Here is a 55,214-nt window from a genome sequence, read left to right as displayed (position 1 = left end):
CCGGTGACCCTCCTGGTCGCGGCCAGGCCGTCGAGCGCCGGCATGCGGATGTCCATCAGGACGACGTCGGGCCGCAGTTCGCGGATCCGCCGCACGGCCTCCTCGCCGTCGGCGGCCTCCGCGGCCACCTCGATGTCCGGCTGCGCGTCGAGCAGCGCCCTGAACCCTGCCCGGACCAGTGACTGGTCATCGGCGAGCAGTACGCGAATCACCGGTCCTCCTTGCGTCGTCCTGCGGTCCGCTTGCGGCTCATGTGCCGGCGGACGCCGTCAGCGGCAGTACGGCGAGCACCCGGAAACCGCCGTCCGGGCGGGGCCCCGCCTCGATGGTGCCACCCAGGGCGGCGGCCCGCTCCCGCATACCGACCAGCCCGTTGCCGCTGCCGCCCGCGTCGGCGGCGGTGGCGGGCCCGTCGTCGTCGACCCGCAGCCGCAGCGCGTCCGCGTCCTGCGCGAGGTGCACGCGCGCGTGCCGCGAACCCGAGTGCCGTACGACGTTGGTCAGGGCCTCCTGGACGATCCGGAAGGCGGCGAGGTCCGTGCCGGGCGGGAGGCGCGGCGGCTCGCCTTCCACCTCGACCGTGAGACCCGCGCTCGCCGCCTGCTCCACCAGCTCGGGCAGCCGGTCGAGCCCGGGCGCCGGAGCGCGGGGCGCGGCACCGGGAGCGCGCAGGGTGTCGAGCACCTGGCGTACCTCGCCGAGTGCCTCCTTGCTCTGGTCCTTGATCGTGGTGAGCGCCGTACGGGCCTGCTCGGGGTCGGTGTCGAGGAGCGCGAGGCCGACCCCCGCCTGCACATTGATCACGGAGATGCTGTGCGCGAGGACGTCGTGCAGCTCCTGCGCGATCCGCAGCCGCTCCTCGTCGGCCCGCCGCCGCGCGGCCTCGGCACGTTCGGCACGCTCCCGGGCCCACTGCTCGCGGCGGACCCGGAACAGCTCCGACACCGCCGCGATCGCCACCACCCAGGTGGCGACGACGATCTCCTCGCCCCAGGAGACGGCGGAGTCCCCCGACGGCGGCAGCCACTGATAGAGCCAGTGCGCCACCAGGACGTGCCCGGCCCAGAGCGTTCCCATCGCGGCCCATGCCGCCCAGCGGTGCCCGGCGACGATCGCACTGAAGCACGCCAGAGCGACGGTGAAGAGCACCGGCCCGTACGGATAGCCGGCCCCGAGGTAGAGCATGACGGCGCCCGCCGTGCCGAAGACCACGGCCATCGGATACCGCTTCCGCCACAGCAGCAGCCCCCCGGCCGCCAGCAGCAGCACTCGTGCGAAGAGGTCCAGGTCCGCCCGCTCGCCCTCCTGACCGTGGGCGGCGAAGTTCGAGCCGACCAGCACGAAGACCGTGACGGCGACGGTGGACCGCCAAGGCCACCGGGGCGCACGCTCCCCCTCCCCCCACCGGTCCCACCACGGAGGCCCGTGGCGCCACCACTGCGGCGGGCCACCCCGCGCGCGCTGCTCGTCCATACCGGCCACGCTAGACGCCGCCTGCCCGCAGCGGCGTCACCCAGGCGTGGTGATCACGCGTACTCCCCGGGAAGTACGTCCGCATGGGCGGCCTCGCCAGCCGAGACGTTGCATGACTTTGTGTGCTCGGCTGGTCACGAGACTACTGCCGAAGCGACAATGGCGGCACGGCATGTACCGGGGGGAGAGCAGTGTGGGGCAGCCACGTGACGACGGGGTCAGCGCGCCCCTCGCGGCGTTCATTTCTGCAGTGGTATCGATTGTGCTCACCATCGCGGGAACGCTGGTGAGTCTGAGGTCCAGCGCCTCGCAAACCGCGCTCTTCCTCGTACTCACGTGGTTACTGATCACCGCCTCCATCGCAACCGGCCTGGTCGCCGTATGGCTGCTGGCCGACCGCATCCGCAAAGGAGTGCGCGACCTGGCACATCTGCGAGACCTGGAAGCGTACGTGCCCCAGCTCATCCGGTTCCGCCATCGACACGACACCTTCGTCATCTCGGGCGACGGAAATGCGACGTTGAGAATTTCGTGCGATGTCGAATCGCCGAACGCCGCGGTGGTGCCATGGATTTCCTTCCCGATGATCGCGGAGGTACCTCCGGAGAATCCGGCATGGACGAGCGTTTCGGTGCTTCGCGTCAGTGTGGACGGTGTGGAGTCCGATCCGACCATCGCCTTCATACGAAGGGAGCGCAAGATACCGGCCGACCCGACGGCACTTGACGGACGGCTGGTCGAGTCCGGCGCCGTTCGCGTACCTGTTTCCCTGGATCCGGGCCGCACTCGTTGCTCCTTCACGGTCGAGCTGGAACTCTGCGGTGCTTTCGGTTTTGTCGAGCGCGAGGAGAAGTGCTATACCGACGTCTCATACGTCACCGAGAGCCTCGAAGTCACGATCACCGGCCGCGACGGCCTCACCATTTCCTCTTCGCCCTATGCGCAGAACCGTGTGGAAGCGCAGCAGTTGGGCATGGAAATGCCCGACGCCCCCGAGTCCCAGTTGCAGTCCCGGTACTGCCGGACCGCTGACGGCGTGCGGTGGAAGACGGCGCAGGCCAAACTCGGATACCGCTACGCCATTCCCGTACGCGGACGCTCATAGTTGTCGGCGCCTGTGGCGAGACGGTCTGCGAGCCAGGTGGCGAGCGTGTCTGGTTGCGGCGCTTCCGTCCTAGCCCTCAGCAGCCGGTGGACCGCTCGTACGAGTTGGGGTCGTTGCAGCAACAGCGTGGGTCCGGGCCCGGACGCGAGGCAGGACCAGGCCAACGCGAAGCCGATCCAGGACGGGGGGTGGTCCGGGTCATCTGCGATCTCCGCGCGGTAGCCGTCCAGGGCGTCGGCGTAACGGCCGTCGGCGAGCGCGAGGTCGGCGACTGTCGCTCCGGTCGACTCAGCCAGAGCCGGGTTCACGGAGGACGAGCCCTCCCGGACCACACACCGCAGGAGATCGACGCGAGCGAGGGACCACGGGCCGTCGGGCTGCGATACAAGTGATTCTGTGCATCGGCCTGGTGCGCCATCCTCATCCGGCTCCTGCCATGCGCGGGCCAGACCGGCCACGACACCAGGATCGGGTCGCAGATGGCGCAGGCGCCATCCGGCCCGGTGATCGGCGGTCACGACCTCCGCCACACGATGCTGCGGAGAGACGTCTGCCCAGGTGACGAGCTGTTCCGCGATCCCCTCGAGAAAGCGACGACCGGCTTTGGTCACAGTCCGGTCGGCCAGCAGGGCACGAGCGGCCTCCAGCGTCGGCTCCAGCCATCGCGCGCAGGTGAACGCGGCGAAGTCGGCGATCGCGTCGTCTCCGGATCTGGCCGCGGCCCGCCAGAACTGCGTCACTCCGAAAAAGGCGTAGACGCCCTGCAGCAACCCTGCGGCAGGGCGCGGGTCGTCACGCCAAGGGGCGTAGAGAAGTCGCTCCTCGTCTTGTCGCGTCAAGGGGACCAAGTGGAGGAGGCCACCCAGCAAGACGTGCTGATACTCGTGAACGAGGATTTCCGCGAGATCCTCAGCCGCGTGGGGCCGGGCGACGTTGATACCGGCGAAGGCCTCGCCGCTGGAGGCGGAGATGAGCGGAAAGCGGCTGGTGGAAGGACGTGGGGCCACGACGTCCAGACCGGCGCTCATCGCCTGCGCCTTGTCGGGAATGTGACGGCACACGAGGTGCCAGGCCCCGTCGAGCATGCCCTGCCACCTGGTGACCTCGGCATCGTCGAGGCGATGTGGATCGAGCGTCTCGTAGAGTCCGCGGTACGGATCCAGGTCGTCCAGCCGCAAGGACAGAACGTGTGAGCCCTCCCGGCACGTGATGCGCCGCAGTGCCCACCACCCGGTGGCGTCCTGCGAGAGGTCAGGCGGCAGTCGTACCGTGTTGTCGCCGATGTCGATACGGCGATCCCGATCGCAGGACCGGATTCGGGCCACGGACCACTGATCGACGCGGCCGGCCGGCGAAAAGGCCGCGCCCAGGGTGGGCAGCGAGACAGTCCCGCTCCGGGCCGGGACTCGTACGTCCACATCGATCCCCGCGTGAAGGGCGGCCGCAGCGGCGATGCTGTGCAGTTGACCGAGGTGGACCCACGCCGGGGTGGGATCCGTCGGGTGCCCGCGGCGCAGATGGCGCAACGTGAAGCCGGCCCACCCGGCGACATACGGGTACGACAGCACGGTCTCCAGCGCCGCTGGTGCGCTCTGCTGGACGCGATCCAGCACCTGCCAGGCCGACTCGGTCGGCGGGAGAGGACCTTGGGTCTGCGAAGACGAGGCGGCTTCGTCCCGAATGGCACGTAACAACAGCAGCGTACGGCTGCGCTCGGCCTTCCTGATCTCGTGGACGACATCGGGGCCCGCGGCTCCGCGGGCGATGGCGTCGAGGGTGCTCAGGGGGACGCGATGACTGGAAATCCCTGTGCCCGTCAACCGATACGCTCCGCGCCACCGCCTTGTCCGCCCCCCTCGCCGGACGCGGCGATCGCCGGCACCCCCTCAACCTGCATACCGACCCACTCAGCCCCGCGACGCACAGCGGTGTCGTCAGTGCCGAGGACGTCGCGAAGTCGAACAGCCGTGAGATCCGGCATCTGCGATTCGATCACGTCAGCTCCCCTACCAGGAATGCGGTGAGGCGGTCATGGACAGTCAGCCGATGCGCTCAGCGCCGCCACCGCCCGTGTCGTCGTTGGACACGGCGATCGCCGGCACCTTGTCCACCTGCATACCGACCCACACAAGCCCACGACGCACAGCGATATCGTCAAGGCCGAGGACATCTCGAAGTCGAACAACGGTGAGATCCGGCATCTGCGATTCGATCACGACAGCTCCCCTACCCGTAATGCGGTGAGGCGGTGAGACGGTGATGGACGGTCAGCCGATACGCTCTGCTCCCCCGCCCGGTTCACCGCCACCGGCACAAACGGACGGCGTACGATCGCACTGCCCGATCACCCAGTTGAGGGCGGCCATCGTTTGTTCATCGCTCGCATGAGCAAGATCTGTCATCATCACACCGCTCAGGTCGGGCAGTTGAGTTTCCAAGGGATTCTCCGTCCTTCACTGGGCGAGCAGTCCGAGGTCGCTCATCATCCGAGTATGACTCCACCCAGGAAAGCCCGGAAGCCCTGTCGTCGGCCACACATCGGAGCCGCACTGCCATGAGCGAGACTCTGTACGAGGCACTGGAACAAGTTCTTCGCGGTTGGCACCGATACGAGACCGAACGGGGAAACTCGCCGGTCATCGACTTCGACTGCGCGCCCGCGCCGGCCCCGGCGGCGCTGGGCAGGCTCGAAGCATTGCGGCGTCTGCGTTGGCTCCTCGACCGCGCCCGGAAGGTGGCCGACGGCCGTCTTGTGCGGGAGATCCAGGCTCAGCTCGCCTACCTCTCCACACTGCTCGGCGAGCACCTTGCCTTTGACACCTACGTGCGCCGGACCCAGGGCTGCGGCACACGAGGCTGGCCGGCCGACTACGTCAGGGAGCGCGGTGATGAGGCTCGCCGCCTTCTGGCCGACGCCGGGATCGCCTGGGGGCCGAATACCGCCCACGACCTGAATCGCGCCGAGGGCGTCATCACCCCTGAAGCGGCGGCCGAAGCGGTCAGCCGTGAGGCGGCCTCGTTCGAGCAGCGCGTACGTACTGCGGTTGGTGCGACGGCGCCGTATGACTTGACCATCGAAGCGGTTCGGGTCGATGCCTACTGGTCATACTGGCTGGATGGAGCCGGGCGGACCGTGCGACTGCGCATCAATCTCGAACGGGCGGCCCTCACCGTCGTTCAGGCCAGGCTGTTCGCGCTCCATGAGGTTCTCGGCCACGGGTTGCAGAGCGCGGGGTTCCACGCGGCCTACGCGAGGGGCGAGCAGGAGTGGCTGCCGCTGCTCACGGTGCACTCGCCCTGTCAGGTGGTTCTCGAAGGGCTGGCACAGTCGCTGCCTCTGTTCGTCGCCGCCGACGACCACCAGCTGATGACACGCGTGCGCCTGGAGCACTATCTGCAACTGGTGTGCGCAGAGTTGCACGTGGCCATCAATTCCGGCGTGAGTGCCGATGCCTGCGCGGCCCACGCTGTGTCACGAGTGCCCTTCTGGAACGACACCCAGATCGCGGACATGCTCGCTGACCGGGGCGCGGATCCGCTGCTGCGGACGTACCTGTGGGCATATCCGGCCGGCTTCGACTGGTTCATGGCCCTGGCCGAGGCTCCTCCCGCGACGGCTGCCAACGTTCTGCGAGCGGCTTACCACCGGCCCCTCCATCCGGCCGACCTCGCTGATCTGTGGCCCGACGGCCCGCTGATCGGAGGTCCCGGCCCCCACGGATGGTGGACCCCTGAGACCCGCCAGCCTTCCGGCAGTCCCTAGTGCTGCAGTGCTGCCCGCGGCAAGGAGGTGCGTGGCCGCCGCCGGCTCAGTCGTTGTGAGGCCCTGGGCTCTTCGCGGCAGGCTCCCGCTGCGGATACACCAGCCCCACCCCGTGGGCCAGTTGCCCCGCCGCGTGCCGGAAGAACGTCTCCCGGTCCTCCACCACCCGGTGGAACTGGCCGAACAGCTCGAAGCCGACCAGTCCGAACAACTGGGCCCAGGCGGCGACAAGAGCCGTCACCGTCTCCGGTGGGAGGTCCGGCGCCAGGTCGGCGGCCATCCGCTCGGCCTCCGGGCGCAGGTCGGCCGGCAGCGACGGCTTGGCGAGACCCGGGCCGCGGTAGGCGTCGCGCGCGATGCCGAAGAACAGCAGTCCGACGCGGGAGGCGGCCGGGACGGTGGTCTCGGGGGCGGTGTAGCCGGGGACGGGTGATCCGTAGATGAGCGCGTACTCGTGCGGACGGTCCAGGGCCCAGCCCCGCACCGCCTCGCACACGGCGATCCAGCGCTGCCGCGGCCCGGAGCCGGCGACCGTGTCGTGGGCCGCCTCGGCGGACTCGCCGAGGGAGTCGTACGCGTCGATGATGAGTGCGGTCAGCAGGTCGTCACGGCTGGGGAAGTACCGGTACAGCGCGGAGGAGACCATGCCGAGCTCCCGGGCCACGGCGCGTAGGGAGAGCCTGGCGGCGCCCTCGGCCGCGAGCTGTCTGCGGGCCTCGTCCTTGATGGCCGCGGTGACTTCGATCCTGGCCCGGGCCCGGGCGCCGTGTGCGGTGGTCATGCGAGGAAGTGTGCCATGAAAGGAGAGCAGCGCACACAAACGAGAGCAGCGCTCTTGCTTTGGAGCACGGGCCTCAGGCAGACTGAACCCAGCGAGAGAGAGCAGTGCTCACAAAAGAGAGCACCGCTTCCCCGTCGACAACAACGAGAGCACCGCTCCACCAAACAGAGACCAGGGGACCTCATGTCCACACACGTCCAGAAGCCCGGCTGGCTCACCGTCAACGTCCTCAACCGCTTCGTGGCCTGGATGACCCGCCGCGGCATCAGCGTCTGGGGCTCCCGTGTCCTCGCCGTCCGCGGCCGCAAGAGCGGCCAGTGGCGCACCACCCCGGTCAACCTGATGACCCTGGACGGCCGGCAGTACCTGGTCGCGCCCCGCGGCCACGTCCAGTGGACGCACAACATGCGCGCCTCGGGTGGTGGCGAGCTGCACCTCGGCAAGCACGTGGACACGTTCACCGCGACCGAGGTCGCCGACGACGACAAGACGCCGATCCTGCGCGCCTACCTCAAGCGCTGGAAGGCGGAGGTCGGGGTCTTCTTCAACGGGGTGGGCCCGGACTCCCCGGACGACGAGCTGCGCCGGATCGCCCCGGACCACCCGGTCTTCGAGATCACGGTGACGAACTGACCTCGCCGCCCGTCGCGGGACGGCGGTCCATCGCGGTCAGGGCCCGCTGGGCCATCGGATGGGTGCGGACGATCTCGCCCAGCGACGTCGCACCCCGCGTGATGTCCTTGAATCCCTTCCAGGCGGGGCGGAAACCCGTCACCGCCGCGTGGAACAGACCGGGGCGGCGCTCGAACACCGTCAGCAGCCGCTTGCCGACGCTCATCTCCACGCCGAGCCCGGCCTTGACCGCGAACGCGTAGTTGAGGGCCTGCCGGCGTGTGTCCACGGCGTCATGCGCCTCGGCGATCCGCACCGCCCACTCCCCCGCGAGCCGGCCGGACCGCAGCGCGAAGGAGATGCCCTCGCGGGTCCACGGCTCCAGCAGCCCGGCGGCGTCGCCACAGACCAGCACCCGGCCGCGCGACAGCGGCGAGTCGTCGGCCCGGCAGCGGGTCAAGTGCCCGGAGGAGATGCTCGGTTCGAAGCCGGCGAGGCCCAGCCGCCCGATGAAGTCCTCCAAGTACCGCTTCGTCGCGGCGCCCTCACCCCGCGCCGAGATCACCCCGACCGTCAGTGTGTCGCCCTTGGGGAACACCCAGCCGTAGCTGCCGGGCATGGGGCCCCAGTCGATGAGCACCCGCCCCTTCCAGTCCTCGGCGACGGTGTCCGGCACCGGGATCTCCGCCTCCAGGCCGAGATCCACCTGGTCGACCTTGACACCGACATGCGCCCCTATACGGCTGGCGCTGCCGTCCGCCCCGACGACCGACCGCGCGAGCAGGACCTCGCCACCTTGCAGGACGACGGCGACCGTGCGCCGGTCCGGCACCGCCGAGCCGTGCTGCTCGACCCGCTGGACGGTGACGCCCGTACGCAGTTCGGCGCCCGCCTTCTGCGCGTGCTCGACGAGCTGCTGGTCGAACTCGGGCCGGTTGATCAGCCCGAACAGCATCTGCTTGGACCGGCGGGTCCGCGTGAAACGGCCGTTGTGCGAGAACGTCACCGCGTGCACCCGGTCCTTGAGCGGCAGCTCGAAGCCGGGCGGGAGGGCGTCGCGCGAGGGGCCGATGATGCCGCCGCCGCACGTCTTGTAGCGCGGCAGCTCCGCCTTCTCCAGCAACAGCACGCGTCTCCCGGCGACCGCCGCCGCGTACGCGGCCGAAGCTCCCGCGGGTCCCGCGCCCACCACGACGACGTCCCACACCTGCCGCACGTCGTCCGCCGAAGAGTTCTCGCTGCTCACGATGGTCTACTGCTCCCGATCAAGCCGCCTGCCCTGCTGTCTCCCGCATCCTACGGCGGACCTGGTCACAGCCCGCTGTGGGAGGATCTACAGCACCCAGCTCTTCAACGTCGCACCCACAAGGAGCGTGCCCATGTCGCCGAATCCGGTCGCCGAGACCGTCGCCTCGCTGATGCCGGCGGCGATGGCGGAGCTCACCGAACTGGTGGCCTTCCGGTCGGTGGCGGACTTCGACCAGTTCCCGAGGAGCGAGAGCGAGGGAGCCGCCCGCTGGATCGCGGACGCGCTCGGCGCCGAGGGCTTCCAGGACGTGGCCCTGCTCGACACCCCCGACGGGACGCAGTCGGTCTACGGGTACCTCCCCGGCCCGGCGGGTGCGAAGACCGTCCTGCTCTACGCCCACTACGACGTGCAGCCGCCGCTGGACGAGGCCGGCTGGACCACTCCGCCGTTCGAGCTGACCGAGCGGGACGGACGCTGGTACGGGCGCGGCTCCGCCGACTGCAAGGGCGGTGTGATCATGCACCTGCTGGCGCTGCGGGCGCTGAAGGCGAACGGCGGCGTGCCCGTCCACGTCAAGGTGATCGTCGAGGGCTCGGAGGAGCAGGGCACGGGCGGTCTCGAGCGGTACGCCGAGGAGCACCCGGACCTGCTGGAGGCCGACACGATCGTCATCGGCGACGCGGGCAACTTCCGCGTCGGCCTGCCGACGGTGACCACCACGCTGCGCGGTATGACCCTCGTCCGCGTCACCGTCGACACGCTCGCGGGCAATCTGCACTCGGGCCAGTTCGGCGGTGCCGCGCCCGACGCGCTCGCCGCCCTGATCCGCGTCCTGGACTCGCTGCGCGCCGAGGACGGTTCGACGACCGTCGAGGGGCTCGCCTCGGACACGGCCTGGGAGGGGTTGCAGTACGACGAGGAGCAGTTCCGGCAGGACGCCAAGGTGCTGGACGGCGTCGAGCTGATCGGGTCCGGCACGGTCGCCGACCGTATCTGGTCGCGCCCCGCCGTCACGGTCATCGGCATCGACTGCCCGCCCGTCGTCGGCGCGACCCCGTCCGTGCAGTCGAGTGCCCGTGCGCTGATCAGCCTGCGGGTGCCGCCGGGCGTGGACGCGGGCGCGGCGACCAAGCTGCTCCAGGCGCACCTGGAGGCGCACACGCCGTGGGGCGCGCGGGTGAGCACCGAGCAGATCGGCGAGGGCCAGCCCTTCCGCGCCGACACCACCAGCCCGGCCTACCAGGCCATGGCCGCCGCGATGGCGGTGGCGTACCCGGGCCAGGAGATGCAGTACGCGGGCCAGGGCGGCTCCATCCCGCTGTGCAACACCCTCGCCTCCCTCTACCCGCGTGCGGAGATCCTGCTCATCGGGCTGAGCGAGCCGGAGGCCCAGATCCACGCGGTGAACGAGAGCGTGTCGCCGGAGGAACTGGAGCGGCTGTCGGTGGCGGAGGCGCTGTTCCTGCGCACCTACGCGGCGAGCTGACCGCTCTGCCCTCAGCAGAGACCCTCGTCCGCGGACGGGGGTCTTTCATACGGTCGTCCCATGGACGTCATCGAGCTCCTCCCCCGTCTCCACCTCCTGCGTTTCCCTGTGGGCCAGGCCTACCTCTGGCGCGACGGCGACGAGCTGACGCTGGTCGACGCCGGTCCGGCGGGCTCCGCCGCCCTGATCGCGGAGGCGGTGTCCGCGCTCGGCCGGGATCCCCGGGACGTACGGCGGATCGTGCTCACCCACTTCCACGAGGACCACGTGGGCGGGGCGGGCGAGCTCGCCGTGCTCAGCGGTGCCGAGGTGCTGGTCCACCGGCTCGACGCGCCCGTCGTGCGGGGTGACGTCCCGGGCCCGGACCCGGAGTTCGAGGACTGGGAGCGGCCGCTGCACGAGCGGGCGGCGAAGCTGCTGCCGACGGGCGGTTTCGTCCGGCCGCCGGTGGTCACCGAGTTGTCGGGCGGCGAGGTCCTGGACATGGGCGGCGGGGCGCACGTCGTGCACGTCCCGGGGCACACGCACGGCAGCATCGCGCTCCATCTCCCGGAGCACGGGGTGCTGTTCACGGGCGACACGGTCGCGGCGTCGCCCGTGGACGGGGCTGTGATGCCCGGCGTGTTCAACCTCGATCGCGCCCAGGTCCTCGCGGCCTGCCGGCGACTGGCCGAGCTGGACGCGGACGTGGCCTGCTTTGGTCACGGGGATCCGGTGCGGGGGCAGGCGGCTCGGGCCCTGCGGAGCACGGTGGATGACCCCGCCTAGTCCAGCGCCGGGTCCAGGACGAGGTCCTCCTCACGCGCGGTGAGGGAGGGCTCCTCCGGGAAGTGGCAGGCCGTCAGATGGCCGGAGGGACTGCCCTCGACCCGCACGAGTGGCGGTTCCTCGGTGGCGCACCTGTCCTGGGCCTTCCAGCAGCGGGTGCGGAAGCGGCAGCCGGAGGGCGGGTCGATCGGGGAGGGCACGTCCCCGGCCAGCCGGATGCGTTCGCGCCGCTGAGTGGCGTCCGGGTCGGCCTCCGGTACGGCGGACAGCAGCGCGTGGGTGTAGGGGTGCCGGGGCCGGGTGTAGAGCGACTCGCGGTCGGCGACCTCGACGATCTTGCCGAGGTACATCACGGCGACCCGCTCGGAGAAGTGCCGTACGACGGCGAGGTCGTGGGCGATGAAGACGAAGGCGATGCCGAACTCCCGCTGGAGGTCCTGGAGCAGGTTGACGACCTGCGCCTGGATGGAGACGTCCAGCGCGGAGACGGGTTCGTCGGCGACGATCAGCTTCGGCCGCAGGGCGAGCGCACGGGCGATGCCGATGCGCTGGCGCTGGCCTCCGGAGAACTCGTTGGGGTAGCGGTTGTAGTGCTCGGGGTTGAGGCCCACGGTCTCCAGGAGTTCCTGGACGCGTCGTTTGTGGCCCTGGGGCGGATTGATGCCGTTGAGCCGCATGGGCGTCTCGACGATGGTGCCGACGGTGTGCCGGGGGTTCAGCGACGAGTACGGGTCCTGGAAGATCATCTGGAGGTTGCGGCGGGCTTCCCGCATCCGTGCGGCGGGCCGGTGGGTGATGTCCTCGCCGTCGAACAGGACGGAGCCGCCGGTGGGTTCGAGCAGCCGCGTGATCAGGCGGCCCGTGGTCGACTTGCCGCAGCCGGACTCGCCGACCAGTCCCAGCGACTCGCCGGGCCCGACCGCGAAGTCGATGCCGTCGACGGCTCGTACGGCCCCGATCTGCCGCTGGAAGACGATGCCCTGCCGGAGGGGGAAGTGCTTCTGCAGACCCCGCACTTCGAGGAGGTGCTCGCCGGTGGGGCGGTCGATGGTCTGGCCCGTGAGGGGCTCGGTGGTGCTCACGGCTTGCTCCCTTTCGTCCGCCGCCGTCACTGCGCGTCCCGTACGGCTGCGGCGCCACGTTCGTCGGGTCCGGCTCCGCCACGGTCGTCCGGGCCGGCTCCGCCGCGGATCTCCTGCTTGGCCTCGTCGGTGAGATGGCACGCGGCGAGGTGCCCCGCGGTGCCGGAGACGAGGCGCAGTTCGGGCCGATCCACGGTGCACCGCCCCTCCGGCACCCAGCCCTTGTAGGCGCAGCGGGGGTTGAAGGAGCAGCCGTCCGGCAGGTTGATCAGGCTCGGCGGTGTGCCGGGGATCGGGTTCAGCCGCTCGCCGACGTCGCCGGTGAGGTGCGGCATCGACTGCAACAGGCCCCAGGTGTAGGGGTGCTGAGGCTGCTTGAGCACTTCGCGGGTGGTGCCGTACTCGATGCGGCGGCCGCCGTACATCACCAGGATGTCGTCGGCGACGTCGGAGACCACACCGAGGTCGTGCGTGATGATGACGACGGCGGAGCCGAACTCCTCCTGCAGATCGCGGATCAGGTCGAGGATCTGCGCCTGGACGGTGACGTCAAGGGCGGTGGTGGGTTCGTCGGCGATGAGCAGGGCGGGGTCGCAGACCAGGGACATGGCGATCATGGCGCGCTGCCGCATGCCGCCGGAGAACTGGTGCGGATAGTCCCTGACGCGACGCTCGGGCTGCGGGATGCCGACCCGCTTGAGCATCTCCACGGCCCGCTCCCTGGCCTCCTTCTTGGAGACCTTGTGGTGCACGCGGTAGGCCTCGGCGATCTGGGCGCCGACGGTGAAGAAGGGGTGCAGCGCGGAGAGCGGGTCCTGGAAGATCATGGAGACCGTACGGCCGCGCAGTTCGCGCATCTCGGCCTCGGGCAGGGCGACGAGCTCTCTGCCCTCCAGCCGGATCTCGCCGGAGACCCGGGCGCGGGTGCCCTTGTGCAGTCCGAGCAGGGCCAGCGAGGTCACCGACTTGCCGGAGCCTGACTCGCCGACGATGCCGAGGGTCTGGCCCTTCTCCAGGGTGAAGGAGACGCCGTCGACGGATTTGACGAGGCCGTCCTCGGTCGGGAAGTGCACCCTCAGGTCGGTCACGTCGAGGAAGGGTGCGGGCGCGGGCATGACGTCCGCGGGCTGCGGTGAGGTCTGAACGGACACGGGTGTTCCTAAGGACGAAAGAAGGGCTCAGGCGAGGCGTACGCGCGGGTCGACGAGGCCGTACACCAGGTCGACGACGACGTTGGCGAGGACGACGAACGTCGCGGCGAAGAGGGTGGTGCCGAGGATGACCGGCAGATCGGAGTTCTGGACGGAGTCGACGGCGAGCTTGCCGATGCCGTTGATGCCGAAGACCGACTCGGTGATGACCGCGGAGCCGCCGATCAGGGAGCCGACGTCCATGCCGAAGATGGTGATGATGGGGGTGATGGCGGCCCGCAGCCCGTGCTTGAGGACGACGGTGGCGGCCGGCAGGCCTTTGGCACGGGCGGTGCGCATGTAGTCCTCGGCGAAGACCTCCAGCATGGAGGAGCGGGTGAGCCGGGTGTACATCGCGAGGTAGACGATGACCAGGGTGGTCCACGGCAGGATCAGCCCCTGGAACCAGCCGGCCGGATCCTCCGTGATCGGGGTGTAGCCGGAGGTCGGCAGGATCTGGAACTTGTCGACGAAGAGGTACAGCAGGAGCAGGCCGATGAAGTAGATCTGCACCGACACGCCGAACAGGGCCAGTCCGACCGCTGCCTTGTCGGCCGCTCTGCCCCGGCGGACGGCGGCGACGGTGCCGAGGCCGACCCCCAGGAGCAGGAACGCCACCGCGGCGCCGAGACCGAGGGAGAGGTCCGCCGGGAAGTCCTGGAGCAGTGTCGTCAGCACGGGGGTGTCGGTCTGGAAGGAGACGCCGAGGCAGGGCGCGCCGCAGTGGATGCGGACGCTCTGGTCGCCGTAGTCACGCCCGGCGATCAGGCCCTTGAGGAACTCCCAGTACTGCGTCAGATAGCTCTGGTCCAGGCCCAGCGAGTGCTTGATCTCCGCGAGGCGGGAGGGGGAGCAGGTCTTTCCGCAGGCCAGGAGTGCGGGGTCGGACGGCAGCGCGAAGAAGATGAAGAAGGTGATCGTGGTGATCACCAGCATGATCACGGCCGCTGCCAGCAGGCGTCTGATGAGGTAACGAAACATGGGGTGCCGGGACCTGACGTGAGTGGGATGCCCGCCGGCGGCCGGAACCGCCGGCGGGGTTCAAAGGAGAGGCGTCAGTGCTTGACGTAGACGTGGACCAGGCTCGGCTCGGCCACGATCGAGTCGGGGATGACACCGCCGACCTTGGAGCCGGACATCTCGGTGAAGTTCATGTACATCAGCGGGACCACGGCGGCGTCCTTGAGGATCTGCCGGTCCATCTGCCCGTAGGCCGCGTTGCGCTGACCGAGGTCGGTCATCCTGGCGGCCTTGTCGATCAGCGTGTTGACCTTGGGGTCGTTCAGGTACGACAGGTCCTGGTTGGCCTGGGGGTTCTTCTTGATCAGGCGGCCGTCGAAGAGGGTCGGCAGCACCGTGGAGGCGTTCGGCCAGTCGGCGATCCAGTCGCCCCAGGTCAGGTCGTACTGGTTCTTCGTGTTGTCGATGGTGCTGAAGTAGTTCGACGCGTCGATCGGGGAGATGTTGACGTGGATGCCGATGCGCCCCAGCGCGGTCTTCACCGCGTCGGCGAAGTGCTCCTGGGTGGGGGTGTTCTCCACCGCGATGGACATGGCGGGCTTCGGGTTGCCCGCCTGCTTCATCAGGGCCTTTGCCTTGGCCAGGTTGCCCGCCGGGTTGGCGCTGTAGTCGTTGAACTTCTGGTAGCCGCCGATGCCGGGGCTCAGCATCGTGGTGGCGTAGTCGCCGTACGCGGAGCCGCCGAAGGCGCCGCGGACCGTGGTCTTGTCGATGGCGTATTCGATCGCCTGGCGGACCCGGAGGTCCTTGACGCGGGTGGTGTTGATGGCCAGGTAGTTGATGCCGGGCGCGGGGATCTTGTAGTAACGGCTCTTGAGGGAGGGGTCGTTGGCCATCTGAGCCAGGTCCGAGCCCGCGATCGGCCACTGCTGGATCGACGTCTGGGCGGCGCCGGCGTCGGCCTTGAGCTGCTGGTCGATGGCCGACTCGTCCTGGCCGAACTTGACGTCCATCCCGTCGACGTTCTGCTGCCGGATCGGGTCGGTCGACTGCGACCAGTTCTTGTTGCGGGTGAGGACGAGTTCCTTGTTCTTGGTGTACGACTTGATCATGTACGGGCCGTCGGACCAGACCTTGGTGTCGTAGGTCGAGCCGGTGTCGTGGGCCTTGGGCACTGCGGACCAGCCGGTCATGGTGGTGGTCTCGTTGAAGTCGGCCACCGGCTGGTTCAGATGGAAGACGACGGTGTACTTGTCCGGCGTCTGGATGGAGTCGAGCTGCTTGCCCTGGTAGGGCCCCTTGTAGTCGGAGCCGCCGACGAGCCACTGGGAGGCGTAGGGCGGGCCGCCGTTGATGTCGGAGGAGAAGAAGCGCTCGACGCCGTACTTGACGTCCGGCGCGGTGACCTCGGTGCCGTCCTGGTACTTGACGCCGTGCCGCAGGTGGAAGGTCCAGACCGTGGCGCCCTTGCTCGGCGTTCCGGTGTCGGTGGCCAGGTCGCCGACCAGCTTCGGCTTGGGGCCCGTCTCGTCCCAGCCGGTGAGGGTCCGGACGATCTCCTGGTCCATGCTCTGACCCTCGGTCGTGTAGACGCGCTGGGGGTCGAGGTGGTCGTAGTCCGCCTTGTTCAGGATGGTCAGGGTGCCGCCCTTGCCAGGGGCGCCGCTGCCACTGTCGCCGGAGGACCCTCCGCATGCGGTGGCCCCCAGGGCGATCATCACGGCGGAGGCCGTGAGAGCGACCGTGCGCGATCTGCGCGTGCTGCGCGTCATTGAGGAAACTCCTTCTTGCTACGGGCGCGGCGGCCGTTCGTGGGACCGCCGGGCCGAAAACTCGGGGGGTGGCTTTGTCAGCCGCGCCGGGCGCGGGGATCCAGGGCGTCCCGGACGCCGTCCCCGAGGAGGTTGAGCGCCAGGACCAGGAGGAAGAGCAGGACACCGGGCACGAAGAGGTACATCGGGTCCTGGAGGAAGAACTGGGATGCGTCCGAGAGCAGCGCTCCCCAGTCGGGGTTGGGCGGGATGACGCCGACGCCCAGGTACGACAGGGCCGCCTCGGTGGTGATGTTCTGCGGGACGGCGAGCGCGAAGGAGATCAGGATCGGCGCCCACAGGTTGGGCAGCAGCTGCCGGAAGAGGATGTGCCGCCGGCCGGCGCTCATCAGCCGTGCGGCGTCGACGAACTCCCGCTCGCGCAGGGACAGTACCTGCCCGCGCACCAGACGGGCGGTGTACGCCCAGGCGAAGACGGCGATGTTGAGGACCAGGACGAGGAGGCGGAGGTTCTCGTCGGTGCCGCCGTGGGTGTTGGTCTGCAGCGCGTTCTGGATCACCGGGGTGAGCGCGATGATGAACAGCAGCTGCGGGAACGCCAGCATCACGTCCATGATCCGGGACAGCAGGGAGTCGACCCAGCCGCCGAAGTAGCCGGCCGCGAGCCCCGCGACGACACCGACCACGGTGGACAGCACGGCCGAGGCGAAGCCCACGTACAGGGAGGTGCGCAGGCCGTAGACGATGCGGGCGAACAGGTCGTAGCCCGTGCCCGGTTCGACGCCGAGCAGATGGTGGGCGCTGATGCCGCCCAGCGATCCGTAGGGAAAGTTGCCCGTGTCCGGGTCGATCGCCCTGTTGTCGGGGGTGATCGGTCCCCAGCTGGTCAGCGCGGTGAGGACCGGTGCGAGCAGGGCGATCACGATGAACAGGACGGTGGCCGCCAGGGCGGCCGTGGTGACCTTGTCCCGCCTGATCCGTCGCCAGGCCATCCGGGCCGGTGAGCGGCCGGCGACGAGCGGGCCGCCGGGTCTGCTGTCCTGCGTCGACGGCTCGGTCAGCAGCGCGGTGCCGCCGCCGGTGTCGACCGGCTGGTGTTGCGTGGTCATCGTTCGGACATCCCGGATCTGCCCCTGAGGCAAGGAAATTGAGTGGCGGTCGTGAGCGCCGCCGTGAGACATTGCGGACTTTCGCAATGCCGTGCGAGGCCGGTCAAGCCGAGCAGGGGCCAGAAAAGGGATTGTTTGCGGTCATGGCGAAGTGTTGACGAGAGCGGGGAATGTGATTACCCGCCGCGTGAGGGAATGAGGGCGATTCCTTGGGCGGTGATTGGCATTGCTTCCGGGCGCGTTTCCTCTCGCTTTTCCCTCGGAATCCCCCGCGCCGGGTAAAGGGCACGCGCGCGGACCCCGGTTCAGCCGACGGGCACCCCGGCTTCCAGGTAGAACGCCGCTCCGCGTTCACGCGCCCTCAGGGCCCAGCGCAGCCGCTCGTAGCGCACCGGTGGCAGCAGGTCGGCGGCCTCCTCCTCGGTGACGAACCGCCAGTCGCGCAGCTCCGGCCCGGGCAGCAGCAGCCGGCTCGCATCCGCGGAGTCGAGGAGACCGCCGTCGAAGAGGAGCCGCAGGCCGCCGAAGCCAGGGGGCGCGGGGCGCTCCCAGTCGACGACGAGCAGGCTCGGCACCTCGTCGAGGTGGATGCCGGTCTCCTCGGCGACCTCCCGTACACCGGCCCTGGCGGGCGCCTCACCGGGTTCGACGACTCCGCCGGGGAACTCCCAGCCGGCCTTGTAGGTGGGGTCGACGAGCAGCACCCGGTCTCGTTCGTCGAAGAGGAGCACACCGGCGGCGAGCGTCTCGGCGGTGGGCTCGGGCGTCTGCACGATGTCGCAGACGGGCACGGAGCCGCCCTGCACGGCCTCGGCGATGCGGGCGGCGGTCTCGTACGGGGTGAGGTCGCTGGTGTCGACCAGGTGCGCGTCCGCGGTGAGCCAGGAGGCGAGCGCGGCCCGGTACGGCTCGATGTGGTCGAAGGACCACTGGCGTATTCGTGTCTCGCCCTCGGGGAGGTCCCGCGGAACCTCGCGGCCCGCTATGCGCTCCCGCAGTATCGTTTCGGCCGGAGCGAGCAGGATGTGGCTGACCGGAATCCTGCGCGCGGCCAGGCCGCCGAAGATCTCGTCGCGGTACTCCTGACGCAGCAGCGTCATCGGGACCACCAGGGTTCCGCCGAGCTCGGCGAGCATCGCGGCCGCCGTGTCGATCACGAGCCGTCGCCAGATCGGCAGGTCCTGGAAGTCGCCGACCTCGGCGAGGCGCTTGGGCGGCAGCAGATACCGGAGCGCTCCGCCGATCACCTCGGGGTCGAAGAGCGTGCTGTTCGGGATCAGTTCGATCAGTTCCTGTGCGGTGGTGGTCTTCCCCGCACCGAACGCGCCGTTGATCCAGACGACGGTCACAGGTCCCCCTCTTCTGTTGGCCCCCTGAGGCTTGCCCGCTCCACCCTGCCACGGAAACCAGCCCCAGTTGAGGGCGCATGACGACGGCGCCGGCGCCCCCCTCACGCGGGGAGCGCCGGCGCCGTGAGCCGAGGCCGGAGCGGCTCGTCAGCCCTTCTTCTTCTGGACGCCCTTCTTCTGGGCACCCTTCTTCTTCTGGACGCCGTCCTTCCCTGCCACGGACAGGCCGTCCTTGCCGACGGCCTGGTTGAGCGTGTTGAGAGTCTCGTCCACGTTGATCCCGGGGAGCTTCTCTCCGACAGCGTGCGACGGGGTGACCGCCGCGACGACGAAGCCGGTGGCCAGGGAGGCGATGGCGAGCATGCTGCGCTTCTTCATGACCGACTCAACTGCCGGACCCGCTCCGGGGTCACGCCACTGGGCCGTTCGGGCGACGCGACGGCCTCACTCGGGACCGGTGTCCCAGGTCCCGGGCCCGCCGCCGCGCCATTCGATCAGCCCCGACGTCGCCGCATACGCCTCGTCCGCGTCCTCGATCCCCGCCCGCCGCAGGAACTCGGCGACGTCCAGCAGCCCGTAAGCGATCCCGAGGAACTGGTCGTCCACACGGACCCGCCGGCCACCGTCCGCGGCGGGCGGGTAGACCACGACGGGTTTCACGGACGCCATGGCACCAGGGTGCGCGGGTACGGCGCCGGGCGCCCGCCGGGGTGGGCCGTTCAGCCGACCCGCTGTGCCTGTTCCGAGGCGCCCACGTAGTCCGCGAGATGCTCCCCGGTCAGGGTGGAGCGGGCCTCGACGAGTTCGGCCGGGGTGCCTTCGAAGACGATCCGGCCGCCGTCGTGTCCGGCGCCCGGGCCGAGGTCGATGATCCAGTCGGCGTGCGCCATGACGGCCTGGTGGTGCTCGATGACGATGACCGACTTCCCCGCGTCGACGAGCCGGTCGAGCAGCCCGAGCAGCTGCTCCACGTCGGCGAGGTGGAGGCCGGTGGTCGGCTCGTCGAGTACGTAGACACCACCCTTGTCACCCATGTGCGTGGCCAGCTTGAGCCGCTGCCGCTCGCCCCCGGAGAGCGTGGTCAGCGGCTGGCCGAGGGTGAGGTAGCCGAGCCCGACGTCCGCCATCCGCTCGATGATCCGGTGGGCCGCGGGGGTGCGCGCCTCACCGGCGCCGAAGAACTTCTCCGCCTCGCTCACGGACATCGCCAGCACCTCGCTGATGTCGCGGCCGCCGAAGCGGTACTCCAGCACCGACGCCTCGAACCGCTTGCCCTCGCACACCTCACAGGGGGTGGCGACGCTCTGCATGATCGCCAGGTCGGTGTAGATGACGCCGGCGCCGTTGCAGGTGGGGCAGGCGCCCTCGGAGTTGGCGCTGAAGAGCGCCGGCTTCACCCCGTTGGCCTTGGCGAAGGCCTTGCGGATCGGGTCGGCCAGCCCGGTGTACGTCGCCGGGTTGCTGCGCCGGGAACCGCGGATCGCGGTCTGGTCGATCGACACCACACCCTCGTCGGTGGGGATCGAGCCGTGCACGAGCGAACTCTTGCCGGACCCTGCGACGCCGGTGACGACGGTGAGCACGCCGAGCGGGATGTCGACATCGACGTTCTGGAGGTTGTTCGCCCTCGCGCCGCGGATCGCGAGCGTGCCGGTGGGCTTGCGGACCGTCTCCTTCAACGCCGCCCGGTCGCCGAGATGACGGCCGGTGACGGTGTCGCTCTTGCGCAGCCCCTCCAGGGTGCCCTCGAAGGTGACAGTGCCGCCCTCCGTGCCGGCGCCGGGACCGAGGTCCACGACATGGTCGGCGATGGCGATCGTCTCCGGCTTGTGCTCCACGACGAGCACGGTGTTGCCCTTGTCGCGCAGCCTCAGCAGCAGGTTGTTCATCCGCTGGATGTCATGGGGGTGCAGTCCGATGGTCGGCTCGTCGAAGACGTATGTGACGTCGGTGAGCGAGGAACCGAGGTGCCGGATCATCTTGGTGCGCTGCGCCTCGCCGCCGGAGAGCGTGCCCGAGGCCCGGTCGAGCGAGAGATAGCCGAGGCCGATCTCCACGAACGAGTCCAGGGTGTGCCGGAGCTTGGCGAGCAGCGGTGCCACCGAAGGATCCTCGATCCCGCGGACCCATTCGGCCAGGTCGCGGATCTCCATCGCGCAGGCGTCGGCGATGTTGACCTTGCCGATCCTCGAGGAGCGGACCAGTTCGCTGAGCCGGGTGCCGTCGCACTCGGGACACTCGGCGAAGGTGACCGCCCGGTCCACGAAGGCCCGGATGTGCGGCTGCATCGACTCGCGGTCCTTGGCGAGGAAGGTCTTCTGGATCTTCGGGATCAGCCCCTCGTAGGTGAGGTTGACGCCGTTGACCTTCACCTTGGTCGGCTCGCGGTACAGGAAGTCGTGCCGCTCCTTCTTGGTGTACTTGCGGATGGGCTTCTCCTTGTCGAAGAAACCCGACTCGGCGATGACCCGCACCACCCAGCCGTCCCCGGTGTAGGTGGGGATGGTGAACGGGTCCTCGGAGAGCGACTTGGAGTCGTCGAACAGCTGGGTGAGGTCGATGTCGGAGACCTTGCCCCGGCCCTCGCAGTGCGTGCACATGCCGCCGGTACGGCTGAAGGTCACCTTCTGCGTCTTGGTCTTGTCGGTGCCCCGGTCGACCGTGATCCCGCCGCTCGCCGAGACCGAGGCGACGTTGAAGGAGAACGCGCCGGGCGGGCCGATGTGCGGCGTGCCGAGCCGGCTGAAGAGGATGCGCAGCATCGCGTTGGCGTCGGTGGCGGTGCCGACGGTGGAGCGCGGGTCGGACCCCATGCGCTGCTGGTCGACGGTGATCGCGGTGGTCAGCCCGTCCAGCACGTCCACCTCGGGCCGGGCGAGGTTCGGCATGAAGCCCTGCAGGAAGGCGCTGTAGGTCTCGTTGATCAGCCGCTGCGACTCCGCGGCGATCGTGTCGAACACCAGCGAGCTCTTGCCCGAGCCGGAGACGCCCGTGAACACTGTGAGCCTGCGCTTCGGAATCTCGATGCTGACATCCTTGAGGTTGTTCTCGCGCGCACCGTGCACGCGGATCACGTCATGGCTGTCGGCAGCGTGCGGCCCGGGCGACCGTCTGTCCGTCGTCGTGGCCTTGCTCATCGTGTCTCCATCTGTCGCTCGGACGTTCTGTCCCCCCGCACCGAACCGGTGGGGGTGCGGCGCGGGGGATGCGGGAGCCGGCGGTACCGCCGTGCCCTACGAGGCTCCCGCCGGGGTGAGGCGTCGGTTCCGTGAGCCGGCCGCTGCTACGGCCTCACGGCTTCAGCTGCTGGATGCGGATCATGTTGCCCGCGGGGTCGCGGAAGGCACAGTCACGGACGCCGTACGGCTGGTCGACCGGCTCCTGGACCACCTCGGCGTCGCCCGCCTGCAACCGCTCGAAGGCGCCGTCGACGTCGGTGGTGGCCAGGACGATGCTCGCGTAGGTGCCCTTGGCCATCATCTCGGCGATGGTGCGGCCCTCGTCCTCGGTGATGCCCGGGTCGGCGGCCGGCGGATGCAGGACGATGCTGGTGCCGGGCTGGCCCACGGGGCCGACCGTGATCCAGCGCATGCCCTCGTACCCGACGTCGCCCCGGACTTCGAAGCCGAGGGTGTCGCGGTAGAACGCCAGAGCGGCGTCCGGGTCGTCGTGCGGCAGGAAACTGGCGTGAATGTTGAGGTCCATGGCCACCACGCTAGTTTCGGCCCGGGGCGGGCGCTTCTCGATTCCTGACCGGTCTGGTGACCTGCTTCGCCACGCACGACGGGATCCCCGCGGTCGCGCGCGCCGCCTCGCGCCGGTAGGCGCTGGGCGGCATGCCGACCAGCTCCGTGAAGCGGGTGCTGAAGGTGCCCAGCGACGAGCAACCGACCTCGAAACACACCTCGGTGACACTGAGGTCGCCACGGCGCAGCAGGGTCATCGCACGCTCGATGCGCCGCGTCATGAGGTAGCTGTACGGCGACTCGCCGTACGCCTGCCGGAACTCGCGGCTGAGATGCCCGGCCGACATGTGCACGCCCCGGGCCAGTGCCTCCACGTCCAGCGGCTGCGCGTACTCCCGGTCGATCCGGTCCTTGACCCGGCGCAGGCGCGCGAGGTCACGCAGGCGCTGCGCCGAGGTGGGTCTGCTGCTCACATGCCGGATCGTGCCACATCGCACAGACATTCGGTCGATTTCGGCGGAAGAGCCGGTAATCCCGGGCCGGTACCTGTCAGGTGAAGTACGTGTCGAACCTTCCGATCCACCATGCCGCGAGCGGCAGGAGGCACAGTCGCACGCCCGCCGTGATCCAGCAGCGGCCGAGCACCGCGCGGCCGAAGGTCCGCCACGGGGTGGCGCGCAGCGCGCTCACGACTGCGGCCTGGTATCCCGGTCTCACACCCCCGCCGCGGCCGCTTCCGTCCGCTTCGCGAGCGCTGCCGCCGCGGCGCCCACCAGGCCCGCGTCGGTGCCCATCTGGGCCGGTGCCACGGTCAGCCGCTGGACGAAGGACAGGGTCGCGTAGGCGCTCAGAGCCTTGCGCAGAGGCGTGAAGAGGACGTCGCCCGCCTTGCCCACTCCCCCGCCGATCACCGCTATGTCGATCTCCACGAGGGTCGCCGTGGCGGCGATCCCGGCGGCCAGGGCCTGTGCGGCACGCTCGAAGGAGGCGACCGCGACCGGGTCGCCGGACCGGGCGGCGGCGGCCACCGCGGCCGCGGAGGTGTCCCCGTCGGGGCCGGGCCGCCAGCCGTGCTCCAGGGCCCGCCGGGCGATGTTGGGACCGCTCGCGATGCGCTCGACGCAGCCGTGCGAGCCGCACGGGCACAGATCGCCGTCCAGGTCCACGCTGATGTGGCCGATATGACCGGCGTTGCCGGTCGGCCCGGGGTGCAGCCGGCCGCCGAGCACCAGGCCGCCGCCGACACCCGTGGAGACGACCATGCACAGCGCGTTGTCATGGCCACGGGCGGCGCCCTGCCAGTGTTCGGCCGCCGTGATCGCCACACCGTCGCCGATCAGCTCGACGGGCAGGTCCCCGGCCGCGGCCCGGACGCGTCCGACGAGCGGATAGTCGCGCCAGCCGGGCACATTCACCGGACTCACCGTCCCCGCCGAGGCGTCCACGGGCCCGGCGCTGCCGATGCCCACGGCCGTAGCGCGTTCCCACAGCGGAGCGGCGGTGAGCTCGCCGAGCACCTCCGCCACGGCCCGCATCACGGTGTCGCCGTCCTCCCGGGCGGGCGTCGGCCGCTGGGCGCGGACCAGGATCCGGCCATGGCCGTCCACCAGAGCGCCGGCGATCTTGGTGCCGCCGATGTCGAGCGCGGCCACGAGGTCGGTGTGCATCAGTGTCGGATCTCCCCGTCAACCATGAGAAAGAACGTCGAGCGGTACTGAGAAATACTGGGAATCGAATCGCGGTGGACAGTCTCCCCCGAGCCTGACAACGTTGTCCAGGCTCTATGCTCGACGCCACATCCTCATACAAACCCAGGACCGACGCACCCCCGTGGACGACAGGACAGGACACCGCACCGTGCCCCAGACCCCCCTCCGATCCGCAACGCGCTACGGCACCCGTCCGACCATGAAGGACGTCGCGGCACGCGCCGGAGTCGGGCTCAAGACGGTGTCCCGGGTGGTGAACGGCGAGCCGGGGGTCACCCCGGAGACGGAGCGGCGGGTCCAGGAGGCGATCGACGCCCTCGGTTTCCGCCGCAACGACAGCGCACGGGTGCTGCGCAAGGGCCGTACGGCCAGCATCGGCCTGGTCCTGGAGGACCTCGCGGACCCGTTCTACGGGCCGCTGAGCCGCTCGGTCGAGGAGGTGGCCCGTGCGCACGGCGCCCTGCTGATCAACGGCTCCAGCGCGGAGGACCCGGAGCGCGAGCAGGAGCTGGTGCTGGCCCTGTGCGCGCGGCGGGTGGACGGGCTGGTGGTGATCCCGGCCGGTGACGACCACCGGTATCTGGAGCCGGAGCTCAAGGCGGGTGTCGCCACGGTGTTCGTGGACCGGCCGGCCGGATACATCGACGCCGACGTGGTCCTGTCGGACAACTTCGGCGGCGCCCGCGACGGCGTCGCCCATCTCATCGCGCACGGGCACCGCCGGATCGGCTTCATCGGCGACATGCCCCGCATCCACACCGCCGCCGAGCGGCTGCGCGGCTACCGGGCCGCCATGGAGGACGCGGGCATACCGGTGGCGGACTCCTGGATGTCGCTCGGCGTCACCGACCCCGAGCGGGTGCGCAGGGCGGCCGAGGACATGCTGACCGGCCCGGACCCGGTCACCGCGATCTTCGCGGCCAACAACCGGGTGACGGTCACCGTGATCCGCGTGCTCGCCGAGCACACCCGCCGCGTCGCCCTGGTCGGCTTCGACGACATCGAGCTGGCCGATCTGCTCCAGCCGGGCGTCACGGTGGTCGCCCAGGACGCGGCGGACATCGGCCGCACCGCGGCGGAACGTCTCTTCCGGCAGCTGGACGGCACCCAGGTCGCCCCCGAGCGCATCGAGCTGCCGACCCGGCTGATCACCCGCGGCTCCGGCGAGCTGCCACCGGCGGACTGAGGCGGCCCATGGATCACCTCACCGATCGCACGCTGCGGGCACTCGGCCTGGCAGAGGCGCCGCGCGAGCATCCGCTGCTGTATCCGGGCGCGTGGCCGGCCGACTCCGGGCTCCTCGACGGGGACCGTTTCCTGCCGCCGACACGGCTGGTGTACGAGGACCGCACCCCGGTCCTCGCCATCGGCTCCAACGCCTCCCCGGGTCAACTGCGCCACAAGATGGCCGAGTTCGGGATCATGTCCCCGCTCCCGATGGTGAAGACCCGGGTGCGGGGTGTCGACGCGGGCGTCTCGGCGCATGTGAGCCGCATGGGGTACGTGTCCGCCTCGCCCGTCAGCGCCCCGGACACCGTGCGGGAGCTGTTCGTCCTCTGGCTCGACGACGAGCAGCTCGCGGTGATCGACGCGAGCGAGGGCGCGCCGATCCCGAACGGCAACTTCAACCGTGCCTGGCTGCCCGCGCCCGATGTGCGGATCGACCTCGCGGACGGCACCCGGCTGCCCGGCGCGTACGCGTACGTCAACCGGCACGGGGTCCTGCACGACGGCACCGGCGCGCCGCGCACCCACCCGGGCCAGCGGGCGCTGCTCACCGAGTTGCTCTCCGGCCTCCCGCGGTTCCGGGAGCTCTTCGGTGTCGTGCCCGAGGAGTTCAGCGCGCGGGCCCGCGGCGACCGGCGGCTGTGCGAGCGGGGCACGCGGCTGTTCATCGAGGAGAAGCTGGTGACCGCCTCCGGCCTGGAGCGGTACGTCGGCTCCGGGCCGACGGGGTCTCAGCAGACCGGGAGCCCGGGGACCGGTGCGTCGTTGTCGCCGCCCTTCACGTAGACATCGCTGACCCAGACGTCCGTGTTGCCGCTGTCGTCGTCGGTCTTCGCCCACCAGACGTTGGTCCAGGGGCCGTCCGTCTCGCGGCGGCCCAGGTTCTGCTGGCAGTAGAAGTAGTTGGTGCCCGCCTTGAGGACACCGACCTTGGTGCCGGAGGCGGTGTAGGAGTCGGCGGTCTTCCAGACCTGGCAGTTGTACTTGCCGCCGCCGATGGCGTGGCAGGCCGGTTCGGGGGCCGGGGTGGTCGGGCCGCCGCTCGTCCCGCCATCGCCGGAACCGCCTGCGGTGTCACCGCCGCCGGAGGTGCCCGCTGTCCCTCCCGTCGTACCGCCGGAGGACTTGGCGGGGGCCGGGGTGGCCGCCCCGCCGCTGGGCTCGGGGTCCTTCGTGTCGCTGGGCTTCTTGGACGGGGCTTTGCCCTTCTCGTCGCCCTGCTGGGTGGGCCGGGGAGCGTTCGAGCCGTCGTCGGTGCGACCGGGCTCGGAGGAGGCCGCGGCATCCGCGCGGCCGGCGTCGGTGCGGGCGCCCGCTTTCTTGCCGTCGGAGTCGCTGAGCACGGCGGCCGTGACACCGGCGGCGGCGAGAACGACGGTGGCGGCCGCGGCGGCGAGCAGGGCACGGGACTTACGGCGGGACGGACGGCCGGAGTTCACCGGACCCGTGGGGGCCGAGGCGCCGGCGGGTGAGGCGCCGGGGGCTGTGCTACCCGGGTCGGCCGGCCCGAAGCCGTGCGGACCGGGTCCCGAGCCGTACGGGCCGGACTCTGAGCCGGCCGCCCCGGAAGGCCCGGCGGCTCCGAGGGCCGCGGGCGTCCCGGAGCCGGGTGTGGCGGGGGCCTCGTCCGGCCCGGCGGTGCCCGGCCGCACGGGCTGTGGCGGTCCGAACCCGGGCGGTACGGCCGGAACACTGCGCTCCGTCTCCGGGCGCGGGGGCGAAGGCGAGGGCGATGCCGCAGGGTCGCGCAGCGGAGATGTCGGCGTGTCCGTACCGCCCGAGTCCGCCACCGACTGGAGCAGCTCCCGGGCCCGGTCGGCCTCCGGGCGGGCCTCGGGGCGCTTGTCCATCAACTGCTGGAGGACGGGGCCGAGAGCGCCGGCCCGCACGGGCTCCGGCAGCGGCTCGGTGACGATCGCGGTGAGCGTCGAGAACGTGGACGTACGGCGGAAGGGTGAGGCCCCCTCGACGGCCGCGTACAGCGTGGCGCCCAGGGCCCAGATGTCGGAGGCGGGGCCCGGGTCGGAGCCCTGGGCCCGCTCGGGGGCCAGGTAGTCGAGGGAGCCGACGAGTTCGCCGCTGCGGGTCAGGTGGGTGGCCGAACCGTCGCCCGGGTCGTCCATGGTGGCGATGCCGAAGTCGGTGAGGACGACCCGGCCCGAGCGGTCGAGCAGGATGTTGCCGGGCTTCACGTCTCGGTGCAGGACGCCCGCCCGGTGGGCGGCGGACAGGGCGTCCATGACCTTGGCGCCGATCCCGGCCGCCTCACGCGGGTCCAGCGTGCCGCGTTCGCGCAGGACGTCGTCCAGGGACGGCCCGTCGACCAGTTCCATGACGATGAGCGGCCGGCCGTCGACCTCCGCGATGTCGTGCACGGCGATGACGCCGGAATGGCGCACCCGGGCCGCCGCCCGCGCCTCGCGCTGCATCCGCAGTCGCAGACCGGCCAGTTCCGAGCCGCCCACATCGGTGTAGGTGCGCAGTTCCTTGACGGCGACCTCGCGGCCGAGGATCTCGTCGACGGCCTTCCAGACGACGCCCATGCCGCCGCGTCCCAGCTGGGCCGTGACGCGATAGCGCCCTGCCAGCAACCGGCCGGCTCCCTCGGTCTGCCCGTGCTCCCCCGTTGACACCGCTGCCCCGTTCCTGTGACCCCGCTGGATCCACCGACACGCCAGTACGTGGCGTACAGAGTACGGGGCGGCGATGGCGACGACAGCCTGTGGTGACGGCTGTGACAGGGCCGGTACGTGCCTCCGGCCGTGTGCGGGAAACCGTCAGGCGGAGGCCGTCAGGTCCGCCCGCCTGGGCGTCGCGAAGCTCTCCAGGTCGGCGCGGGTCAGGCCGGTCAGCCGCGCGACCTCGCCGATGTCGAGGGCGCCGCAGTCCAGGCCGCGCAGCAGGTAGCCGCTGAGGGCCTTGGCGGTGGCGGGCTCGTCCATGACGTCGCCGCCGGTGCGGTTCGCGTAGCGGGCGAGACGGGCGGCGGCCTGCTCGTAGCCCTCGCGGTAGAAGGCGAAGACGGCCGCGTACCGGGTCGGGATGTGGCCGGGGTGCATGTCCCAGCCCTGGTAGTAGGCGCGGGCCAGGGCGCGTCGGGTGAGTCCGTAGTGCAGGCGCCAGGCGGCGTGCACCTTCTCGGTGGGGCCGACGGGCAGCACATTGGTGGAGCCGTCCGAGACGCGTACGCCGGTGCCGGCCGCCGCGACCTGCATGACGGCCTTGGCGTGATCCGCCGCGGGGTGGTCACTGGCCTGGTGGGCGGCGGAGACGCCGAGGCAGGCGCTGTAGTCGAAGGTGCCGTAGTGCAGGCCGGTGGCGCGGCCCTCGGCGGCCTGGATCATACGGGCGACGGTGGCGGTGCCGTCGGCGGCGAGGATGGACTGGCTGGTCTCGATCTGGATCTCGAAGCCGATCCGGCCGGGCTCCAGGCCGTGGGTCTTCTCGAAGGCGTCCAGCAGTCGCGCCATGGCGGTGACCTGCTCGGCGTAGGTCACCTTGGGCAGGGTGAGCACCAGTCCGCCGGGCAGGCCGCCGGCCTCCATCAGGCCGGTGAGGAAGATGTCGAGGGTGCGGATGCCCCGGTCGCGTACGGGCGCCTCCATACACTTCATCCGGATGCCCATGTACGGGGCCGCGGTGCCGTCCTCGTAGGCTTTCGCGATCAGCCGGGCGGCGCGGGCGGCGGCCTCGTCCTCCTCGGCGTCGGGGCGGGTTCCGTAGCCGTCCTCGAAGTCGACGCGGAGGTCCTCGATCGGCTCGCGCTCCAGCTTGGCGCGCACGCGCGCGTGGACGGGTTCGGCCAGTTCCTCGGCGATTCCGAGGACGGCGGCGAAGGACGCGGCGTCCGGGGCGTGCTCGTCGAGGGCCGCCAGGGCGCTCTCGCCCCAGGAACGCACGGTGTCGGCGGCGAAGACGTCGCCGGGTACGTAGACGGTGTGGACGGGCTGGCGGGTGCCGGGGTCTCCGGGGTAGCGGCGCTCCAGTTCGGCGTCGACCACCGCGAGGGAGGCGCTGATCTCCTCGCTGACGGCGCCCGCGAGGCTGGTCGCCACCTTCTCCTGCTGGCCCTGACCCATTCCGAGACCCTCCTATTTTCCACTGTGCGGAATCAATAATCCGTAGAGCGAAGTTATCGGCCGACCTTCGTCCTGGTCAACACCGTCTTGAAGTGGGATTCCCATCCTTCACCCTTGATCACTGCCGACCCGCCCTCATCTTCCGTATTTAGAAGGCAAGCTTCATCCTGACGTGCAAGGGGAGGGAGACCACGTGCCGAACGAGGTCCGAGTGACGCGCCGCCACGGGCTCAAGGCAGCGGCGGCCGCCGCCATCGCAGGACCGCTGCTCACCACCGCGGGCCCCACACAGCCCGCTTCCGCCGGCGAGCACCCGGGCGCCCTGGACGTCATGACGTTCAACGTGCGCTTCGGGACCGTCGTCGACAAGACACCGCGCTGGGAAGTGCGCCGGCCGGTGATGCGAGAACTGCTGCGCCGCGAGCGACCGCACCTCATCGGCATCCAGGAAGGGCTCTACCGGCAAGTGCGCGCGATCGAGAAGGATCTCGGCGGGCACTACGACTGGATCGGCACCGGACGCGGGGGCGGCAGCAAGGACGAGTTCATGGCGGTCTTCTATGACACGCGCAGACTCGAGCCGATCGAGTTCGATCACTTCTGGCTGTCCGACACCCCGTACACGATCGCCTCGAACACCTGGGGCGCGGACTGGCTGCGCATGGTGACGTGGGTCCGGTTCGCCGATCTCGCCCACGGGGGACGGGAGTTCTACGTCCTCAACACCCACCTGGACAGCGTCAGCCAGTACGCCAGGGAACGCTCGGCGGGGCTCATCGGCGAGACGATCGCCGGGTGGGACCGGTCGTTACCGGTCATCGTCACCGGAGACTTCAACGCGGCCGCCCACGACAACCGGGTGTACGACCTCATGCTGGACATCGGGCTGGTGGACGCCTGGGACGCGGCGGCCGCGCGGGGCCCGGCATACGGGACGCACCACGGCTACCGGGAGCTCAGGCCCGGCGGGCGGCGCATCGACTGGATCCTCACCACGCCCGGGGTGACCACGCACTGGGCCGGGATGAACACCTTCAGCAGGGACGGGACGTACCCGAGTGACCACCTGCCGGTGCAGGCCTCGATGACCCTGGGATGAGAAAAAGGCCCCCGTGACCGCTCGCGCGGTCACGGGGGCCTTCTGCAGCCGGAGCCGATCAGCCCTTGCGGGTCTTGATCTCCTCGGTGAGGGCGGGGACGACGTCGAAGAGGTCGCCGACGATGCCGTAGTCGACGAGGTCGAAGATCGGGGCCTCGGCGTCCTTGTTGATCGCGACGATGGTCTTCGAGGTCTGCATGCCGGCGCGGTGCTGGATCGCACCGGAGATGCCGGAGGCGATGTACAGCTGCGGCGAGACGGACTTACCCGTCTGGCCGACCTGGTTGGTGTGCGGGTACCAGCCCGCGTCCACCGCGGCACGCGAGGCACCGACAGCGGCACCGAGGGAGTCGGCGAGCGCCTCGATGATCGCGAAGTTCTCCGCGCCGTTGACGCCACGGCCACCGGAGACCACGATCGCGGCCTCGGTCAGGTCCGGACGGCCCGTCGACTCACGCGGGGTGCGGCCGGTGACCTTGGTGCCGGTGGCCTGCGCGGAGAAGGACACGGACAGCGCCTCGACCGCGCCGGCGGCCGGGGCGGCCTCCACGGCGGCGCTGTTGGGCTTGACCGTGATGACCGGGGTGCCCTTGGAGACACGGGACTTGGTGGTGAAGGACGCGGCGAACACCGACTGGGTGGCCACCGGGCCGGAGTCGTCGGCCTCGAGGTCGACGGCGTCGGTGATGATGCCCGAGCCGATACGCAGCGCCAGACGGGCGGCGATCTCCTTGCCCTCGGCGGAGGACGGCACCAGCACGGCGGCCGGGGAGACGGCCTCGTGCGCGGCCTGGAGGGCGTCCACCTTCGGTACGACCAGGTAGTCGGCGTACTCGGCGGCCTCGTGGGTGAGGACCTTCACCGCACCGTGCTCGGCGAGCGTGGCGGCGGTGTCGGCGGCGCCGTTGCCCAGCGCGACGGCGACCGGCTCGCCGATACGGCGGGCCAGGGTCAGCAGCTCCAGGGTGGGCTTGCGGACGGCGCCGTCCACGTGGTCGACGTAGACGAGAACTTCAGCCATGGGACTTCTTCTCTCCTGCTTGCGAAAGATGAGGGGCGGTCAGCGAATGCCGGGCTCAGATGAACTTCTGGCCCGCGAGGAACTCAGCGAGCTGCTTGCCGCCCTCGCCCTCGTCCTTGACGATCGTGCCCGCGGTACGGGCCGGACGCTCGGCCGCGTTGTCGACCGTGGTGTAGGCACCCTCGAGGCCGACCTCCTCGGCCTCCAGGTCCAGGTCGGACAGGTCCCAGGACTCCACCGGCTTCTTCTTGGCCGCCATGATGCCCTTGAAGGAGGGGTAACGGGCCTCGCCCGACTGGTCGGTCACCGACACGACCGCCGGCAGGGAGGCCTCGAGGCTCTCCGTGGCGGCGTCGCCGTCGCGGCGGCCCTTGACCGTGCCGTCCTCGACCGACACCTCCGACAGCAGGGTGACCTGCGGGACGCCCAGGCGCTCGGCGAGCAGCGCGGGGACGACGCCCATGGTGCCGTCGGTGGAGGCCATGCCGGAGATGACCAGGTCGTAGCCGGCCTTCTCGATGGCCTTGGCCAGGACCAGGGAGGTGCCGATGGCGTCGGTGCCGTGGATGTCGTCGTCCTCGACGTGGATCGCCTTGTCGGCGCCCATGGACAGCGCCTTGCGCAGGGCGTCCTTGGCGTCCTCGGGGCCCACCGTCAGGACGGTGATCTCCACGTCGTCGTCGGAGTTCTCGGAGATCTGCAGCGCCTGCTCGACCGCGTACTCGTCGAGCTCGGAGAGCAGACCGTCCACGTCGTCCCGGTCGACGGTCAGGTCATCGGCGAAGTGCCGGTCGCCAGTGGCGTCGGGCACGTACTTCACAGTGACAACGATCCTCAAGCTCACGCCGGCTCTCCTACTGCATCGTCATTTCTCGGCTGCCTACTTGCAGGCAGCATAGGCGCCTCAAGCGGCCGATTCCGGTCGGGGCGACCCACGCTCCGAGCGAAATATTACTCGTCAGTACACCTAGTTCGTTCCCGCTAAGCAAGCGCTTTGAACTGTGACCTTCGCAACGCAGCGTAACCGGAACTCGACGGTCCCGCAGCCCGGGGGCGCACCCCTCAGTCGGGCAGTCTCTGGAAACGCCCCTGGTGGTAGAGGAGCGGACGGCCGGTGCCCGTGGGGTCCCCGTGCAGGACCTCGGCGAGCACGAGCCGGTGGTCTCCGGCGGGCACGCGGGCGACGACCCGGGCCACCAGCCAGGCGAGCACGCCGTCGAGCAGGGGGACGCCCTCGGGCCCCTCCCGCCAGACGGTGGGCGGGGCGAAGCGGTCGGCTCCGTTACGGGCGAAGGTGGCGGCCAGCTCCTGCTGGTGCTCGCCGAGGATGTGGACGCCGACATGATCGGTCGCCGCGATCGCGGGCCAGCTGGAGGAACCGGTGCCGACGCCGAAGGACAGCAGGGGCGGTTCGGCGGAGACGGAGGCGAGGGAGGTGGCGGTGAAGCCCACCGGGCCGGTGTCGCCACGAGCGGTGATCACGGCGACTCCCGCCGCGTGCCGCCGGAAGACCGAGCGCAGAAGGTCGGGCGTGGCGAGAAGGTCCGAAGGCATGCGGTCAGGCTGACGATAAATGGTGTGCGCAGTCAAGTTCGTTTCGTGATGTGGGAGATGGCTCACTGGCGCACCCACCGGCCGTGTCGGCACCTCACACCGCCTCCCCCAGCGCGGCGATCACATCGGCCTTGCGCGGCTGCCCGGTGGCCCGCCGCACCACCTGGCCGTCGGCGTCGAGGACCAGCACGGTCGGGGTCTTGAGGATGTCCAGCCGCCGTACGAGGTCCAGATGGGCCTCGGCGTCGATCTCGACGTGGGTCACTCCAGGGACGACCCCGGCGACCTCTCCGAGGACCCGCCGGGTCGCGCGGCAGGGCGCGCAGAACGCGCTGGAGAACTGCACGAGCGTGGCCCGCTCGCCGAGTTCCGCGCCCAGTTCCGCCGCACCGAGCCGCTTGCCGTCGTCGCGCCCGCGCACCCGCACTCTCCCGCTCCGCCGCCGTCGCAGCACTCCGTAGGCGCTCGCCGCCGCGAGCACCAGTACACACACCACCAGTCCGGTCATCACCTGCTTCAAGCGTTCACGAGACCGCAAAGATTCCCGCCCTCTCAACGGCGCCGCGTTGCGGAATGCTTGGTTCCTATGGACATCGATGCGAGAGGGCCGCGTTTCGGCGCGGCCGTGACGACCGTCGTCCTGGCGGTCGTTCTGGTCACGGGGAGCGCCTGGCTGCTGGCCTGGCAGACGCTGGCGTTCCTGCTCGGCGCGGCGGGCGGGGTGAGCCGGTCCCCCTACGGCCTGCTGTTCGCCAAGGCCGTACGGCCGCGGCTCGGGCCGCCGACCGAGTTCGAGGCGCCCGAACCGCCGCGTTTCGCCCAGGCGGTGGGGCTGCTCTTCGCCGGGCTCGGGCTCGTCGGCTACACCCTGGGGCTCGACTGGCTGGGACTGGCGGCGACGGGAGCGGCGCTCGCGGCGGCCTTCCTGAACGCCGCCTTCGGATACTGCCTGGGCTGCGAGTTGTACCTGCTCGTGCGGCGGATGGCGGTGCGCGCGGAGTAATGCGGAGTAATACGGGCGTAAAAGCACGAGGTGGGATCGCGCGGCGACGTGACGAGAATCTCCTCTCCGGCGGGCACGAGGACTGGCTACCCGGCCGTTCTTCGGGCACGATCTGCGACAAGCCGTAAACCTACGGCTGCGTAACTTTCCGCTGGGAATCCCTTCCCAGGCAGAGCAGGAAGGGTCCGACCCGCCCATGGCAGAGCTCGTCTACCGTCCCGTCGTCGGTTTCGCCCGCACGCTGTTCAAGGTGTGGGACCTCAAGATCGACCTCCAGGGTTCGGAGAACATCCCGCGCTCGGGCGGCGCCGTGCTGGTGAGCAATCACATCAGCTACCTGGACTTCGTCTTCGACGGCCTGGCGGCCCTGCCGCAGAAACGACTCGTACGTTTCATGGCGAAGGAGTCCGTCTTCCGGCACCGGATCTCCGGCCCGCTGATGCGCGGCATGAAGCACATCCCGGTGGACCGCAAGCAGGGCGAGGCGGCCTACGCGCACGCCCTGGACTCGCTGCGTTCGGGTGAAATCGTCGGGGTTTTCCCGGAGGCGACGATCTCGCAGTCGTTCACGCTGAAGAGCTTCAAGTCGGGCGCCGCGCGCCTGGCGCAGGAGGCCGGCGTCCCGCTGATCCCGATGGCGGTGTGGGGGACGCAGCGGCTGTGGACGAAGGGCCACCCCCGGAACTTCAAGCGCAGCCACATCCCCATCACGATCCGGGTCGGCGAGGCGATCGAGGCTTCCCGCGACAAGTACGCGGGCGCGATCACGCGTCAGCTGCGCGAGCGCGTCCAGGAGCTTCTGGAGGCCGCCCAGCGCGCCTACCCCGTGCGCCCGAAGGGTCCGGAGGACACCTGGTGGATGCCGGCCCACCTCGGCGGCACCGCACCCACGCCGGAGCAGGTGCGGGCGGCGGAGGCGCACTGACCAGGTGCCTCACAGCACGGTGGGGAGCGTCTCCCACAAGTGGGGCCGGTCACGGGCCGAAGTGAGAGCGTCGAGCACGACCGGGTGAGGCGCGGCATAGAGGACCGGACAGTCCGTTTCACCGGACGCCGGATCGGGCGTGAAGGCGAGCCGCTCGGCGTCGAGGGAGAACCGCGCGTCCACACCCGGCTTGTTGCCCCGGGGGTCCTGCCGGTGCCACGCGCCGTTGAACCGCACGGCGACCAGACCGTGCACCACCTCCAACTGCTGGTAGCACAACGCGGTCGGGATGTCCTCGGCCCGTAGCAGCGCCGCGAGCGCGTGGGCCTTGGCGTAGCAGATTCCGGTGCCCTGCTCCAGGACGTCGGAGGCGCGCCAGGTGACGCGGAGGTCGCCCGAGTCCTGCGAGTGCGGAATGGTGTCGCGCACGAATTCGAAGGCCGCCTGCGCATACTCATACGAGTCCCCCACACCCTTGGCCAGCTCGGCCGCTGTGGCGCGAACGAGCGGATGACGATGGTCGATCACCTCGTCAGCGGCCAAGTAGGCGGAGAGGTCTGGGGTTTCCTGGATCAGCTGCATACAGACAGAGCCTAGGGAGGAGATCACTCCCCGGTCAATGCATTTTCCGTTGGGCGCATATTTATGCAGCGCTGCGGAGAACGGCTGAACACCGCCGCAACCACTCGCCCGGCCGCAACCCTTCCCCCGCGCCACCGGTCTCGGCCTCCGCAGATCTGTAACTAGGGGGAAGCCATGAAGGACCCACACCGCCTGCTCGGCGCCGCGCTCGTCTCCTGCGCCCTGGCGGCGGCCGGAGTCGCTGCCGTGCCCGCGTACGCCATGGAGAACCAGCTGTGGATCAACGCACCGTACGAGACGGTGCTGCCCGGTGCGGACGCGAACGCTGACGCGCGTGCCCGCACCCTGGCCGTGCAGGTCAGCCGCGACGTCGCCGACGGCAGCCTGCCGGCCGGGCGACTGACCGTCGACGTGAGCGAGATCGCCTCGTTCGCGCGGGTGTCGTGGCCCGCGAACTGCGTGCCCGAGTCGGACGTCCAGGCGGTCTGTGCCGTCCCGGAGATGCCGGCGGGGACGGACACCGTGCAGGCCGCCACGTTCGAACTGCGCGCGCTGCCGGGCGCGGACGTCGGCGCTTCGGGATATGCCCGCTACTCGGCCACCGCCGGAGAGGCGACGTCCCACCCGGGTGAGACCCGGGTGGGCGTGGGCAACGGGCCGGACCTCGGGCTCAGCCAGGCCGACTGGCAGCGAGACCTCAGGCCGGGCTCGGAGACGAGCGTGCGGGCGACGCTGTCCAACAGCGGCAACCGCACCGCCGAGCGCACCCTGCTCTGGCTCAACGCCTCGTACGGCCTGCGCTTCAAGGAACGGCACGCGAACTGCGAGTACCGGGAGCACGAAACCGGCACCTCCGCCCTCTGCGTGCTGGACGAGGCGGTGGCGCCCGGGCAGGAGTACGCGCTGAAGACCGGACTGGGCGTCGGGCGCAAGGCGATGTACGAGCGGTTCGACCACTCCGTGCATCCCTACTCGGACGAGGCGCTCGCGGAGATGCGCGGCGAGTGGACGTGGACCCGGGGCACGGGGTCCGAGCTCGACCTGCGTCCGGTGACCGCCGCCGGGGCCATGGCGACGGACCCCGACATCGATCCCCAGGACAACTACCGGGCCGTCGTCCTCGATGCCCGGAACACCGCCGACCTGAAGCTCACCGGCAGCAGGGTGAGCGGTGGCGCCGGTGACACCGTGACCGCCCGTGTCACCGTGCACAACCGCGGCCCGGCCTGGGTGGCGTCGCTGGGCGTGGGCGCGTCCGTGGCCACGGTGAGGTTCCGGGCGCCGGAGGGCACCACGGTCGTGCTCCCGCCGGAGGCGGAGTGCTGGACGCAGCCGGAAGAGCCGGAGGAGGGGTCCGTCACGACCTACTTCTGCCGGACGCCCATCTACCTGCACGACAAGGCGTCGTACACCTTCGAGATTCCCTTGCGGATCGACCGTGTGGTGCGCGGGGCACGCGCCACGGTCGTCACCGTCAACGACGATCCCGAGCTGAGCATCAGGGAGTTCGACCCGAACCTGCGCAACAACAGGACGGAGATCGTCGTCAACCGGTGAACGGCACGGGTCAGCGGGCCATCTCCTCCTTGAGCGCCGCCACGAACGTGTCCACGTCCTCCTCGGTCGTGTCGAAGGCGCACATCCAGCGGACGTCGCCCGCGGCCTCGTCCCAGAAGTAGAAGCGGAACCGCTTCTGCAGACGCTCGCTCACCTCGTGCGGCAGGCGGGCGAACACCGCGTTGGACTGCACGGGGTAGAGGATCTCCACCCCGTGCACGGCGCGTACGCCCTCGGCGAGGCGCTGGGCCATCTCGTTGGAGTGGCGGGCGTTGCGCAGCCACAGGTCCCGGGCGAGCAGGGCCTCCAGCTGCACCGACACGAAACGCATCTTGGAGGCGAGCTGCATGGACAGCTTGCGCAGGTGCTTCATATGGCTGACGGCGTCCTGGTTCAGGACCACGACGGCCTCGCCGAAGAGGGCGCCGTTCTTGGTGCCGCCCAGGGAGAGGAGGTCGACGCCGGCGGCGTCGGTGAACGTCCGCATCGGGACGTTCAGGGTGGCGGCGGCGTTGGCCAGCCGGGAGCCGTCCAGGTGCACCTTCATGCCGTGCGCGTGGGCGTGCTCGCAGATGGCGCGTATCTCGTCCGGCGTGTAGGCCGTGCCCAGTTCGGTGGTCTGGGCGATGGAGACGACCTGCGGCATCGCGCGGTGCTCGTCGTCCCAGCCGTACGCCTGCCGGTCGATCAGCTCGGGGGTGAGCTTGCCGTCGGGCGTCGGCACGGTGAGCAGCTTCAGGCCACCGACCCGTTCGGGGGCGCCGCACTCGTCGACGTTGATGTGCGCGCTCTCGGCGCAGATCACCGCGCCCCAGCGGTCGGTGACCGCCTGGAGGGCGACGACGTTCGCGCCGGTGCCGTTGAAGACCGGGAAGGCCTCGGCCGTGGTGCCGAAGTGGCTGCGGACGACGCTCTGGAGGTTCTCGGTGTACGCGTCCTCGCCGTACGAGACCTGGTGCCCGCCGTTGGCCAGGGCCAGGGCGGCGAGCACCTCCGGGTGGGCGCCGGCGTAGTTGTCGCTGGCGAAACCGCGGACTTCCGGGTCGTGATGGCGGCGCGCGTCGGTCTTCGGCGGGTTCACGGCTTCTCGGTGAGCCACAGACGGTTTCCGTTCACTTCGGCGGCGGGCTTGTCCCAGACACCCACGACGGCCTCGGCCAGATCCTTGACGTCGGTGAAGCCCGCGAACTTCGCGTTGGGTCGCTCGGCGCGCATCGCGTCGTGCACCAGCGCCTTGACCACCAGGATGGCAGCGGCGGACGTCGGGCCCTCGGCGCCCCCCGCCTTGCGGAAGGCGTCGGCCAGCGCGAGCGTCCAGGCCTCGGCGGCGGCCTTGGCGGCGGCGTACGAGGCGTTGCCCGCGGTCGGCTTGGTGGCACCGGCCGCGCTGATCAGCAGATACCGTCCGCGCTCGCTGCGCTGCAGGGCCTCGAAGAAGGCCAGCGACGTGTGCTGCACGGTGCGGATCAGCAGCAGCTCCAGGAAGTCCCAGTCGTCGAGACTCGTCTTGATGAAGGTCTCGCTGCCGCGCCAGCCGCCCACCAGGTGGACCAGGCCGTCGACGCGGCCGAAGTCCTTCTCGATGTGAGCGGCCCAGTCACGGGTGGACTGGAGGTCCAGCAGGTCGACGGGCTCACCGGTGACGGCCGCGCCGCCCGACGCGTAGCGGGCCGCGTCCACGGCCTCCGCGAGCCGCTCGGGATCGTTGTCGGCGGCGGCGACGGTCGCCCCCGCCTCGGCCAGTCGCAGCAGCGCCGCCCGGCCCGCGGGCCCGCCCGCGCCGGCCACCGCGATCACCGCACCGCTGAGAGCTCCGTTCCCCGCCATCTTCTTCGCCTCCTGAGCAGTGTTCTCGGTTCCGCGGAGGTTTCCGCCGCTCACGCGGCGATCCGCTCGGCGCCGTCCGCCGTGATGCCCTTGGTGGAGGCGATCACGTTCTTCAGCTTCTTGGACAGTGCCTCATAGAACATGCTCAGCGGAAACTCGTCCGGAAGCACGTCATCGACGAGTTTCCGGGGCGGCTGCGTCACATCCAGGGCCTCCGGGCCCTTGGCCCACTTCGAGCCGGGGTGCGGGGAGACGTACGTGGAGACCAGCTCGTATCCGGCGAACCAGTGGACGAGCTTGGGGCGGTCGATGCCGTCGCGGTACAGCTGCTCGATCTCGGCGCACAGCTGGTTGGTGACCTGCGGGGCACGCTCCCAGTCGATGGTCAGCTTGTTGTCGGTCCAGCGGACGACGTCGTGCTTGTGCAGGTAGGCGAAGAGGAGCTGGCCGCCGAGACCGTCGTAGTTGCGCACGCGCTCACCGGTGACCGGGAAACGGAACATACGGTCGAAGAGCACCGCGACCTGCACGTCACGGGCCTGCGGGACGCCCTCGCCCGACAGCTTCACGGCCTCCTTGAAGGCGGTGAGATCACAGCGCAGCTCCTCCAGGCCGTACATCCAGAACGGCTGGCGCTGCTTGATCATGAACGGGTCGAAGGGCAGGTCGCCGTGGCTGTGGGTGCGGTCGTGGACCATGTCCCACAGGACGAACGCCTCCTCGCAGCGCTTCTGGTCGTGGACCATCGCGGCGACGTCCTCGGGCAGCTCGAGGCCCAGGATGTCGACCGCGGCGTCGGTCACCCGGCGGAAGCGGGCGGCCTCGCGGTCGCAGAAGATGCCGCCCCAGCTGAACCGCTCGGGTGCCTCGCGCACGGCGATGGTCTCGGGGAACAGGACGGCGGAGTTGGTGTCGTAGCCGGCCGTGAAGTCCTCGAACTTGATGCCGCAGAACAGCGGGTTGTCGTAGCGCGTGCGCTCCAGTTCGGACAGCCAGTCCGGCCAGACCATGCGCAGCACGACCGCTTCGAGATTGCGGTCCGGGTTGCCGTTCTGCGTGTACATCGGGAAGACGACCAGGTGCTGGAGGCCGTCCGCGCGGCTCGCCGCGGGCTGGAAGGCCAGCAGGGAGTCGAGGAAGTCGGGCACCTGGAAGCCGCCGTCGGCCCAGCGGCGCAGGTCCTTGACCAGGGCCTCGTGATAGGCGGCGTCGTGCGGGAGCAGCGGGGAGAGCTCCAGTACCGCGTCGGCGGCCCGGCGGACGGCCAGCTCGGCGTCGGCGGCATCCGGCGCGCCCTCGGCGTCGAAGTCGATCGACCCGTCCTTGGACTGCCATGGCCGGATCCGCTCCACGGCATCCTTGAGCACGGGCCATGCCGGGTGCTCCACCACCCTGGCCACGGGAGGAACCAGGCCCTCCGAACCCACCTGCACAAGAATTTCCGTCATGTCCCACCTTCCACGGGAGAATCTCGCGTACCTCGACCGTATACACACGAGGTTCCTCCCAGCAAGGGCAACCTCCGAAAATTATCCTGCCTCACACGGGGCTTCGCCGCACTTTTTCCTGCCGGTCATGCTTCTGCCCGCATGTGCGCCGACCATGCCCTCGCCCTCTGCAGAGGGCGGGTACAGGCGATACGGTCCAGGTGGGCCGTAAGGCCCCCAGTGCCGCCTGTCGACGGAAGAGAGTCGCGTCTTGAACTTCCTCACCATTGGTCACCGCGGAATCATGGGTGTGGAACCCGAGAACACCCTCCGGTCCTTCGTCGCCGCCCAGGAGGCCGGCCTCGACGCCATCGAACTCGACCTGCATCTGAGCAAGGACGGCGCGCTCGTCGTCATGCACGACACGGACGTGGACCGCACGACCGACGGCAGCGGGCCCATCGCCGAGAAGACCCTGGCCGAGCTGCGCGCCCTGGACGCGGGCAGGGGCGAGCGGGTGCCGGTCTTCGAGGAGGTTCTGGAGGCCGTCCAGTCACCGCTCCAGGCGGAGATCAAGGACGCGCAGGCGGCACGGGCGCTGGCCGAGGTGATGAACCGGCGCGGACTGGCCGGCCGGGTGGAGGTGTCCTCGTTCCATGACGAGGCGATCGCCGAGATCAAGCCACTGGTGCCGGGTGTGCGCACCGCGCTGATCGCCAGCCGCTACGGCACCGACATCGTGGACCGCGCCGTCGCGGTCGGCGCCGAGACCGTCTGCCTGAACATCCGGCGGCTCACCCTGGAGATCGTGGAGCGCGCCCGCAAGGCCGACCTGAAGATCATCGGCTGGGTGGTCAACACACAGGACCATCTGCGGCTCGTCCGGGCGTTCGGCCTGGACGGCGCGACCACCGACCACCCGGACATCAAGCGCACGGGCCGTTTCACGGCCTAGCCGAGCTCCTTGACCAGCAGCTCGAACTTCAGGTCGTCGCGCTGGGGGATGCCGAAGCGCTCGTCGCCGTACGGGAAGGGGGTCATCCGTCCCGTACGGCGGTAGCCGCGCCGCTCGTACCAGGCGATGAGGTCGTCGCGCACGGATATCACGGTCATGTGCATCTCCGTCACGCCCCACGTGGCGCGAGCCAGGCCCTCCGCCTCCGCGATGATCACCTTGCCGAGGCCCGCGCCCTGGAGCCTGGGGCTGACCGCGAACATCCCGAAGTAGGCGTGGTCGCCGCGGTGCTCGAGCTGGCAGCACGCGACGATCCCGCCGTCCCGCTCCACAGTCAGCAACCGGCTGTCCGCCGACTTGATGACGGCCAGCACGCCCTCCGGGTCGGTCCGCTGCCCTTCGAGAATGTCCGCCTCGGTGGTCCACCCGGCCCGGCTGTCGTCACCCCGGTACGCGGACTCGATCAGCGCGACGAGCTCGTCCACATCGGCGTCGGTGGCATGGCGGAAGGTCAGTCCGGTGGCGGCGGTGTCGGCGGTGTCCATGGGCGTACGTCTCCGTTTCGGGGCGCGGCTCGGGCATGGACGAGAGTAGCGCCGCCACTAGGCTCTCGTGCATGGTGCATGTACTCAGCAGCCGGATCCTGCTCCGCCCGTCCGACCCCGAGCGGTCCCGTGCCTTCTACGGCGAGCAGCTGGGCCTCGCCGTCTACCGGGAGTTCGGCACGGGTCCCGAGCGCGGCACGGTCTACTTCACGGGCGGTGGCTTCCTCGAGGTCGCGGGCCGGTCCGAGACTCCCCCGTCGCCCACCGTGCGGTTGTGGCTCCAGGTCGACGACGTGGTCGCGGCGGAGGAGGAGCTGCGGGCGAAGGGCGTCGAGATCGTACGGCCGCCGGTGAAGGAGCCGTGGGGTCTGGTCGAGATGTGGACCGCGGACCCGGACGGGACGCCGATCGTGCTGGTCGAGGTCCCGGCGGACCACCCGATGCGGTTCCGGCCCGGCATCTGAGGTCACCCGGGGCGGTGCTCCCAGCCCCGGTCGGTGCGGGTGAGTTCGCGGAAGCCCGCGCCCGCCAGGAGGTCGAGCCTGGCGCTGTCGGCGGCCGTTTCGTAAGCGACGAGCCGGTCGACGCCGCACAGGCGGAGCCAGTCGGCGGCCTGGGCCAGAAGCCAGTGCTCCAGGCCGGTGCCGTGCTGCGCGGGGTCGACGTGGAGGTTGCCGATGTCGGCCAGGCCCGCGGCGCGGGCGTGCCGCTCGGGGCGGGCCAGGGCCGTGTCCACCTCGACGAAGCCGAGGGCGCGCGCGTCGGCGCAGGCCGTGAAACGGGTGCCGCACTCCCCCAGCGTGCGTTCGACCGTGACACCCGGCCGGGGTTCGTGCGCCGGCAGGTCGGCGACCCGGGCGATCAGGATGACCTCGGTGTCGCCGACGTGCTGGAATCCCGCGCGTTCGTAGACGGCCCGGATGTGGGGCCAGTTGCGGGGCAGGCCGTGGACGAGCGGGGCGGGCAGCGCGCCGTCGGCGTACCGGACGCGGACGTTCCAGCGGGCGAGCTGTGCCAGGCAGGCCCGCATCAGCAGGTCGGCCGCCCGGTCGGCGTCCGGCCAGTGCGACGCCGCCGGGCGGTGGACGAACCAGTAGATCTCGGCGCTGTCCCGATAGGTATCGCCGACCTCGGCGTCCGCGCGGTAACGGAGCAGATGGGCCGCGGCGACGACGCACTGTCGCTGCTCGGCGACGAGCGTCGTCCGCTCGGCCACCCACGGGTCGGTGATGAACTCGCCGGGCTGCCGCTCCAGGCCGCCGAGGACGGTGTTCACGGAGACGGAGACGCCGGGGACGACCGCCGCCACGTGCATGTTGACCAGGTCGGTGAGCTGGTCGCGGTCGGCTCGGCGGAAGGGGCGCACCTCGAGTGCGGGCATGGGGTACCTCCGGTCGGGTGAAGGAGCTGGAGGCCGCCACGCGGTGCGGTACGGGGTGAGGGTACGTCGGGGCCGGTCCGGCACACCAGTGGGTTTCCCGGATGGCAGGGAGCCCCGGGCGCGGCTTAGCGTGCTGGAGGGAGCTGCCTCGCCGCTCGCGGAAGGAACGCCATGAAGCTCGACGCACCGGTGACCGGCGGGCCCTGCTGGACCGAGCTGGGGACCAGTGATCTCCGGGCGGCGCAGCGGTTCTACACGCGGCTGTTCGGCTGGCGTCCGGAGACCGATCCGCGCCAGGAGGCGGGCGGCTACACCGTCGCGCACCTGGGGGAAGCGGCCGTCGCCGCGCTCACCCCGCTGTACCAGCCGTCGCAGCCGGTCGCGTGGAACGTGTCGTTCGCGGTGACCGACGCGGACGCCACGGCGCGTGCGGTGACGGGGGCGGGCGGGGTGGTGCTGTTCGGCCCGATGGACGTGTTCGACGTGGGCCGTTTCGTGGTGGCCGCCGACCCGGGCGGTGCCGTGTTCCAGCTGTGGCAGGCGGGGACCTTCCCGGGCGCGGGGCTGTTCAACGCGCCCGGTTCGCTGGGTTGGGTGGAGCTGTTCACGCGGGATCCCGAGCAGGCCGTCGCCTTCTACACACGGGTGTTCGGCTGGAGCGTCAACGCCTCGGAGCGGTACCCGCGGTGGGGCGTCGGCGGTGCGGACTTCGGCGGGATGGTGTCCATGGACGACAAGTTCCCGCCGGAGGTGCCGGCGCACTGGCTGCCGTACTTCGCGGTGGCGGACGTGGACGCCGCGACCGCTGTAGTCCAGCAGCACGGCACCGTCCTGATGGTGCCGACCTCCGTGCCCGACGGGCCGCGCATCGCGGTGCTGCGGGACCCGCAGGGGGCGATGTTCGGCGTGTACCGGGCGGGCGGGGACGGCTGGGGCGACGGTGGGTGAGTCCCGGGGGCGTGGCTTGCGCTGAAGTGCGCTCCAGCTCCTAGCGTGGTGCGTACGACCTGCCGCCCGGAGGGGAAGAGACCGTGCGTTACACACTGTTCGGCAAGACCGGTCTGCGCGTGAGCGAGCTGAGCCTCGGCGCGATGACCATCGGCGACGACTGGGGCTGGGGCGCCGGCAAGGAGGCCAGCGCCCGGATCGTCGACGCGTACGCGGAGGCGGGCGGCAACTTCATCGACACCGCCAACAACTACACCGACGGCAGCTCGGAACGCATCCTCGGGGAGCTGCTGGAGGACCGGCGCGAGGGGTTCGTGCTGGCGAGCAAGTACACCTGCGGTATCCGCGACGGCGATGTCAACGCCGCGGGCAACCACCGCAAGAACCTGGTCCAGTCGGTGGAGGCGAGCCTGGAGCGGCTGCGCACCGACCGGCTCGACGTGCTGTGGGTGCACGCGCGGGACAACTTCACACCGGTCGAGGAGGTCATGCGGGCGCTGGACGACCTGGTGCGCGCGGGCAAGGTGCTGTACGTCGGTGTCTCGGACTGGCCCGCCTGGGAGATCGCCCAGGCCAACACGCTGGCGGAGCTGCGGGGCTGGACCGCGTTCGCCGGATCCCAGTTGCGCTACAACCTGCTGGAACGGACGCCCGAGCGGGAACTGCTGCCCCAGGCCCGGGCGTTCGACCAGGCCGTGTTGCTGTGGGCGCCGCTGGCGGCCGGAAAGCTGACCGGCAAGTACCGCAGGGGTGAGGCGGGGCGGCTGGACACGACGGGCGGCGACGTCGACCCGCGCGAGGAGGCGGTGATCAGCGCCGTCCTGGAGGTCGCCGAGCAGGGTGGCTGGAGTCCGGCCCAGGTGGCGCTGGCCTGGCTGCTGGCCCGGCCGGGCAACGTGGTCCCGATCATCGCGGCGACCAAGGAAAGCCAGCTCGCCGACAACCTGGGCAGCGTCGACGTCCGCCTGGACGAGGACGCCCTCGCCCGCCTCGACGAGGTGAGCGCGGTACCGCTCGGCTTCCCGCACGACTTCGTCCGCGAACCGGCCATCACCCGCAACATCTACGGCGACCGCTGGCCGGCCATCGACGACCGCCGCTCCACGCACCGCCGCACGGCACACGAGATCCTCTGACCGCCGGCCGGCCCGGCACCGGCCCCTCACCGAGCGGAGGCGCGGCCCTCCGCCGACCGGCCTCCGTCCGCCGCCGGATGCCCTCCCTTGGCCGCCGTTGCCCCGGAGTGATGTGCCCGCAGAACCAGGCGGTCCCGCCGGGCACGGCACCCGGACACCGCCGACCGGCCGCGCCCGGTCCGGGCCCGACCGGCAGGGACGCGGCCCGACCGCTCCGTCCCAAGCCACCGCCCGTATACCGGCTCAGGCCCGGAGCACGCCCAGGCGGCCCTCCAGTTGGCCGAGCAACTCTCCGAGCAGGGCTGCGAGTTCACCCTGTTCGGGGGCGTCAAGGCCGGACAGAACCGCTGTCTCGTAGGCGAGCTGGGCGGGCAGGACGCCGTCGACGACTTCGCGTCCGGCGTCGGTGAGGCGGAGGTGCGCGACGCGGCGGTCGCGGCTGTCGCTCCGGCGTTCCACCAGGCCGCGTTCGGTCAGCTGCTTGAGGCGTTTGGTGACGGCGGCGCCCGAGGAGAAGGTCTCCCGAGCCAGTTCCCCGGGGGTCAGTTCGTGCCCGGTGCGGCGCAGCGCGCCCAGCAGATCGAACTCCGGGCGGCTCAGACCCGCCCGGCGCAGCGGCGCGTCCTCGGCCTGCTGCAGGAGGGCGGCACAGCGGTTGATCCGGCCGATGACCTCCATCGGCCCGGTGTCGAGCCCGGGGTGCACGGCCTGCCACTGCCGCACGACACCGGCAACGGTGTCACCCCGCCGGCCACCGGCCGGGGCGCCTTCGGCCGCGGGGGCCTGGTCGGCGGACTCTCCTCCGGCCGTGCGGGTCCCGTCGGCTGACCGCCGGCCGGGGGACTGCTGCCCGACCGCGGGGGCATCGCCGGCCGGTTCCCCTCCGGCCGTTTGAATCCCATCGGCTGACCGCCGGTCAGCGGGCTGCTCCCCGACCGCGGGGGCATCGCCGGCCGAATCCCCTCCGGCCGTTTGAATCCCGTCAGCTGACCGCCGGTCAGCGGGCTGCTCCCCGACCGCGGGGGCATCGCCGGCCGAATCCCCTCCGGCCGCCCTCGTCCGGCCAGCCGTACGGCCCTCGGCGAGGTCGTCGCCCGTCCGTTGGGCAGCCCCGGACGTCGGCTGCGGACCGGGTCCCGGGTCGTCCCCTGTGGGCGATGGTCCTTCCGTCGCCGTCATGGCCGTGCGTCCTCCGTCTCCGTGCCCGTGCCCCGCTCCGGGAGCAGCCCCTGGCGTCGTGCCGTAGCGGCGAGCGTACGGTGTCCGGACTGTTCGGCGAGCACGACCCGCTCCTGGGGCAGGGCGCGCTGCCACCATTCGCCGGCCGCGGCGTCGGCGGTGGCCCGCAGATCGGCCAGGGCGACGGCGAGGCCGCGGCGGGCCGACTCCAGGGCGGCGGTGCCGGGGTCCGGCTCGGCCAGGAGGCGGGCGGCGTGCTCGCGAGTCCGGTCGGCGGTGGCCAGCGCCCGTTCGACACGGTCGCCCGCCCGCCGGTTGGTGACGGCCACGGCGGCGACGAAGCCGGCCAGGGCGCCTACGACGGTGTCCACGACGCGCTCCGTCATCAGCTCGCCGGGCTCCTGAAATCCGGCGAACTCGGTGATGAGCAAGGCCATGGGGGTCACGCAGACACTGCCGAGCCAGTAGTTGCGGCTGATCAGCACCTCGGCGCCGAAGCTGAACGCGAGGCAGCACAGGACGAGGACCGCCTGGTCCAGGTGCGCGAGCGGCGCGACGGCCGCGAAGACCAGCACGCCGACGACGTTGCCGACGACCCGCTGGACGGCCCGGCTCCAGGTGAGGGCGATGTTGGCCTGGTAGAGCGAGGCGGCGGTGACCAGGGCCCAGTAAGGGCGGCCGATTCCCAGGGCGAGGGAGGCGTAGCCGGCGAGTGCGCAGCCGAGCGCGGTGCGCACCGCGAGCGGGGCCAGCGGGCCGAGCCGCGCCCAGAGGGAGCGGGCCGCGTCCACACCGAGGAGTTCGTCGGCGGCCGCCGGTGGCAGACCGGCCTGCGGGACGGGCCCGGTACCGCGCAGCGCGCGGGCCCACGCACGCAGCCGGTCGGCATCCGACTCCGCCGGCGCCGCGAGGGCGACCTCGGCCCGCACGACGAGCCGTTCGAGAGCACGCCGGGTCCGGGAGGGTGCGCCGGTGGACAGCAGTGACTGCCAGGCGGCCTGGACGGCGGCGTAGCCGGCGGCACGGGCCTGGGCACGGCCCTCGCCCGTGCCGCCCGTTTCGGCGTAGGCGGCCGCGGCCATCAGCGCACTGGCGGTGGCGCGGCGTTCCGGACCGTGCGGCCGGACGAGTGCGGGCGCCATGCAGACCAGCCAGGCCCAGGCACCCGTCGCGGCGGCCAGGGCCAGATGGCCGGGGACCCGGTCGAGGGTCTGCGGCGCGAACAGCGAGGCGGAGCTGACGAACGTGAGGACGACATTGCCCGGCGGCCCGACCCGGGTGGCGTCGCACAGCACCTTCTGAGCGGCGGCCAGCAGGGCACCGACCGTGACCAGCACGACGGCGCTGCCGGTGAGTGAGGCGGCGACCAGGGCGACGGCGAGTCCGCCGAGCATGCCGAGCACCACCCACACCAGGGTCCCGGCCCGGGCGGCGTAGGGGCGGTTGTGGGCGTACAGCGCGCACAGGGACCCGGCCATCGTGTACATCGCCAGGTCGAGCCGGCCGAGCGCCAGGAGGGTGAGGTTGGGAGGGGCGATCGCCGCGACCACGCTCAGCGCGGGCTTGAACCAGATCTCGGAGGGCCGGCCGACGCGCAGCACGCCCGCCAGCGGGAGTCGCCGGGCGGGAGGGGAGGTGGGGGTGGGGTTCGCGCTGCTCATTCCCATAAGGTTAGCAGGTGTTTTACTCGTAAAACATACTCGGCGGACATACGCGCTCACCTGCTGTGCTCCGTCGAATGCTCCCCGTGTACACCCTTGCGCTCGCGTGCGCGCCGCATGGCCGGGGCATCGAATGACCGACTGTCGAGCGGGGAGGTGCGCGTGCACGGACCGGCTTCGTCCGGCTGGCTGCTGGTGGCGCTCTGCGCGGTGACCGGCGCCTACTGCCTGGTGCGGATGCGCAGCGGCGGTGAGGCGCTGATGGGGTTCGGGATGGCCGCGATGGCGGTTCCGGCGGCGGTGTTCTCCCCGCCCTCGTGGGCCTGGCTCGCGTACGCGTCCGTGTTCGGGGCGGCCGCGGTCCACGCGCTGTGGGCGGCACGGGCCGGGGCCCACCATCTGCACCATCTGGCGGGAGCCGCGGCGATGGTCTACATGTCCGTCGTCATGGCCGGCTCTCCCGCACACGCGCACGGTCAGGGCGGATCGGGAGTTCCGCTGCTGACAGGGGCGTTGCTGCTGTACTTCGCCGGATACGTGCTGCTGACCGGCGTCCGGCTGGTGCCGGTGCCCGCCGTGGCCGGGAGCGGGGCCGCGAGCGGCGGGTCCGCCGGCTGGGGCGACCGGCCGGAGCTGGCACGGGCCTGCCGGCTGTCCATGGGGATCGCGATGGTGGCGATGCTGCTGACGCTGTGATCCGTTGCCTGCGTCACTTTGGCGGCGCAAGTCGTACCCCTGGGCGGCGCCGCGCTCATAGGCTGCCTCCCATGATGCTCCCCGCGGCACTGTTGCTGCTCGGCGCCCTGACCGCCGTGGTGGCTCCCCGGCTGCTCGCCCGGGCGGACTGGCCCGATCGCGAGCCGGTGGTGGCGCTGTGGGCGTGGCAGTGCGCGGTGGCGGCCGTGCTCGTGTGTTGTGCGCTGTCGATGACGCTCAGCGCGGCGGCGGCCTGGCACGCGGTCGGCGGGCATGTCTTCGCGACGGCGCCGAGCGCCGCCGTCGAGGCCTATGCCCTCGGTACGGCGGGCCCTTGGGCGGCGACCACGGCGGTGGCGCTGGCCTGCGGCGGTCTGTGGAGCGCGGCGATGCTGGTCCGCGAGGTCGGCCGGGCGCGCGCCCGGCGCCGCAGCCGGCGCGCCGATCTGCTGGTCCGGGCCCCGCTGCTGCCGGGCGAGGTGGCCGTGTCCGGCCGGCTCGTCGTCCTGGAGAGCGAGCGGCCCGACGCCTGGTGGCTGCCCGGCACCCCGCCTCAACTGGTCGTCACCACGGCCGCGTTGCGCCGGCTGAAGGGACGACAGCTGGACGCCGTGCTCGCCCATGAGCAGGGGCACGCGCGGGCCCGGCACGACTGGCTGCTGAACTGTTCCTCCGCCCTGGCGGGCGGCTTTCCGCAGGTGCCGGTGTTCGCCGCGTTCCGCGACGAGATGCACCGCCTGGTCGAACTCGCCGCCGACGACACGGCCTCCCGCCGCTTCGGACGTCTGACCACGGCCCTGGCCCTGGTCGAACTGAACGAGCACCGCGGTGTGTTCGGCCCCTGCCCGACGCCGCAGGCCCATGTCCCGGCGCGGGTGCACCGCTTGCTCACCCCTCCGGACCGGCTGACCGCCGCACACCGTCTGCGGCTGACGGCGGCGGCAGCGCTGGTGCCGGTGGTGCCGGTGTTGCTGGCGTTCGTACCGGGGCTGCGGGCGCTGGGATAGCCGGCGCGTGGGACACGGGCGCGGGCTGCAGATGTGGCCGAAGTCCGTGGTTTGGGATCCGAAGATCACCACCGCACTGGATCCGGAGCCCCGGATTCGGCGAGGATCGCATCATGCACACCTCGTCCGTGGACTCCCCGCCCCGTCCCGAGCACCGCACCGCCGCCGGTTCCGCCGGCGTCCTGGCCCTGTGCTCGGCTCTGCTGCTGACCCTGGTCGCGGTCAGATGGAGCCCGTTGATCACCACGGACAAGGACATCTCCGGCACCACCCACCGCTGGGCGGTCGACGAAGCCGGCATCACCCAGGCGTTCCGCATCCTGACGGACTGGGTGTGGGACCCGTGGACGATGCGTCTGCTGTGCGCGGCGGTCGTCGTCTGGCTCGTCGTGCGGCTCGCGGCGCGCTGGACGGCCGTGTGGCTGGCGCTGACCGTCACGCTGGGCACGCTGCTCCAGCAGGGCCTCAAGGCGGCTGTGGACCGCCCACGTCCGGTCTGGCCCGACCCGGTCGACTCGGCCCACTATTCGGCCTACCCGTCGGGTCACGCCATGACCGCCACGGTCGTGTGCGGCCTCCTGCTGTGGCTCCTGCACCGTCACGGTGTGAGCCGTGCCGTGTGGCGTACGGCCCTGAGCGTGGCCGTCGTCTCCGTGATCGGGGTCGGGCTGACCCGCGTCTGGCTGGGTGTCCACTGGCCTTCGGACGTGCTGGGCGGCTGGCTGCTGGGCGCGACGGTGGTGGCCCTGGCGGTGTGGGTGCACCAGCGCGCCGGCATCCGTGAACACCCGCGGGAGTCAGGCGCGCCCTCGTAGGATCACCCCATGACCGCCGTGCTGTTCGACTTCTCCGGGACCCTCTTCCGTGTCGAGTCCACCGACTCCTGGCTGCGCGGCACCCTGGCCGGGACCGCGATCCGGCTCGCGGAGGCGGAGATGGCCGCCGTGGCGCGGGCGCTGGAGGCCGCGGGGGCGCTGCCGGGCGGTGGCGATCCCGCCCGGGTGCCGGAAGAGCTGGCCGAGGCCTGGCAGATCCGGGATCAGAGTGCCGAGCTGCACCGGGCCGCGTACACCGGCGTCTCCCGCCAAGTCACACTGCCCGACCCGGCATTGCACGACGCGCTGTACGACCGCCACATGGACCCGGCCGCGTGGGCCCCGTACCCGGACGCCGTCGAGGTGCTCCGTGCGCTGCGCGAGCGGGGCATCCCGGTCGGCGTGGTCAGCAACATCGGCTGGGACCTGCGCCCGGTCTTCCGCGCACACGGCCTGGATCCCTACATCGACGAGTACGTCCTGTCGTACGAGCACGGCATCCAGAAGCCCGACCCGCGGCTGTTCGCCGCCGCCTGCGAGGCGCTGGGCGCCGATCCGCGCCGGACGCTCATGGTCGGCGACGACCGCAGGGCGGACGGCGGCGCCACTGCTCTGGGCTGCGGGGTGCACTTCGTGGACCATCTGCCGGTGACCGACCGGCCGGACGGGCTGCGGCCGGTCCTGGACCTGGTGAGCTGAGGGTCGCACCGCCCGAACAAGCAGCCCGAGGCGACCATCCGGTCCTCTGCTCGCCCGCCTCGGACGATCCCCCGTGTCGCCCGAGGCAGACGGCATCCCCGGCTGGGGCAACGCGGCCCCGGCCGGATGCTCCGAGTATAGTTGGCTGGCAGCCAGTCAACGCAGGAGTTACAGCATGTCCCCGCGCAGCGCCTCGGTCAACGAAGAGTTGCGGAGACGTTCGAAGGAGCGGCTTCTGCAGGCGGCGGTCGAGCTGGTCGACGAGCGCGGGTTCGAGGCGACGACGCTCGGCGACATCGCCGACCGGGCGGGCTCGGCGCGCGGGCTGGTCTCGTACTACTTCCCCGGCAAGCGCCAGCTCGTGCAGTCCGCCGTGCACCGGCTGATGCACCGCACGCTGGAGGAGGCGCTGGAGCGCGAGCCGTGCGCCGAGGACGGCCGGGAGCGGATGGCGCGGGCCATCGACGCGATCCTTGGCCTGGCCGGGGACCGGCCCGTGCTGATGCGCCAGCACATGGCCGGGCTGCTGCAGGCCGAGGGCTTCGTGCCCTGCCCGGAGCAGCGGCGGCTGGCCGAACTGCTGCGGGACACCGTCGCCCGGCTCGGGTCGCGGGACGTCGAGAGCGACTACCCGATGCTGCGCGCCCTGCTGATGGGCGCCGTGTACGCGGCGCTGGTGCCGGGGGTGCCGATGCCGGTCCCGGTGCTGCGGGCCGAGTTGTTCGAGCGCTACCGGCTCGACTGGGAGCTGGGTGTCCCGCCGGAGACCGGAGCCTCCGACGGGACGGGTGACAGGGATCTGTCACGGTTCTTCGCGACCGGGGCCGCACCGGGGCACGGCCCGGAGGGTCAGTCGAAGTAGTCCGGCTGCGTCTGCACGTTGAGTTCGCGCATGTGGACCCTGCGGGCCGGGTCGGTGCGCCGGTCGTCGATCTTCAGGACGTCGAAGCCCCTGGCGTACTCGTTCGAGTAGATGTAGCCGTTGTAGTAGTACGCCGACCACGAGCCGCCCGACTTGATCGTGTCCGTGGTCAGCGGGCCGCGGTCGAAGTAGGCGATCTCCTTCGGCTTCGCCGAGTCGGTGAAGTCCCAGACGGAGACACCGCCCTGGTACCAGGCCTGGACCATCAGGTCCTTGCCCTTCACCGGGATCAGCGAGCTGTTGTGGGCCACGCAGTTCTCGGTGTCCGCCTGGTGGCGCGGGATCTTGAAGTAGCTGCGGAAGACAAGCTTGCGCTTGTCGCCCTTGCCGACGATGTCGTAGATGCCGTCGGCGCCGCGGTTCGGTCCGATCTCCGCGTTGCACGTGGCCGCGCCGCCGCCGCCCAGCTCATCGGTGTAGACGACCTTGTTCGCCTTCTGGTTGAAGGTCGCCGAGTGCCAGAACGCGAAGCTGACGTTGTCCTGGACGCGGTCGATGACCTTCGGGCGCTCCGGGTCCTTGATGGAGAACAGGAGGCCGTCGCCCATGCAGGCGCCCGCGGCCAGGTCCTTCGACGGCAGCACGGTGATGTCGTGGCAGCCGGTGGTCTTGGAGACGCCCGGGTTGGTGGGTCCGCCCGGGTTGCCGCCGCCGTCCGGCCCCTCACCGGGGAACAGCACGGGGAAGCCCACGACCTTCGCCTTCTCGGGGGCGTTGCGCGGCACCTTGATGACGGAGATGCCGTCGTGCGGCGGCTGGCAGTCGGGGTACGTGGCGTTCGGCGAGTACGAGGAGACGTACACGTAGACATTGCGGCGCTCGGGCACCAGCGTGTGGGTGTGCGAGCCGCAGGCGGTCTCGACGGCTGCGACGTACCTCGGGTTGCGCTTGTCGCTGATGTCGAAGACCTTCATGCCCTCCCACGAGGACTTCTCGGTCGCCGGCTGGGTGGTGCTGGTGCAACTGCTGTCGCTGCGCGAGGAGTCGGTGGACAGGAACAGCAGGTCGCCGGAGACGGAGATGTCGTTCTGCGAGCCGGGGCACAGCACCTGGGCGACGGTCTTCGGTGCCTTGGGGTTGCTGATGTCGAAGATGCGGAAGCCGTCGTAGTTGCCCGCGAACGCGTACCTGCCCTGGAAGGCGAGGTCCGAGTTCGTGCCCTGGAGCACGTCCTTGGGGACGAACGCCAGGTGCTGGATGTTGTCGGAGTGGACGATCTCGTCCTGGGCGGGTATCTCGCCCTTCTCGATGGCCTCACGGACCTCGGCCTGGGCGCTCTTGGAGACCTTCTTCGGCGCGGGCGGCGCGTCCCCCGGGTCGGGGGTGGCCCCTGCCGGTGCCGCTGTGAGGAGCGCGGCCAGCAGTCCACCGGCGGCCGCGAGGACGCCCAGGCGTCTGCGGCGTGTTCTGCGGTCGTTCAACAGGATCACTGTTTTCCTCCCTGGTTCCGTTCACTGCGGAACGGTTCACGCACCACGCAGTATCGTCTTCGCCATGGACATACCAATAGAGGGCAACGGAATCGCAATGAAGTTTTGCGATCAATGACCCGCGGAAGCGTGCCAGTACGCCGTCCGCAACACGAGGTGCGTCCCAACCCGCCCGTCACAGGAGGTCGTTGTGCTCTTCCGCCGCGTGTCTCGTGCGTGCGTCGTCACGACGGGGCTGGTCGCCCTGGCCGTGCTCGCGGCCGGGGGCTGTGACTCCGGTCCGGACCGGAAGCCGGCCGCCGCCGACGGGCCCGCCGTGATCGCGCCGGGTGAGCCGGGCGAGGCGAACCGCACCCTGTCCGCCGAAGAGGCCGCCGAGCAGAACCCGGAGAACGACTCCCCCAACGCGGCGGACGTCTCCTACGCCCGGATGATGATCGAGCACCACGCCCAGGCGCTGGTGATGACCGAACTCGTCCCGAAGCGGGCCGAGTCGAAGGACGTGAAGCGGATCGCCGAGCGCGTCGCGGCCGGCCAGAAGCCCGAGATCGAGGCCATGAAGGGCTGGCTGAAGTCGCACGGCAAGCCGCTGAAGGCCGAGCGGCACGAGCACGCCGCGATGCCCGGCATGGCCACCGAGGCCCAGCTGAAGAAGCTCCGCGCGGCCGAGGGCAAGGCCTTCGACCACCTCTTCCTGACCCTGATGACGACCCATCACCAGGGCGCGATCACCATGGCGGCTGACGTGAAGGGGCAGGGCAACAACATCCTCGTCGAGGAGATGGCCGACGAGGTGATCGCTCAGCAGACCAGCGAGATCACACGGATGCGGAACATGCTCTGAGCTTGCTCCAGCGGATGGCGGGGTGCCGGTTCTTCGAGCCGAGTGGCCTGCCGGGACCGGGCCTGTCGGGTTTCGGCGCACGGGCCGGACGGGGCAAGTTCGGGCGGCGGTTCTGAACCCCCGGCGCACTCGGGCGGGGGTGAGCCGCCCGGGCTCGCTCGGCTTCTCCCAGGGGCGGCGGAGATCTGCGGCCGACGGTCGGGCGGCGCCGGTCCCCCGTGCAAAACCCGGCAGGTCCACATCACCGCCGCATCTCAGAGGCACTCCCGCGCTGTTCTGCCGGCGGAGAAACACCGGCCCGACCGGGCTCGACGATCACTACGGTCCAGTCTCATGACGACGATTACAACGCGCACGGTCGAGTACCCGGCCGACGGCTTGACGATGATCGGGCACCTCGCGCTCCCGGCCGGCGTCGACCGTCGGCCCTCGGTGCTGCTCGGACCAGAGGGCCCAGGGCTCAGCGACGTCGAGCGCCGCCGGGCCGATGCGCTCGCCGAACTGGGATACGTAGCACTGGCCTTCGACATCCACGGCGGGCGCTATGTGAGCGACCCAGACGAGATGCTGGCCCGTTGCATGCCGCTGCTCGCCGACCCCG

Annotated in this window: 58 protein-coding genes and 1 pseudogene (2 of these 59 running past the window's edge); 22 read left to right on the top strand and 37 right to left on the bottom strand. The window is 70.8% G+C overall.

What is annotated here, in order from left to right:
• Both AC07DF_RS18560 and AC07DF_RS18555 read right to left on the bottom strand, forming a co-directional pair.
• Positions 1–212 carry the 5' portion of a response regulator gene (locus tag AC07DF_RS18560; protein ID WP_382487915.1) on the bottom strand. 454 nt of this gene lie to the left of the window's left edge, so only the first 212 of its 666 coding nucleotides appear in the window; the start codon lies at positions 210–212; its stop codon lies beyond the left edge, outside the window.
• 37 nt (positions 213–249) lie between these two features.
• Positions 250–1,473 carry a sensor histidine kinase gene (locus AC07DF_RS18555; RefSeq protein ID WP_478971932.1) on the bottom strand — a complete coding sequence of 408 codons (1,224 nt, stop codon included), beginning with the start codon at positions 1,471–1,473 and terminating at the stop codon, positions 250–252.
• Positions 1,474–1,666: 193 nt separating this feature from the next.
• Here AC07DF_RS18555 and AC07DF_RS18550 point away from each other — a divergent pair, with 193 nt between their 5' ends.
• Entirely contained in the window at positions 1,667–2,578 is a 912-nt protein-coding gene (locus tag AC07DF_RS18550; RefSeq protein ID WP_478971930.1) for a hypothetical protein, read from the top strand.
• Here the strand turns inward: AC07DF_RS18550 and AC07DF_RS18545 are convergent.
• From AC07DF_RS18545 to AC07DF_RS18530, 4 genes are read right to left on the bottom strand one after another with little or no spacing between them, the layout of a single operon-like run.
• Positions 2,548–4,398, bottom strand: coding sequence for an HEXXH motif domain-containing protein (locus AC07DF_RS18545; RefSeq protein ID WP_478971928.1), 1,851 nt, complete (start codon positions 4,396–4,398; stop codon positions 2,548–2,550). The genes AC07DF_RS18550 and AC07DF_RS18545 overlap by 31 nt on opposite strands.
• Complete coding sequence (locus AC07DF_RS18540) at positions 4,395–4,574, bottom strand: hypothetical protein (protein WP_391105544.1); 180 nt, start codon at positions 4,572–4,574, stop codon at positions 4,395–4,397. Before AC07DF_RS18540 ends, AC07DF_RS18545 begins: the two co-directional genes overlap by 4 nt.
• A 43-nt stretch (positions 4,575–4,617) precedes the next feature.
• On the bottom strand, positions 4,618–4,794 hold the full coding sequence (locus tag AC07DF_RS18535) for a hypothetical protein (protein WP_478971926.1): 177 nt from the start codon (positions 4,792–4,794) through the stop codon (positions 4,618–4,620).
• A gap of 51 nt (positions 4,795–4,845) precedes the next feature.
• Positions 4,846–5,016 carry a hypothetical protein gene (locus tag AC07DF_RS18530; protein ID WP_020276192.1) on the bottom strand — a complete coding sequence of 57 codons (171 nt, stop codon included), beginning with the start codon at positions 5,014–5,016 and terminating at the stop codon, positions 4,846–4,848.
• A 116-nt stretch (positions 5,017–5,132) separates the two neighbouring features.
• On the opposite strand from AC07DF_RS18530, the gene AC07DF_RS18525 reads away from it, so the two are divergent.
• Positions 5,133–6,341, top strand: a complete 1,209-nt coding sequence (locus AC07DF_RS18525; protein ID WP_478971924.1) for a hypothetical protein — start codon at positions 5,133–5,135, stop codon at positions 6,339–6,341.
• A gap of 46 nt (positions 6,342–6,387) precedes the next feature.
• Here the strand turns inward: AC07DF_RS18525 and AC07DF_RS18520 are convergent, their stop codons facing one another.
• On the bottom strand, positions 6,388–7,122 hold the full coding sequence (locus AC07DF_RS18520; RefSeq protein ID WP_478971922.1) for a TetR/AcrR family transcriptional regulator: 735 nt from the start codon (positions 7,120–7,122) through the stop codon (positions 6,388–6,390).
• A gap of 183 nt (positions 7,123–7,305) precedes the next feature.
• On the opposite strand from AC07DF_RS18520, the gene AC07DF_RS18515 reads away from it, so the two are divergent.
• Complete coding sequence (locus AC07DF_RS18515) at positions 7,306–7,755, top strand: nitroreductase family deazaflavin-dependent oxidoreductase (protein WP_478971920.1); 450 nt, start codon at positions 7,306–7,308, stop codon at positions 7,753–7,755.
• Here the strand turns inward: AC07DF_RS18515 and AC07DF_RS18510 are convergent.
• A complete protein-coding gene (locus AC07DF_RS18510; RefSeq protein WP_478971918.1) occupies positions 7,739–8,980 on the bottom strand; it encodes a geranylgeranyl reductase family protein in 1,242 nt (413 codons plus the stop codon). The two genes, AC07DF_RS18515 and AC07DF_RS18510, sit on opposite strands and share 17 nt — an antisense overlap.
• A gap of 133 nt (positions 8,981–9,113) precedes the next feature.
• Here AC07DF_RS18510 and AC07DF_RS18505 point away from each other — a divergent pair, with 133 nt between their 5' ends.
• Together AC07DF_RS18505 and AC07DF_RS18500 are read left to right on the top strand one after the other, a co-directional pair.
• Positions 9,114–10,469: a M20/M25/M40 family metallo-hydrolase gene (locus AC07DF_RS18505; RefSeq protein WP_478971916.1), complete on the top strand. Its 1,356-nt coding sequence runs from the start codon at positions 9,114–9,116 to the stop codon at positions 10,467–10,469.
• A gap of 60 nt (positions 10,470–10,529) precedes the next feature.
• Positions 10,530–11,237 carry an MBL fold metallo-hydrolase gene (locus AC07DF_RS18500; RefSeq protein WP_478971914.1) on the top strand — a complete coding sequence of 236 codons (708 nt, stop codon included), beginning with the start codon at positions 10,530–10,532 and terminating at the stop codon, positions 11,235–11,237.
• On the opposite strand, the gene AC07DF_RS18495 is transcribed toward AC07DF_RS18500, so the two are convergent.
• The 13 genes from AC07DF_RS18495 to AC07DF_RS18435 form a co-directional block, all read right to left on the bottom strand.
• The gene (locus AC07DF_RS18495; protein WP_478971912.1) at positions 11,234–12,319 is read right to left on the bottom strand and encodes an ABC transporter ATP-binding protein; all 1,086 of its coding nucleotides are present in this window, start codon (positions 12,317–12,319) and stop codon (positions 11,234–11,236) included. The genes AC07DF_RS18500 and AC07DF_RS18495 overlap by 4 nt on opposite strands.
• Positions 12,320–12,345: 26 nt before the next feature.
• On the bottom strand, positions 12,346–13,470 hold the full coding sequence (locus AC07DF_RS18490; protein WP_478971910.1) for an ABC transporter ATP-binding protein: 1,125 nt from the start codon (positions 13,468–13,470) through the stop codon (positions 12,346–12,348).
• Between the two features lie 27 nt (positions 13,471–13,497).
• Positions 13,498–14,490, bottom strand: a complete 993-nt coding sequence (locus AC07DF_RS18485; RefSeq protein WP_478971908.1) for an ABC transporter permease — start codon at positions 14,488–14,490, stop codon at positions 13,498–13,500.
• A gap of 74 nt (positions 14,491–14,564) precedes the next feature.
• Positions 14,565–16,241, bottom strand: a complete 1,677-nt coding sequence (locus AC07DF_RS18480; RefSeq protein ID WP_478971907.1) for an ABC transporter substrate-binding protein — start codon at positions 16,239–16,241, stop codon at positions 14,565–14,567.
• A gap of 77 nt (positions 16,242–16,318) precedes the next feature.
• Positions 16,319–17,350 (bottom strand): ABC transporter permease, encoded by a 1,032-nt coding sequence (locus AC07DF_RS18475; protein ID WP_478971905.1) that lies wholly within the window; start codon positions 17,348–17,350, stop codon positions 16,319–16,321.
• A gap of 305 nt (positions 17,351–17,655) precedes the next feature.
• Positions 17,656–18,699, bottom strand: coding sequence for an NUDIX hydrolase (locus AC07DF_RS18470; RefSeq protein WP_478971903.1), 1,044 nt, complete (start codon positions 18,697–18,699; stop codon positions 17,656–17,658).
• Between the two features lie 147 nt (positions 18,700–18,846).
• On the bottom strand, positions 18,847–19,077 hold the full coding sequence (locus AC07DF_RS18465; protein WP_184595163.1) for a hypothetical protein: 231 nt from the start codon (positions 19,075–19,077) through the stop codon (positions 18,847–18,849).
• 66 nt (positions 19,078–19,143) lie between these two features.
• Entirely contained in the window at positions 19,144–19,368 is a 225-nt protein-coding gene (locus AC07DF_RS18460; RefSeq protein WP_478971901.1) for a hypothetical protein, read from the bottom strand.
• 50 nt (positions 19,369–19,418) lie between these two features.
• Positions 19,419–21,836, bottom strand: coding sequence for an ATP-binding cassette domain-containing protein (locus AC07DF_RS18455; RefSeq protein ID WP_478971899.1), 2,418 nt, complete (start codon positions 21,834–21,836; stop codon positions 19,419–19,421).
• A gap of 154 nt (positions 21,837–21,990) precedes the next feature.
• Entirely contained in the window at positions 21,991–22,404 is a 414-nt protein-coding gene (locus AC07DF_RS18450) for a VOC family protein (RefSeq protein WP_478971897.1), read from the bottom strand.
• A 10-nt stretch (positions 22,405–22,414) separates the two neighbouring features.
• Positions 22,415–22,888 (bottom strand): helix-turn-helix transcriptional regulator, encoded by a 474-nt coding sequence (locus AC07DF_RS18445; protein ID WP_478971895.1) that lies wholly within the window; start codon positions 22,886–22,888, stop codon positions 22,415–22,417.
• A gap of 46 nt (positions 22,889–22,934) precedes the next feature.
• A complete protein-coding gene (locus AC07DF_RS18440; protein WP_478971893.1) occupies positions 22,935–23,075 on the bottom strand; it encodes a hypothetical protein in 141 nt (46 codons plus the stop codon).
• Between the two features lie 23 nt (positions 23,076–23,098).
• Positions 23,099–24,052 (bottom strand): ROK family protein, encoded by a 954-nt coding sequence (locus AC07DF_RS18435; protein ID WP_478971891.1) that lies wholly within the window; start codon positions 24,050–24,052, stop codon positions 23,099–23,101.
• 163 nt (positions 24,053–24,215) lie between these two features.
• On the opposite strand from AC07DF_RS18435, the gene AC07DF_RS18430 reads away from it, so the two are divergent.
• Both AC07DF_RS18430 and AC07DF_RS18425 read left to right on the top strand, forming a co-directional pair.
• Positions 24,216–25,280 carry a LacI family DNA-binding transcriptional regulator gene (locus AC07DF_RS18430; protein WP_478971889.1) on the top strand — a complete coding sequence of 355 codons (1,065 nt, stop codon included), beginning with the start codon at positions 24,216–24,218 and terminating at the stop codon, positions 25,278–25,280.
• A gap of 8 nt (positions 25,281–25,288) precedes the next feature.
• A complete protein-coding gene (locus AC07DF_RS18425; protein WP_478971887.1) occupies positions 25,289–26,107 on the top strand; it encodes a hypothetical protein in 819 nt (272 codons plus the stop codon).
• Here AC07DF_RS18425 and AC07DF_RS18420 read toward each other — a convergent pair.
• Together AC07DF_RS18420 and AC07DF_RS18415 are read right to left on the bottom strand one after the other, a co-directional pair.
• Positions 26,053–27,954, bottom strand: coding sequence for a serine/threonine-protein kinase (locus AC07DF_RS18420; RefSeq protein WP_478971885.1), 1,902 nt, complete (start codon positions 27,952–27,954; stop codon positions 26,053–26,055). The genes AC07DF_RS18425 and AC07DF_RS18420 overlap by 55 nt on opposite strands.
• Positions 27,955–28,098: 144 nt before the next feature.
• Complete coding sequence (locus AC07DF_RS18415) at positions 28,099–29,400, bottom strand: DUF6986 family protein (RefSeq protein ID WP_478971883.1); 1,302 nt, start codon at positions 29,398–29,400, stop codon at positions 28,099–28,101.
• Positions 29,401–29,593: 193 nt separating this feature from the next.
• On the opposite strand from AC07DF_RS18415, the gene AC07DF_RS18410 reads away from it, so the two are divergent.
• Complete coding sequence (locus AC07DF_RS18410) at positions 29,594–30,499, top strand: endonuclease/exonuclease/phosphatase family protein (RefSeq protein WP_478971881.1); 906 nt, start codon at positions 29,594–29,596, stop codon at positions 30,497–30,499.
• Between the two features lie 58 nt (positions 30,500–30,557).
• Here the strand turns inward: AC07DF_RS18410 and AC07DF_RS18405 are convergent, their stop codons facing one another.
• From AC07DF_RS18405 to AC07DF_RS18390, 4 genes are all read right to left on the bottom strand, one after another.
• Positions 30,558–31,520: an electron transfer flavoprotein subunit alpha/FixB family protein gene (locus AC07DF_RS18405; RefSeq protein WP_478971879.1), complete on the bottom strand. Its 963-nt coding sequence runs from the start codon at positions 31,518–31,520 to the stop codon at positions 30,558–30,560.
• Between the two features lie 55 nt (positions 31,521–31,575).
• Complete coding sequence (locus tag AC07DF_RS18400) at positions 31,576–32,364, bottom strand: electron transfer flavoprotein subunit beta/FixA family protein (RefSeq protein WP_478971877.1); 789 nt, start codon at positions 32,362–32,364, stop codon at positions 31,576–31,578.
• 218 nt (positions 32,365–32,582) lie between these two features.
• Positions 32,583–33,074 (bottom strand): flavin reductase family protein, encoded by a 492-nt coding sequence (locus tag AC07DF_RS18395; protein WP_478971876.1) that lies wholly within the window; start codon positions 33,072–33,074, stop codon positions 32,583–32,585.
• A 94-nt stretch (positions 33,075–33,168) separates the two neighbouring features.
• A complete protein-coding gene (locus AC07DF_RS18390; RefSeq protein WP_478972729.1) occupies positions 33,169–33,582 on the bottom strand; it encodes a thioredoxin family protein in 414 nt (137 codons plus the stop codon).
• A gap of 78 nt (positions 33,583–33,660) precedes the next feature.
• Between AC07DF_RS18390 and AC07DF_RS18385 the strand changes: the two genes are divergently transcribed.
• Complete coding sequence (locus AC07DF_RS18385) at positions 33,661–34,077, top strand: DUF4395 domain-containing protein (protein ID WP_478971874.1); 417 nt, start codon at positions 33,661–33,663, stop codon at positions 34,075–34,077.
• Positions 34,078–34,273: 196 nt separating this feature from the next.
• Complete coding sequence (locus AC07DF_RS18380) at positions 34,274–35,002, top strand: lysophospholipid acyltransferase family protein (protein WP_478971872.1); 729 nt, start codon at positions 34,274–34,276, stop codon at positions 35,000–35,002.
• 9 nt (positions 35,003–35,011) lie between these two features.
• Here the strand turns inward: AC07DF_RS18380 and AC07DF_RS18375 are convergent, their stop codons facing one another.
• Entirely contained in the window at positions 35,012–35,584 is a 573-nt protein-coding gene (locus tag AC07DF_RS18375; RefSeq protein WP_478971870.1) for a transglutaminase domain-containing protein, read from the bottom strand.
• Between the two features lie 174 nt (positions 35,585–35,758).
• Here AC07DF_RS18375 and AC07DF_RS18370 point away from each other — a divergent pair, with 174 nt between their 5' ends.
• The gene (locus AC07DF_RS18370) at positions 35,759–37,141 is read left to right on the top strand and encodes a hypothetical protein (protein ID WP_478971868.1); all 1,383 of its coding nucleotides are present in this window, start codon (positions 35,759–35,761) and stop codon (positions 37,139–37,141) included.
• Positions 37,142–37,151: 10 nt separating this feature from the next.
• Here the strand turns inward: AC07DF_RS18370 and AC07DF_RS18365 are convergent, their stop codons facing one another.
• Genes AC07DF_RS18365 through AC07DF_RS18355 form a run of 3 tightly spaced genes read right to left on the bottom strand, consistent with a single transcriptional unit; the run spans position 37,152 to position 40,416 of the window.
• A complete protein-coding gene (locus AC07DF_RS18365; RefSeq protein WP_478971866.1) occupies positions 37,152–38,222 on the bottom strand; it encodes a threonine aldolase family protein in 1,071 nt (356 codons plus the stop codon).
• Positions 38,219–38,968: an SDR family NAD(P)-dependent oxidoreductase gene (locus tag AC07DF_RS18360; protein ID WP_478971864.1), complete on the bottom strand. Its 750-nt coding sequence runs from the start codon at positions 38,966–38,968 to the stop codon at positions 38,219–38,221. Before AC07DF_RS18360 ends, AC07DF_RS18365 begins: the two co-directional genes overlap by 4 nt.
• A 50-nt stretch (positions 38,969–39,018) precedes the next feature.
• The gene (locus AC07DF_RS18355; protein WP_478971862.1) at positions 39,019–40,416 is read right to left on the bottom strand and encodes a DUF6421 family protein; all 1,398 of its coding nucleotides are present in this window, start codon (positions 40,414–40,416) and stop codon (positions 39,019–39,021) included.
• A gap of 250 nt (positions 40,417–40,666) precedes the next feature.
• On the opposite strand from AC07DF_RS18355, the gene AC07DF_RS18350 reads away from it, so the two are divergent.
• A complete protein-coding gene (locus tag AC07DF_RS18350; protein WP_478971860.1) occupies positions 40,667–41,350 on the top strand; it encodes a glycerophosphodiester phosphodiesterase in 684 nt (227 codons plus the stop codon).
• Here AC07DF_RS18350 and AC07DF_RS18345 read toward each other — a convergent pair.
• Positions 41,347–41,895 carry a GNAT family N-acetyltransferase gene (locus AC07DF_RS18345; RefSeq protein WP_478971858.1) on the bottom strand — a complete coding sequence of 183 codons (549 nt, stop codon included), beginning with the start codon at positions 41,893–41,895 and terminating at the stop codon, positions 41,347–41,349. The two genes, AC07DF_RS18350 and AC07DF_RS18345, sit on opposite strands and share 4 nt — an antisense overlap.
• A gap of 71 nt (positions 41,896–41,966) precedes the next feature.
• On the opposite strand from AC07DF_RS18345, the gene AC07DF_RS18340 reads away from it, so the two are divergent.
• Positions 41,967–42,359: a VOC family protein gene (locus AC07DF_RS18340; protein WP_478971856.1), complete on the top strand. Its 393-nt coding sequence runs from the start codon at positions 41,967–41,969 to the stop codon at positions 42,357–42,359.
• Positions 42,360–42,361: 2 nt separating this feature from the next.
• Here AC07DF_RS18340 and AC07DF_RS18335 read toward each other — a convergent pair whose 3' ends face one another.
• Positions 42,362–43,276, bottom strand: coding sequence for an N-acetyltransferase (locus AC07DF_RS18335; RefSeq protein ID WP_478971854.1), 915 nt, complete (start codon positions 43,274–43,276; stop codon positions 42,362–42,364).
• Between the two features lie 171 nt (positions 43,277–43,447).
• On the opposite strand from AC07DF_RS18335, the gene AC07DF_RS18330 reads away from it, so the two are divergent.
• Both AC07DF_RS18330 and AC07DF_RS18325 read left to right on the top strand, forming a co-directional pair.
• Positions 43,448–44,224: a VOC family protein gene (locus AC07DF_RS18330; protein WP_478971852.1), complete on the top strand. Its 777-nt coding sequence runs from the start codon at positions 43,448–43,450 to the stop codon at positions 44,222–44,224.
• Between the two features lie 83 nt (positions 44,225–44,307).
• Complete coding sequence (locus tag AC07DF_RS18325; RefSeq protein ID WP_478971850.1) at positions 44,308–45,360, top strand: aldo/keto reductase; 1,053 nt, start codon at positions 44,308–44,310, stop codon at positions 45,358–45,360.
• 243 nt (positions 45,361–45,603) lie between these two features.
• On the opposite strand, the gene AC07DF_RS18320 is transcribed toward AC07DF_RS18325, so the two are convergent.
• Both AC07DF_RS18320 and AC07DF_RS18315 read right to left on the bottom strand, forming a co-directional pair.
• A complete protein-coding gene (locus tag AC07DF_RS18320) occupies positions 45,604–46,083 on the bottom strand; it encodes a MarR family winged helix-turn-helix transcriptional regulator (RefSeq protein WP_478971849.1) in 480 nt (159 codons plus the stop codon).
• A gap of 452 nt (positions 46,084–46,535) precedes the next feature.
• Positions 46,536–48,200 (bottom strand): FUSC family protein, encoded by a 1,665-nt coding sequence (locus AC07DF_RS18315; protein ID WP_478971848.1) that lies wholly within the window; start codon positions 48,198–48,200, stop codon positions 46,536–46,538.
• A gap of 162 nt (positions 48,201–48,362) precedes the next feature.
• Here AC07DF_RS18315 and AC07DF_RS18310 point away from each other — a divergent pair, with 162 nt between their 5' ends.
• The 5 genes from AC07DF_RS18310 to AC07DF_RS18290 all read left to right on the top strand — a co-directional run bounded on the left by AC07DF_RS18310 (position 48,363) and on the right by AC07DF_RS18290 (position 52,279).
• On the top strand, positions 48,363–48,896 hold the full coding sequence (locus tag AC07DF_RS18310) for a DUF5134 domain-containing protein (protein ID WP_478971846.1): 534 nt from the start codon (positions 48,363–48,365) through the stop codon (positions 48,894–48,896).
• 71 nt (positions 48,897–48,967) lie between these two features.
• Positions 48,968–49,903, top strand: a complete 936-nt coding sequence (locus AC07DF_RS18305; protein ID WP_478971844.1) for a M56 family metallopeptidase — start codon at positions 48,968–48,970, stop codon at positions 49,901–49,903.
• A gap of 113 nt (positions 49,904–50,016) precedes the next feature.
• Entirely contained in the window at positions 50,017–50,718 is a 702-nt protein-coding gene (locus AC07DF_RS18300) for a phosphatase PAP2 family protein (RefSeq protein WP_478971843.1), read from the top strand.
• A gap of 9 nt (positions 50,719–50,727) precedes the next feature.
• Positions 50,728–51,417: an HAD family hydrolase gene (locus AC07DF_RS18295; RefSeq protein ID WP_478971841.1), complete on the top strand. Its 690-nt coding sequence runs from the start codon at positions 50,728–50,730 to the stop codon at positions 51,415–51,417.
• 175 nt (positions 51,418–51,592) lie between these two features.
• The gene (locus AC07DF_RS18290) at positions 51,593–52,279 is read left to right on the top strand and encodes a TetR/AcrR family transcriptional regulator (protein WP_478971839.1); all 687 of its coding nucleotides are present in this window, start codon (positions 51,593–51,595) and stop codon (positions 52,277–52,279) included.
• Here the strand turns inward: AC07DF_RS18290 and AC07DF_RS18285 are convergent.
• A complete protein-coding gene (locus AC07DF_RS18285; protein ID WP_478971838.1) occupies positions 52,267–53,769 on the bottom strand; it encodes an LVIVD repeat-containing protein in 1,503 nt (500 codons plus the stop codon). The two genes, AC07DF_RS18290 and AC07DF_RS18285, sit on opposite strands and share 13 nt — an antisense overlap.
• Before the next feature lie 190 nt (positions 53,770–53,959).
• Between AC07DF_RS18285 and AC07DF_RS18280 the strand changes: the two genes are divergently transcribed.
• Entirely contained in the window at positions 53,960–54,613 is a 654-nt protein-coding gene (locus AC07DF_RS18280) for a DUF305 domain-containing protein (protein WP_478971837.1), read from the top strand.
• On the opposite strand, the pseudogene AC07DF_RS18275 reads toward AC07DF_RS18280, so the two are convergent.
• Positions 54,588–54,817: pseudogene (locus AC07DF_RS18275) on the bottom strand (hypothetical protein); the annotation flags it as partial. The gene AC07DF_RS18280 and the pseudogene AC07DF_RS18275 sit on opposite strands and share 26 nt — an antisense overlap.
• 129 nt (positions 54,818–54,946) lie before the next feature.
• Here AC07DF_RS18275 and AC07DF_RS18270 point away from each other — a divergent pair.
• Positions 54,947–55,214, top strand: the start of a protein-coding gene (locus AC07DF_RS18270) for a dienelactone hydrolase family protein (RefSeq protein ID WP_478971836.1). It continues 458 nt past the right edge of the window; only the first 268 of its 726 coding nucleotides appear in the window; it begins with the start codon at positions 54,947–54,949; the stop codon falls past the right edge of the window.

The sequence above is a fragment of the Streptomyces sp. NPDC044719 genome (assembly GCF_056433405.1).
Note: the sequence above shows the minus strand (reverse complement) of the source record. Positions and strands in the feature narration are given on the sequence as shown.

Coding starts and splice junctions, on each gene's coding strand:
- AC07DF_RS18305 (WP_478971844.1), top strand. CDS start 48,968: ATGATGCTCCCCGCGGCACTGTTGCTGCTCGGCGCCCTGACCGCCGTG.
- AC07DF_RS18405 (WP_478971879.1), bottom strand. CDS start 31,520: ATGGCTGAAGTTCTCGTCTACGTCGACCACGTGGACGGCGCCGTCCGC.
- AC07DF_RS18445 (WP_478971895.1), bottom strand. CDS start 22,888: ATGTCTGTGCGATGTGGCACGATCCGGCATGTGAGCAGCAGACCCACC.
- AC07DF_RS18425 (WP_478971887.1), top strand. CDS start 25,289: ATGGATCACCTCACCGATCGCACGCTGCGGGCACTCGGCCTGGCAGAG.
- AC07DF_RS18460 (WP_478971901.1), bottom strand. CDS start 19,368: ATGGCGTCCGTGAAACCCGTCGTGGTCTACCCGCCCGCCGCGGACGGT.
- AC07DF_RS18520 (WP_478971922.1), bottom strand. CDS start 7,122: ATGACCACCGCACACGGCGCCCGGGCCCGGGCCAGGATCGAAGTCACC.
- AC07DF_RS18455 (WP_478971899.1), bottom strand. CDS start 21,836: ATGAGCAAGGCCACGACGACGGACAGACGGTCGCCCGGGCCGCACGCT.
- AC07DF_RS18335 (WP_478971854.1), bottom strand. CDS start 43,276: ATGCCCGCACTCGAGGTGCGCCCCTTCCGCCGAGCCGACCGCGACCAG.
- AC07DF_RS18505 (WP_478971916.1), top strand. CDS start 9,114: ATGTCGCCGAATCCGGTCGCCGAGACCGTCGCCTCGCTGATGCCGGCG.
- AC07DF_RS18330 (WP_478971852.1), top strand. CDS start 43,448: ATGAAGCTCGACGCACCGGTGACCGGCGGGCCCTGCTGGACCGAGCTG.
- AC07DF_RS18370 (WP_478971868.1), top strand. CDS start 35,759: ATGAAGGACCCACACCGCCTGCTCGGCGCCGCGCTCGTCTCCTGCGCC.
- AC07DF_RS18290 (WP_478971839.1), top strand. CDS start 51,593: ATGTCCCCGCGCAGCGCCTCGGTCAACGAAGAGTTGCGGAGACGTTCG.
- AC07DF_RS18415 (WP_478971883.1), bottom strand. CDS start 29,400: ATGGGTCAGGGCCAGCAGGAGAAGGTGGCGACCAGCCTCGCGGGCGCC.
- AC07DF_RS18380 (WP_478971872.1), top strand. CDS start 34,274: ATGGCAGAGCTCGTCTACCGTCCCGTCGTCGGTTTCGCCCGCACGCTG.
- AC07DF_RS18390 (WP_478972729.1), bottom strand. CDS start 33,582: ATGACCGGACTGGTGGTGTGTGTACTGGTGCTCGCGGCGGCGAGCGCC.
- AC07DF_RS18500 (WP_478971914.1), top strand. CDS start 10,530: ATGGACGTCATCGAGCTCCTCCCCCGTCTCCACCTCCTGCGTTTCCCT.
- AC07DF_RS18300 (WP_478971843.1), top strand. CDS start 50,017: ATGCACACCTCGTCCGTGGACTCCCCGCCCCGTCCCGAGCACCGCACC.
- AC07DF_RS18450 (WP_478971897.1), bottom strand. CDS start 22,404: ATGGACCTCAACATTCACGCCAGTTTCCTGCCGCACGACGACCCGGAC.
- AC07DF_RS18385 (WP_478971874.1), top strand. CDS start 33,661: ATGGACATCGATGCGAGAGGGCCGCGTTTCGGCGCGGCCGTGACGACC.
- AC07DF_RS18340 (WP_478971856.1), top strand. CDS start 41,967: ATGGTGCATGTACTCAGCAGCCGGATCCTGCTCCGCCCGTCCGACCCC.
- AC07DF_RS18465 (WP_184595163.1), bottom strand. CDS start 19,077: ATGAAGAAGCGCAGCATGCTCGCCATCGCCTCCCTGGCCACCGGCTTC.
- AC07DF_RS18315 (WP_478971848.1), bottom strand. CDS start 48,200: ATGAGCAGCGCGAACCCCACCCCCACCTCCCCTCCCGCCCGGCGACTC.
- AC07DF_RS18475 (WP_478971905.1), bottom strand. CDS start 17,350: ATGACCACGCAACACCAGCCGGTCGACACCGGCGGCGGCACCGCGCTG.
- AC07DF_RS18480 (WP_478971907.1), bottom strand. CDS start 16,241: ATGACGCGCAGCACGCGCAGATCGCGCACGGTCGCTCTCACGGCCTCC.
- AC07DF_RS18525 (WP_478971924.1), top strand. CDS start 5,133: ATGAGCGAGACTCTGTACGAGGCACTGGAACAAGTTCTTCGCGGTTGG.
- AC07DF_RS18555 (WP_478971932.1), bottom strand. CDS start 1,473: ATGGACGAGCAGCGCGCGCGGGGTGGCCCGCCGCAGTGGTGGCGCCAC.
- AC07DF_RS18295 (WP_478971841.1), top strand. CDS start 50,728: ATGACCGCCGTGCTGTTCGACTTCTCCGGGACCCTCTTCCGTGTCGAG.
- AC07DF_RS18355 (WP_478971862.1), bottom strand. CDS start 40,416: ATGACGGAAATTCTTGTGCAGGTGGGTTCGGAGGGCCTGGTTCCTCCC.
- AC07DF_RS18375 (WP_478971870.1), bottom strand. CDS start 35,584: ATGCAGCTGATCCAGGAAACCCCAGACCTCTCCGCCTACTTGGCCGCT.
- AC07DF_RS18435 (WP_478971891.1), bottom strand. CDS start 24,052: ATGCACACCGACCTCGTGGCCGCGCTCGACATCGGCGGCACCAAGATC.
- AC07DF_RS18515 (WP_478971920.1), top strand. CDS start 7,306: ATGTCCACACACGTCCAGAAGCCCGGCTGGCTCACCGTCAACGTCCTC.
- AC07DF_RS18485 (WP_478971908.1), bottom strand. CDS start 14,490: ATGTTTCGTTACCTCATCAGACGCCTGCTGGCAGCGGCCGTGATCATG.
- AC07DF_RS18395 (WP_478971876.1), bottom strand. CDS start 33,074: ATGCCTTCGGACCTTCTCGCCACGCCCGACCTTCTGCGCTCGGTCTTC.
- AC07DF_RS18345 (WP_478971858.1), bottom strand. CDS start 41,895: ATGGACACCGCCGACACCGCCGCCACCGGACTGACCTTCCGCCATGCC.
- AC07DF_RS18360 (WP_478971864.1), bottom strand. CDS start 38,968: ATGGCGGGGAACGGAGCTCTCAGCGGTGCGGTGATCGCGGTGGCCGGC.